We start from the raw sequence: 57671 nt of genomic DNA, 5'->3' as shown, positions 1-57671 counted from the left end.
CCTACGGCCAGATGGTCGCCCTCACGGGCAAGGTTCAGAAAGTCGTAGTCAAGGCCGTATTCATTGTAGCCCGTCGAACGGTTGCCGTAATTATCGATGGAAAAAAGGCCCTGCTTGCCGTTATGCGGGTTGAGGTCGAGTGTCACATGGACCGTTCCCGGGGTGTCACCCGTCGTCAGCACAGCCTTGGCGTCCGCACCGGCAAGATCCGAAAGCAGCCAAACCGCACGTTCGAGATTCGTGCGCGTCAAATAATCACCTTTTTTCAAGAAGGCGGTCTCGCGTTTGATGACGCTGTCATGGATTTTCGTGTTGTTCGTGATCGTGATGCCATCGAAACGTCCGACAACAACGGCATATTCGACCACACCGTTTTCGATTTTCTGGACCGGCAGATAGGCGTGGGCCGCGATATAGCCCTTATCGCGGAAATAACGCGAAAGCGTATCCGCTCCGTCCTGCAGGTCTTTAAACGTCAGCAGTTTGCCTTTTTTATCGGCCAAAAGAGCCTTGAGTGAATCCTCGCTGCAGATGTCCTGTCCCGTAATCTTAAAGTCATTGACCTGTACCTTCAGGGATTCCGGCAGATTCAGGCTTGGACGTTCTGCCTCTTCTACCTTCAGGTCTGCATTGCCAAGAGATACTCCGGCCTGATCCAATTCTTTTTTCGTCTGCTGCTCTTCCTGCAGTTTGCCAGCATTTACCAAGACATCACGATGACTGTCAATTTCCTGCTTCTGTGCCTCAGTCGGTACCGGTGCAGCCGAGGCCCAGCCCATATTCATAAAGCCAAAAGCTGCTGCGGCGGCCAGCATGCCAATTTTCTTATTCATACCCGTTTTTGCGTGTCTGCCATGTCTGCAGTGTTTCATATACAACACTCCTCTTTTTGTAAATTCTCTTCATTTGAATGGGAATCACTTTGCTTGCAACAGCAGACTTTGCCTATATTCAAGTACATATTCTCTATGTAAGGCAGAATTTCCTGCTCCTTTATATGAATACATAAAAGAATAAAAACAATCCGCATTCCGCGCAGGACAGACACTCCTGAAAAGCACAAAAAATAAGCTGTCTCCCGCAGGAAACAGCTCAATATTATATATGTAGGATATTAATAGATAGGCAAATTTTGTACATCCATCCGCCTTTCATCAGTCTTTGATATTCGTGATGATGCGGCCGAGACGCGTACCCGAGAAGAGGTTCCACGTCCATTTGATGGCAACGGTGAAGTTGGCATGCGCGCCGGCGAGGCGCAGGAGATGAACGAACATCCATGCGCACCAGGCGAGGAAGCCCGTCATCTGCGGGTTGATCTTCGTCTTGTCGACAACGGCTTCACCGCGGCCAATCGTGGCCATCGAGCCGAGATCTTTATAATGGAAGGTAGCGAGGTCATTCTGACCATGGATGAGTTTCATGATATTGTCATGAGCCGTCTGTGCCTGCTGCATGGCAACCGGAGCAACGGTCGGCAGCGGGCGCTCCGTACCGTGCTGATAATGCGCGCAGTCGCCGATGGCAAAGACGCAGTCGCTGCCTTCTACCTGCAGTTTCTCATTGACGATGATGCGGCCGCCGCGGTCGACTTCGCCGCCGCAGTCCTTGATGAACGGCACGGCCTTGACACCAGCTGCCCAGATAACCGTAGATGTTGGAATCGTGCTGCCATCCTTGAGCTTGAGTTCCTGACCATCGTAATCGACAACCTGCGTGTTCAGCATGACATCGACGCCCTTCTTGCGCAGGACTTTGACAGCATGCTCGCGCAGATTCGGAGCAACCATCGGCAGAACATTCGGCGTAGCTTCGATGAGTTTGACGGAAACTTCATCGAAATCGAGGTGATGGAACTCTTTTTTCTGAATGCCGAAGAGTTCTGTCAACGCACCGGATTCCTCAATGCCCGTCGGGCCACCGCCAACGACGACGAACGTCAGCATGCGGCGGCGGACTGCAGGATCCTTTTCCTTATTGGCACGCTCAAACATATGCAGAACATGATTGCGAATATGCAGGGCTTCCTGCAGGGTCTTCATGCCATAGGAATTTTCCTCAACAGACTTCATGCCAAAGTAATTTGTCGTAGCACCGGCAGCCAGAATCAGATAATCATAAGAAATTTCTCCGTGATTCGTCAGCAGGACCTTGCGTGCCTGGTCAACGCCTTCCGCCTTAGCCATGAAGAATTCAACATTCTGATTCTTGCGGAAAAAAGTACGAACCGGATAAGCGATCTCATCCGTATCGAGAACAGCCGTCGATACCTGATAAAGAAGCGGCTGAAACAGTTGAAAATTATGGCGGTCCACTAACGTTACGTCAACATCTTCCTTAGCAAAAAGCTTGGCCAGCTTAACGCCGCCAAAACCTGCACCGACAATGACAATACGTGGTTTTTTCTGATCTGCCATGATAAGTCCTCCCCTAAGACAAGCTTACGAATAATTGCACAATTGTAGTGAAAGTGAAAAAATTAACTTTATTTGACGAAAAAAGGTATTATAAATGTGCTCTCACTTCACATATCCCTTGCTCCCAATAATAATAATCCGTGAGAACGTGCTTTTTTTAACTTATCTATCTATACAACATTCCGTCGGATCATCTGATTTCTATAATAGCACGTTCCTTATAGAATGCAAGCTATTTTGCGTATTTTTTCACAAAGTTATTATTTCCTTTTATTTCGGCGGTATTTTCTATTTTGTTTTTACTTCTTATTTCTTGTGTATGTCTATTTCATATAGCAGCTATAAAATAAAAAACCTGCCCCAGAGGGCAGGCTGGCAAATCAGTACCGCTTTCGTTTCACCGAGGAATCATAGCCGAGCTGTTCACGGTATTTCATGACTGTACGGCGGGAAAGGATGATATTCTGCTCCTTCAGGAGTCCGCAGATTTTCTGGTCCGAAAGGGGTTTGCGCGGATTTTCTGCAAGAATCAGTTTGGCAATGGCCGCTTTTGCCTGAGCAGCAGCAACCTCCTCTCCACTCTCCGACTTGACACTGCGTGACGTAAAGAAACTTCGCAACGCAGCAATGCCATTTGGCAGTTCCGCATATTTATTGGCCACGGCACGGCTGACCGTCGATTCGTGCACGCCAATCGCATCTGCCACTTCTTTCATCGTCATCGGCTGCAGATAAGCCGGTCCTTTGGCCAGAAACTCCGGCTGCCGGCGCACGATTTCCTCAACGACATGACGGATGGTCGTGCGCCGCTGTTCAATACTGCTGATCAGCCAGGATGCAGCATGCAGACGACTTGTAATGTATTTTTTCGTTTTTTTATCAAAAGCATCTGCCTGACGGTACAGCGCTGAAATATGAAGCTGCGGTACATCGCCGTCCTCGAGTTCCACACGATAGCCGCCTTCCACGCGGCGCACAATGACATCCGGTGTAATATAGGCTGGTTCATCACTGCCGTAAGCAGCACCAGGCTTCGGATTGAAGCGTTTGACGATATCGACGGCCATCTGCACGTCGGCAGGACTTGCCTGCTCCGCAGCAGCAATTTCTTTAATATGGTGCAAAGCCACATCATCGAGGTGGCGGTCAATGACCGCGGCGACCAGGCCATTATAAAGGCCCTGACGCTCGGCCTGCAGGCGCAGACATTCCGAGAGATTGCGCGCGCCCACGCCGGCCGGGTCAAAATTTTGGATAACAGCGAGAACACGGGCGGCCTCCGGCATCTCGATCTGTGCAGCGCGGGCAATTTCTGCCAGCGGTACGGTCAAATAACCGCGGCCGTCAAGAGAACCGACGAGAAAGACGGCAGCCGCCTTTTCCCGTTCATCCTGAAATGTAAAATTAACCTGTTCCAGAAGTTCTTCTTCCAATGTCATATGCAGCGGGGCTGCTGCCTCGACGTGTTTTTCACTATCTTCAGCAAAATAGGCAGGCTGCTTGCCACCGCCATCGAGATAATCTGCCAGAGCTGCGGCATTGCCAGCCTGCAATACTTCCTGCATTCTCTCACCATGTTCTGCCGCATAAGAAGAGGGCTCGTCCATCTCCAGCACCGGATTCTCCAAATATTCTTTTTCAACCACTGCACGCAGATCCTGTGCTGAAAGCTGCAGAATCTGAATGGCCTGCTGCATCTGCATCGTCATGCTCAGATGCTGGGTCATGGTCATATTAAGTGACTGTTCGATGGCAAACGCCCCCTTTCCCCGATTTCTCTCATATTGATTTTTTTATTATATCACGAATAAGGTGTCATTTATATAAAAATCCACTGCCATCTCCAGGAGACAGCAGTGGCTTCTTTATTCAGTATTATTTTTTTGCTTAGGAAATCACGCCTGCTTCTGCGACATGGCAGCGGCGATAGCAGCACCGAGGCCAGAACCGCCGTTTTCAAGGACCGTATCGACATTGGCAGCAGCCTCACCGAGAAGTTCGGAAAGCGCACGCATGATGTTTTCCTTGGCCAGAGGCATCTTCTCGTAAACGGAACCATCGATGGCAATGTGCTGCTTCTTGACGGCTTCATCACCGGCAAGCTGCCAGATGATGCCGACATACGTAGCCGTTACGAGGCGTGCTGAACGCACGACGATGGCCGAGGCGAGTTCCTGCAGGCGCTGCAGGTCGACTTCTTCAAGTTCATGACCTGTCTTGGCCTTGACAATGCGACCAACTTCTGTAAGGCCAGCCGTTTCATCGAGGATGATGTTCGACATATCGATGCTTGTGAAGCCGTATTTTTTGCCCTTTTCACCGAGGAGCTCCGCAATGGCCATGCCGAAAAGCTCGCCCATGTAACGGCCCGAAACCATTTTCTCAAGACGCTGCTCACCCGGTTTTTCCGAAGCGGCATCAAATTCGGCATCAAAACGATTCGGCGCGAGTTTCATGAAGCCACCCGACTCGAGATTCAGGATCATCGGCTGCTCTGCCTTGCCCTTGAACGGCTCGAAATAGCAGGTATTATGGCCCGTTGCATAAATCGAGCCGATGTACGTGTCGGCCTGCTTGTAAGCAGCGGCGAGGAGAACGGCAACCGTATCGTTGATGACGGCCGTCGGCTCAACATTGTCGATGCCCTGACGATGCAGAGCTTCTTTGAGGAGGTCGTTGACGACCTTGCCCTCAACGCCCTTCGTTGCAAATTCCTTCGTCCAGATAATCAGTTTGGCATTATAAAGATTCGTCTGCTCCGACGGGAAGGAGAACGTATGGCCGAGCAGATACTTCGTCTTATGGTCGCCCTCAATGGCTTCATCGACGAGCTCGGCAATGAAATCGAACTGCTCCTCTGCCGTCGAGCCCTCACCGACGAAATCATAGACGCCCTCGACGCGCAGCGGTTTGGCAACTTTCTTCAGGATTTCAAATTTGCCGTGGCCGTCAAGGCGGATGCGCAGGACGCGCACGTTCGTGCCGCCAAAGTCAAGTGCGAGGTATTCGCCCGTTTCTTCGCCAGTCGGCAGGCCGACGTACGATTTGAGCATGCGCAGCGACGATTCATTCGGGTCCTCAAGACCTTTGCGCAGGTCATAGCGGAAGTCAGCCGCGACTTCATGAAGGCGCGCGCCGTCTACCTTGAACTCCTCGACGATGTCTGCAAACTGATTCTTGTCAAATGCCATGGTTACCTTCCCCTTTATATATAGATAGAATAAATGATTGACTGTTTAATCCTGATTTTCCGCGATTTCCTCGAGATAGGCCCAGCGTTTCATCAAATGGTCGAGTTCCGCTGCCAGGCGTGTTTCCTCACGGCCGAGTTCGGCAAGGCGTGTGTAGTCTGTCGCTGCCTGCTGCATCTCGAGACGAACGACCTTGAGCTCTCCTTCTTTGCTCGCGATGACGCCCTCAATTTCCGCATATTCCTTCTGTTCGCCAAAGCTCAGACGCTTTTTAGTCTGACGCTGCGGACGTTCCGCGGCCTTAGGCTTTTCGCGTTCTTCAACTTTCTTTGAAGCAGGTTCTGCTGCGGCTTTTTCCGCTTCTTCCTCGCGTTCCTTTTCCTTGTAATAGCTGTAGCCGCCCGCGTACATGCGCAGGCTGCCATCCGGCTGATAGACAAAGACTTTATCGGCCAGACGGTCGACGAAGAAACGGTCATGCGAAACGAAGATAATCGCGCCGCGGAAATCGTCGATGAACGATTCGAGCACGGACATCGTCTCGAGATCGAGGTCGTTTGTCGGCTCATCGAGCAAAAGAACATTCGGCTCTTCCATAAGGATGCGAAGCAGGAAAAGTCTGCGCTTCTCACCGCCCGAAAGTCTCGCAATCGGCGTCCACTGCAGCTCTCCCGGAAAAAGGAAACGCTCCATGAGCTCGCTGGCCGAAATACGCGAACCATCTGCTAAAGTAATGGACCTTGCGGCTTCCTGAATGTATTCGATGGCCCGCAGGCGTTCGTCCATTTCTACAGCACGCTGCGTGAAATAGCCGATCTTGACCGTCTGACCGATGGTCACGGTACCATGCGTCGGCTGCAGACGTCCGGCAAAAATGTTCAGGAGTGTGGATTTTCCCGTGCCATTGCGGCCGAGAATGGCCACGCGGTCATTGCGCAGGACGGTGTAGGAAAAATCCTTGATGATCGTGCGGCCGCCGACTTCATAGCCGACATGGTTGAGCTCGATGACCGTACGGCCGAGGCGGCTGCCCGCGAGTCCGATTTCCACGGTGCTGCGGTCGAGGTCAACCTTCTTGTTTTTGACTTCCTCATACCGCTCGATGCGCGCACGCTGCTTCGTCGAACGCGCCTGAGCGCCGCGGCGCAGCCACTTGAGCTCGTTGCGCAGGAAATTCTGGCGTTTCTGTTCGCTGGCTTCCTCACGCTCGATGCGCGCTTCCTTCTGTTCGAGGAAAGACGAGTAATTGCCTGTATAGGTGTAGGCACTGCCTTTATCGAGCTCAAGGATTTTTGTCGCCGTGTTGTCGAGAAAATAGCGGTCATGTGTGACCATCAAAAGGGCGCCTTTCTGCCCTTTGAGGTATTCCTCGAGCCATGCGATGGTCTCACTGTCGAGATGGTTGGTCGGCTCGTCAAGCAGCAGCAGGTCACAGGGCTGAATCAGCGCTGTCGCAAGGGCCAGACGCTTCTGCTGACCGCCGGAAAGCGTGCCGGCCTTGGCTGTATAATCGCCGATGCCGAGCTTCTGCAGGACCGTTTTAGCCGTGCTCTCGACCTGCCAGCCATCGAGTTCATCGATTTTTTCCGCATACTTCATGATGCGCTGCTGGATTTTCGGGTCATCCGGAGTCTTCTGCGACTCAGAGAGGGCCAGTTCATATCCGCGCAGGGCGTCCATAAGCGGCGTCATGCCGCGGAAGACTTCCATGAGCACGGTATTTTCCGGATTGAATACCTTGTCCTGTGCGAGATACTCGATGCGCAGGCCGCGCATCGTGACCATCGTGCCTTCATCGACAGGCACGAGTCCCGCAATCGCCTTGAGAAACGTCGATTTGCCCGTGCCGTTGACCCCGACGATACCGACTTTGTCGCCTGCATCCATACTGAGGTTCACACCGGCAAAAAGCTGCTTTTCGCCATAACTCTTTGTGAAATTTTCGAGTGTAATGATCATCTATTATCTTCCTGTTTCCATCAGATACGTCTTTATTATACCGTTTTCATCCTGAAAAGCCTAGTACAGGAAATGAAACGAAATTCTTATCCTTTCTTGTCTTTATGGGGCACTTACTGCGGCATATCGACAATCTCATCGTGCTCCTTCTGGAGATCTTCGGCACAGTGAATCAGGACGCGCGTGATGCGCACGCCGTCAACTTCCTCAACATAGAAGGTATTGCCGCCCGAGGCTGCCATCTGCCCGACGCGCGGCGTCTGGCCAATCTGGTCGTAGAGCCAGCCGCCAATCGTATCGACGTCTTCATCCTCAATGCGGATTTCCAGAATGTCCTCGAGTTCCTCCAAGAGCATCTTGGCATCGACCGAGAAAATGCGCTTGCCGCGGCGTTCAGCCGTCGGACGCTCCTCGTCGAATTCATCCTGAATATCGCCGACAATTTCCTCAACAATATCCTCAATTGTCACCATGCCGGCCGTGCCGCCGTATTCATCGACGACAATGGCCATCTGCGAACGCTGCTTCTGCATGGTCTTAAGAAGAACGCTGACGTCCATGCTCTCCGGCACAATCAGGGCCTTGCGCGCGAGGCGGCGCAGATTCGGCTTGCGTCCTTCCGCCATGACGCGCATGAGGTCTTTGACGTGCAGGAAACCGACGATGTGGTCTTTATCCTCGCGGCAGATTGGGTAACGCGTGAGCTGCTCCTCGAGGATAACATTGAGATTTTCCTCCATGCTGTCCTCAAGATAGAGGCAAATCATATCTGTACGCGGCGTCATGATTTCGCGGACATTGAGGTCGGTGAAATCAAAGACGTTGTCGACAAAATCGACTTCCGTATCATCAATGAGGCCCTGACGGTGGCTTTCCTCCATGAGCAGGCGGATTTCCTCTTCGGTATGAGCATCATCGCCCTCCGAGGCCGTATGAAAGCCCAGACGATGTGCCACCCAGTTGGCCACATGATTGAGCAGCCAGACAAAGGGGTACATCACGCGCTGGAAAATCAGCATGGGCAGTGCAACATTCAGCATGATTTTCTCGACATTCTGGATGGCCATCGTCTTTGGCGTGAGTTCGCCGAGCACGATATGCATGCCCGTGATGATGGAAAAGGCCAAAGCAAGGGAAATCGTATGGCCGATGACATCATCGAGCCCGAGCATATGCGTGACGGGCAGGATGAGCGTGGCCACGGCAGGTTCACCGACCCAGCCTAAACCAAGGGAGGCCAGCGTGATGCCGAGCTGCGTCACGGAAAGCGACGCATCGAGATGGTCCGTGAGCTTCTTGGCATACTTTGCCTGACGGCTGCCTTCCTGAATCAGCGTCTCAAGGCGCGACGGACGTATCTTGACACACGAAAACTCCGCCGCGACAAAGAAACCATTCATCGCGATGAGAAAGAGAACGAGTAATAACTGAAATAATATGGGCACAATGTCCACGTTTAAAGAACCTCCTAGTTCTGATACAAAACCTATCCTGTCCGGTCTATCGAGTCTTGCCTATTGATATCGACAGGAACCTTATTTCTGCTTGAAAAATGATTTTTTAGCAAGTGACTTTGACGACTTTTCCAGCTTGCCGCTGCTTGCCGCCCTGACTGGTCTTTTCTTTCTGCCGGCAGTCTCCCCATGAGTCTTGGGCAGACGCTCGAAGTGGATGCCGAGTTTTTTCTCAAGCTTTTCAAGTTTCAGCGACTCCTTGACGTCAATCAGCGTAATGACAGCACCCTCGCGGCCTGCGCGGGCCGTACGGCCGGCACGATGCTTGTAAACCTGCGCACTCTCGGGAAAGTCGAGATTGATAACGTAATCGACATCGGGAATATCGAGTCCGCGGGCTGCAAGGTCCGTCGAAAGCAGCAGATTGGCGCGGCCGCCCTTGATGGCAGCCATGGCCGACTGTCGCGACTGTTTGGCGTCTTTGCCGAGCAGGGATTCGGCGCGGATGCCCTCATAGCGGAGTTTAGAGAGTGTCTGTTCTGCCGCAAATGTCTTATTGATAAAGACAAGGCCCCGTTTGATGGGCAGGGAACGCGTGAGTCTCCGCACGCGCTCGATTTTTTCGCGGAACGGCACCATGACAAAGTAATGGCGGCAGGCCGCAATTTCCTCCGCCGACTGCTCAATTTCGATGAGTTCCGGCTGACCGAGGAACGAGGCCCGCTCTCTGGCTTTTTTCGGGTCCGTTGCCGAAAACATCAGGGCCTGACGGTCCTCCGGCAGGAGTTTCACGACATCGGCCGTCGTCATGTCGTTCTGGTCGTCGAGCAGTCGGTCAAATTCGTCGAGGACGAGCATCCTGACGCCGTGCAGCTTAAGCTTGCCCTTGCGGTTAAGTTCGATGATGCGTCCGGCAGAACCGACGATGAGCTGCGGCTTTTCCTTAAGCTTGTCCATCTGACGCGCGATATTGGCGCCGCCGATGAGGCCCTGCACACGGATGCCGAGATTTGCCTGCGCACTGAGTTCGCGCGCCTCGCTGGCAATCTGCATGGCGAGTTCATACGTCGGTGCAAGCACGACAGCCTGCACTTCGCGGCGCTCCGGCTCGATTTTCATCAGCAAGGGCAAAAGATACGCAAGGGTCTTGCCTGTGCCCGTCGGCGCCACGCCGAGAATGTCCGTACCCGCAAGAATTTTAGGGATGGTCTGCAGCTGGATGGGCGTTGGAGCCGTGATATTTCTTTTGGCCAGAGCCTCGCAGAGTGTCTCGCTGACACCTAAATCACGAAATGTTGTCATGTTTTCTCCTTATATTATCCTATCTATTTTCTATTTTTATTTCCTGCTTTATTTCAAAAGCGGCCTGCCGTGGTCGTCGTCAAAGGTGGCCGTGCAGCGCGGATAATTCGAGCATCCCCAGAAGACACCGTTGCGGCCATGCAGACTGCGCAGATGGCCCTCGCGGCAGCGCGGGCAGAGATAGGTCTTATCCTGCTCCTTTTGTCCGTCCGGCTCCTGCATATGCTCCATGGGGCTGGCCGAGTACTTCGGCTTGTCCGCCCAATTTTGCCATGCAGACTGCTGCTGGGATTCGTAGCTTTTGCGGTCTTCTTCCATTCTGGCCGCATAATCTGCGGGTGAAAACAGGGAATTCAGTGCTTCAATATCGGCCGCTGTCTCCTGATACCGGCCGGATGCCGCATAATCTGCTGACAGATAAGACGTTCCCGCCGCGTTCATTGCTGCAGGAAGCTGCCGCGAAGCTGAACGCTGCTGCTGCGCCAGCGCTGAGGCCGAGACGGCCGCGGGCGCCATATCGCGCGGCGTGTGCGCAAGGCGTGCTTTCGCGTCCTCAAGGTCAGGTTTGCCATTTTTATCGTTACAGGTCATGCGGCATTTCGGGTAATTCGAGCAGCCCCAGAAGACACCGTTGCGCCCCTTGCGCTGAATGAGCACGCCCTGATGGCAGCGCGGGCAGACATTTTCGCCCTTGACTTCCATATGAATATCCTCGGCCTTTTGGCAGAGTTTGCGTGTAAAGTCAATCTGCCCCTGCAGAAATTCCGCAAGGGTTCCTTCGCCTTCTGACATCGAGTGGAGTTTGTCCTCCCAAATGGCCGTGGCGTCCGGATACGTCAAATCATCGGGCAGGGCGTCGACAAGCAGATAGGCTACCGGCGTCGGCACGAGGTATTTCTTTTTGCCATGTGCCTTCAGAAATTTGCGGCGGATGAGGTCATCGATGATGGTCGCACGCGTGGCTTCAGTGCCGATGCCGTAGACATCCTTGAGCTGCTTCTTCGCTTCCGGATTCTTGACGTATTTATGAATTTCCTTCATACCGGCCAGCAGCGTCGAGGCTGTAAAACGAACCGGCGGCTTCGTCATTTTTTCAAGCAGACGGCCGCGCTGCCAGTTGACGATGTCCTTTTTCTTCATGGCTGGCAGCGTTTTTGTGCTCTCATCCTCGTCTTTGCCTTCTTTGCCTTCCTCTTCGGACTCATCGGCAGACGCGGATTTTTTCTTCATGGACTGATACATGACCTTCCAGCCAAGGTCCCGCTCCGTGCGGCCGCTGGCCGTGAAGAGTTCATCCTTATACTGGACCTCGATTTTCGTCTGGTCATACGTGTGGACCGGATAGAACTGGGCCAGATAGCCGCGGGCAATCAAATGATAGAGATTGCGTTCCTCCGCCGTCATTTTTGTGACATCGGCCTGTACCGTCGTCGGGATGATGGCATGATGCGCCGAAATCTTCTTATCGTTCCACGCGCGGCTCTTCTGCTGCGGATTGGCCACCGGCACCCACGAAGAGACGAGTTCGTCGCCGGTTTTTGCAAGATGCGACAAAATCGTCTTAGCATCGCCAAACTGATTTGTCGGCAGATATTCGCAGTCCGAACGCGGATACGTCGTGAGCTTTTTTTCGTAGAGCTTCTGCGCCGTATCGAGCACAAGCTGCGGCGCATAGCCAAAGCGCTTGCCTGCGAGAACCTGCAGCGTGGAAAGTGAAAACGGCAGGGGCTGCGGCTCCTGCTTCTTTGTCTTCTGATACGAAGAAATCACGGCCTCGTGCGGCTCATCCTTGAAAAAAGCCAATTTCTCATCGGCGATGTTCTTATCAATCAGACGGTTCTCGCTGTCGAGCCCCGCCATCGTGTCCTTCGGCTTCCACTGCGCCTCGAATGAACCGTTTTCATGGCGGAACATTCCCTTGATGAGATAATACGTCACGGGCTTAAAATGCTCAATCTCACGCTCGCGGCGCACGACGAGCGAAAGCGTTGGCGTCTTGACGCGGCCAATCGGCAGTACAAGGCCCTCATGACCGGCGCGGCGCGCAGCGAGAGTATAGGCACGCGAAAGATTCATGCCGATGAGCCAGTCCGCCCGTGCCCTCGCGAGGGCCGACTGTTTTAAATTGAAGAAATCGCGGTTGTCACGCAGGCTCGCATTGGCCTTTTTGATGCTTTTTTCATCCAAGGCGTTCAGGAGAATGCGTTTCACCGGTTTCTTGTTGCCCAGATAGTCGAGCACCTCGTCGACGAGCAGCTGTCCCTCGCGGTCCGGGTCGCCGCCGTGTACAATCTCATCGGCCTTGTCAATCAAAGATTTGACGATGGCAAACTGCCTCTCACAGTCCTTATCGACAAAGAGCTTCCACTGCTGGGGGATGATGGGCAGATCCTCTGCGCGCCAGCGCTTGTACTTCTCGTCGTACTCCTCCGGTTCGGCCTGACGCAGGATATGACCAAACAGCCACGTCACGATGCCGTCTTTCGTCACGAGATAGCCATCACGGCGCGCGATGGGTCCCCGCAGACATTTCGCGAGTTCACGCCCCACGCTTGGTTTCTCGGCAATATATAAACGCAACGGTCAAGCAGCCTCCTTTCTCATATTTCCATTATAGATAACACGCTTCCCAATTATTACAATTCATTTTTTACGATAGCAGCTTGTAAATTCCCCAGATTAACACACCGGCCCATAAAAGGACAAACAGGCTCAAAAAGGCCGCGGCCAATTTCCCATGCCTCAGGATATAATCGGCCTGCCCCTCACAATCATAACGGACCTGCGGCGGCAGAAAATGCATGAGCGCCGCGATAACGGTCGGCACAATGACGGCATCATCGAGAAGCCCTGCCACCGGAATGGCATCGGGAATCAGGTCAATCGGGCTTAAAAGATAGAGAATCGCGAAAAGCATCATGCCCTTGACCTTGCGCGGCGTCTGCCGGCTCTTGAGCGAGAGCAGCATGACAAGGATATCGTGCCGGAAAAGTCTCAGCACGCCAAATATTCTTCCCATATTTATTTTACTCCTAAAAAAGAATAAACCTTCTATTATTATATACGGTATACGATTTATTTTACCACACAATGGACCAGGCTGCCTGTAAGGCATCTGAATTTACTAGAAATCTTTCCCCGATACAGTGATTTTATTATACAATTATAACATAGGAATTGACAGCAGTATTCCTGTTTGTTATAATAAATTAACAATTTTATAGATAATAATTCTCTTTGGTTCTTTTATCGTTTCACAGGAGGACAATTTTATGAGCAAAAAGACTTTCCCGCTCACGAAGGATGAACTTGAAGAAGTCATCAAAAAGTATCCGACCCCTTTTCACATCTACGACGAACACGCCATCCGTGAGAACATCCGCAATCTGCAGAAAGCATTCGCCTGGGCACCGCGTTTCCGCGAGCAGTTTGCCGTCAAGGCCCTGCCAAACCCGCGCATCGTTCAGATTCTGCATGAAGAAGGTGCCGGCACGGACTGCAGCAGCCTCGCCGAACTCATCATCTCTGATGTCTCGGGGGTCAAGGGAGAGGAGATTCTCCTGACCTCCAACGACACGCCGGCTGATGAATTCCAGAAGGCCATCGAGCTCGGCGCCATCATCAACCTCGATGATATCAGCCATATCGAATACCTCGAGAAAAATGCCGGCCTGCCAAAAGTCATCTGCTTCCGCTACAATCCGGGCGACCTTATGGAAGGCAACGACATCATCGGCAAACCGACCGAGGCCAAATACGGCCTGACGCGCGACCAGCTCTTCGAAGCCTACAAAATCGTCAAGGAAAAAGGCGTCAAACGCTTTGGCCTGCACACGATGGTCGCTTCGAACGAGCGCCGCACGGAAGCATTCCTCTTCACGGCCAAGCTCATGTTCACGCTGGCCCGCGAGCTCAAGGAAAAACTCGATATCCATGTCGAATTCGTCAACCTCGGCGGCGGCTTCGGCATCCCATACCGTCCGGAGGAAGAACCTCTGAATCTGCAGGAAATCGGCGAAGGCATCCACAAGCTCTACGATGAGCTCATGGTACCCTATGGCCTCGGCGACGTCGCCATCCTGACCGAGAGCGGCCGCGCCATGACGGGCCCTGCCGGCTGGCTCGTCTCCACAGCCATCCACGAGAAAAAGACGTACAAGGATTACATCGGCCTTGATTCCTGCATGGCCAACCTCATGCGTCCGGCCATGTACGGTGCTTACCATCACATCACGATTGCCGGCAAGGAAAACGAGCCGTGCGACCACGTCTACGACGTTACGGGCTCGCTCTGCGAGAACAACGATAAATTTGCCATCGACCGCAAGCTGCCGAAAATCAACATTGGCGACTGCGTCATCATTCACGATACAGGCGCGCACGGCAGTGCCATGGGCTTCAATTACAACGGCAAACTCTGGTGCGCCGAACTCCTGCTGCGTGAAGACGGCAGTATCGAGCTCATCCGCCGTGCTGAGACTCTTGATGATTATTTCGCCACGCTCAAATATCCGGGCAGCATCATGTAAGTTCTTACCTGTAAATACGAAATACATACAAAAAAATCTGGTCTGCAAATGCGGACCAGATTTTTTATTGCGGATTTTTAAATCAGGCAAGCACGCGTGCAAGGCGTACGAGTTCCGGATTCAGGGTCTTCGTGTTGTTGACCGACTCGAAGAGGTTGACGGCTACGACCTTGCCTTCGTTGAAGCCGAAGACGACGTCGGATGCACCCGAGATGATCGCGAGAGCTGCCTTTTCGCCGAGCATCGAAGCCTTCATGCGGTCTTCGACCGTCGGCGAACCGCCGCGCTGGATGTGGCCGAGAACCGATACACGCGTATCGATGCCCGTCTTTTCCTCAACGGCCTTGCCGATCTCGATGGCCGAGCCGGCACCTTCAGCAACGACGATGATACTGTAGCGTTTGCCGGCATCATACATCTCTTTAATTTCTTCGCACATCGTGTCGATGTTGAATTTAACTTCTGGTACGAGAATGAACTCAGCACCGCCGGCAATGCCGGACATCATGGCGAGCCAGCCCGAGTTGCGGCCCATGACCTCGACGAGCATGATGCGGCGGTGAGCCGATGCCGTGTCGCGCAGTTTGTTGATGGCATCGACAATCGTGTTGGCAGCCGTATCGCAGCCAATCGTGTAATCCATGCCCCAGACATCGTTATCAATCGTGCCCGGCAGACCGACAATCGGCATGCCCGTTTCCTTCGAGAGCAGCGAACCGCCCGTCAGGCTGCCGTCACCGCCGATGATGACAAGGCCTTCAATCCCACGCTTTACGAGGTTGTCATAGCCCTTGCGGCGGCCTTCCGGCGTCTTGAACTCAGGGCAGCGGGCCGTGCCGAGGAACGTACCGCCGCGCTGAATGAGGTCGCTGACACTGCGGCTCGTGAGCTCCACGATGTCGTCATCGAGCATGCCCTGGTAGCCGTTGTTGATACCATAGACTTTTACACCCTCATAAAGTGCCGTGCGGACAACGGCGCGTGCCGCGGCATTCATGCCCGGGCTGTCGCCGCCAGATGTCATTACAGCAATCGCTTTTTTGATCATGGGAACATCTCTCCTATTCCATACTTATCCCATTATGCCAGGTCTTTGGCATAACCAAATAGCTTGCTTACTATATCTTTCTTTATTTTACGGAATTCCCCCACAAATGTAAAGGGTTTCATACAAAACAACGCCCCTTCCCAAGGGAAAAGGCGTTGCAAATTACGGATTTTGTTCCTTAATCAGACGGATTGGACTTATTTGACATTCATGATGCCAAGTGCATAGCAGACAATGCCGAGTGCGAACAGACCAAAGATGATCCAGATCGGATTGACCTTGCGTTTCATCAGGGCCATGCAGGCAAATGTCATTAAGAGTGGAATAAGGCCAGGCATCAACTGGTCGAGGATGGACTGAACCGTCGTCGTGACGACTTCACCCTTCGCATTCGTGATCTGCGAGACAACGACCGGGATATTGACGCTTGTCCATTTGTTAACGAGAGCACCCATGACGAACAGGCCGAGGATGGAAGCACCTTCCGTGAGTTTCTGCAGGCGGTTGCCGGCAACATCCTGAACGATATCCGTACCTTTGGAATAGCCGTATTTAATGCCGTACCAGCGTACCCAGAGGCGGACAAAGTTGAAGAGCACGAAGAAGATAATTGGGCCGAGGATGCTGCCGGAAATCGCAAACGAAGCACCGAGAGCTGCCGTGATTGGACGCAGCGTGCCCCAGAAAATCGGGTCGCCGACGCCTGCAAGAGGGCCCATCATGCCGACTTTGATACCGTTGATAACACCGTCCGGGATATCGGCACCGTTGGCTTTCTTTTCTTCCAAGGCTGCCGTGATGCCGATGATCGGTGCCGTGACGAATGGCTGTGTGTTGTAAAATTCAAGGTGGCGTTTCATGGCCTTTTTGAGGTCCTCACCCGTGTAAAGACGTTTGAGGATTGGCACCATGCCAAAGGCGAAGCCGAGAGCCTGCATACGTTCCATGTTCCACGAGCCCTGCAGGAAATTCGAGCGAATGAACGCCCAGAAAAAATCACTTTTTGTCAGTTTCTTCTCCATCGTATTTTCCCCCATTCGTCAATCAAGTTCATCGTCGAGGTCATCATCTGCATCCGAAGAGGATGAAGACGAAGCTGCCGGAGCTGCGGCCAGCTGCGCGTATTTCGGGTTGAGCTGGATGTAAACAATTGCGCAGACAAGGCCGATAACGCCAAGTGCAACGAGATTGAACGTCGTAAAGGCCGCAATGACAAAACCGAGGAAGAAGAACGGCATGAGGTATTTCGCACCCATCATGTTGATGACCATCGCATAACCTACGACGACGATGAAGCCGCCGGCTACCTGCAGGCCGCCCGTGATAACTGGCGGAATAGCAGCGAGCATGGCTTCAACAGCACCCGTGCCAATGTACATGGCAACGAGCGTCGACGGGATGGCTACGCGCAGAGCCTGAATGAGCAGAGCGCCGAGATGGCAGGCATCGATGCCGCGCAGCTCGCCTTTTTCGGCGAAGCCGTCAGCCCAGTGCTGGAACACGACGGTGAGCGTACGGCAGAGGATGGTGAGCACCTGACCGGCAGCGGCAAGCGGCATGGCAATGGCGATGCCGGCACCGATGGTCTGATGACCGGCGATGACCAGAATCGTCGAAATGACGGAGGCCAGTGCAGCGTCCGGCGCCATGGCGGCACCGATGTTCATCCAGCCGAGTGCAATCATTTCAAGTGTACCGCCGATGATAATGCCAGTTGTCATGTCACCGAGAATGAGACCTGTGATCGTGCAGGCAATGAGCGGTCGATGAGTCTGCAGCTCATCGAGTACGGAGCCCATGCCGGCAACAGCAGATACGATGAAAATCGCGAGAATCTGTAAACTGCTAATTTCCATGATTTACCCCTCCATATTTTGTTACATAAATATTTAAGCGATGTGCTAATAGCCTTTCTTTATCTAATCTTTATCCATGTCGGTCCATGCCGGAAAAGCCCCCTATCTTGTTTTTCCGGCATGTCATGACCGCTGCATGTTTATTTCAGCACATCCATCAGGTTCTGTTTCTTATCGGTATCAACCTTGCGGATTTCGAGCTCAATTCCCATATCATTGAGTTTCTTGAAGGCCGCAATATCCTCATCATCGACCGAGACAGCACTCGTGATCTGATGCTTGCCTTCATGGAAGCTCATGCCGCCGATATTGACGCTCTTGATGGGTACGCCGTGCTCCACAAGATACAACACGCTCGACGGATTTGTAAAGAGCAGCAGGCAGCGGTCGTTCTCATACTTCGGGTTGTTGTAAACGCGAACGGCCTTCGCGAGGTCAACGACATGGCTCTTGATGCCGGCCGGTGCGACCTGTTTCAAAAGCGTCGAACGAATCTTATCCTTGGCAACTTCATCATCGCAGACAATGATGCGCTGGCAGTTCGTGGCTTTCGACCATACCGTTGCGACCTGACCGTGAATCAGGCGGTCATCAATTCTTGCTAATACGATTTTCATTAGAGATCCTCCTCCTCTTCATCATCGGCAATCTGGCTGGCATGGAAAAACTGCATACCGCTCTTGCCGGCTTCTGCTGCTTTCTGCATGAGCTCCTGAATGCTGAGGCCTTCGTCCATCATCTGCGCACTGCACATCTCGATGAGCATGGGCAGATTGACGCCCGTTACGATGCCATACGCTTCGTTGCCAATGACGAGCCGGCAGGCTGCGTTATACGGGCTGCCGCCAAAAAGATCGTTGAGGAACAGTACACCGCCTGAGCAATCCAGCTCCTTGATGGCTTCCTCATACTTCTTGACAACATCATCCGGTCCCTCGCCTGGCACCAGGGTAACGGCGCGGACATTCTTCTGTTCCCCGCAGATCATCTCACAGGATTTCACCAGTTCTTTTGCAAAAAGTCCATGCGTACCAACTATAATAGCAAACATTTAACATAACCTCCCCTTATAATAACTCCTTACGATTTTCCCGACCTAATATAATGCAAGATGCGTGCCAACTTTGTGTATCAAAGACTTTATCATCTTTCAGGCCTATGTTTCGTAACTTTTTCCTTTCAGTAGCGTTAAATCAATACTATATCGTTCAAATTAGATACTCTACCTGCCGTGTTTTATCGTGTTTTGATACTGTACTATAAAAAATTGCGCAAAAATAATACACTGCTGTCTATAAAACCAGCAGTGTACTTAGTGTATCGATTTGTTAAATCATCTCAGCCATAAAATAAATTTCATCATCTGCCAAATGCAGCTGCAGTGAGGCCTCAAAAACCGCGGCGGCCTGATGCAGGACTTTGATTTTTTCAGCGGTCAGACTGCCAGCCGTCTTATCATAATGCAGAGGCTTATGCATGACGGCACGTTCCAGAGCACAGCCGCAGTGTACGAGCAGGCGGATGCGCAGGGGATTTGTCAGGGGCTTAGGCAGATTCTCCATCAGCCTATGATCAAATTCCAGCAGCAGCGGCATGACTTTGTCGGGATTCAGATACGTCAGGAACTTGCGCAGAGACTCTTCACAGAGCTTGCGCACGACGGGAGCCCCTTGGCTGTGCTCCGGCAGATTGGCGATGCCGCCGACAATTTCCATCAGCGTATTTTCGCCATTCCCATCGATGAGCGCCTCCAAAGGGATAAACGGGATTTCCATTTGCGGCTTTTTGACGCCGACTGCTGCAACAATGTGATGCTCCTCGGCAATTTCCCGCAGATGCTCCTCGAGTTTGACAAGCCCCACGGGAATCACCGTGAGCGGATGGCCGGACTGACCGAGAATATCCTCCACCAGAGCCTTAAGCTTCAGTGCTGTGCCCTGCCCCGTTGAGCAAATAGTAACGATGACGCCATCATCATTTTCTGCCATATCTTCCTCTTTGGTAATGTCGCTTGTCTCATAGCCATGGAAGCTCAAAAGGGCATCATAGAGCCCTTCAAGGTCCATCCCCGCCAGCTCCGCCTTGCGCATAGCTTCAAGAATCAACGGCGTTGAGACCATATCAATAGTTCTTACCGGCACCTCAAGGCGTTCCGCGAGAATCGGACCGAGATTGCACAGAGAGCCCATATCCGCAAGAATCAGGACGCCTTTAAGGCAGCGCATGGCCCGCAGCATCACAAACATTTTGTCAAGGACTTCCTGCGGTTTGACTTCAAGCGGCATATCCACAGCGAGTACGCTGACGTCCGTCGTACCGAACAGACGCTGTGCGACCTCGACCATCGATGTGGCCGTACTCTGTCCATGCGTAGCCACCACGATGACGACGCGGTCTTCCATATCATCGTCCTCAGCCGACTCCAAGAGCAGCGCAATGTACTCAATCTCCACGCGCGGCACTTCCAAATGATAATGCTTGCTGATGAAGCCGCCAATTTCCATTGCGACTTCAAGACACAGAGAATCCTGCGGCACAGCACCTTCAATTTCCGTATAAGAGATGGTATCCTTTGACTTGACGCGCTTGAGAAAAGCCGAAAGGTGCAGGCTGAAGGCATAGAGAAAGCGGTCGTGATAACTGCGGTTCATGCGTTTCTGCACATAAAGTGCCACCTGTTCCGAAAAATCAATCAGGGATTCATCGACAATCTTCAAAAGACGTTCCCGCGTCGTCATGTTGACGGAATTCTTCTTATTATATAGGGTGCGCACGTAGACATTGACATCGGTCGCCACAATCTGCTTGATGAGGTCGCTGCTGATGCCCTCGCCCTTCAGCAGTTCGACTTTTTCTTCAACAACCTGATAGAGATTGAAGGGTTCCACATCATTTTCTTCATTTTCAAGGTGAAAGTCGGGTCCCGGCGGCACGATGATGCACGAGTCACTGCCGAGTTCCTTCGTGACTTCGGTCAGGGCCTGGCGATTGGCCGACAAAGTCAAAAGGCCATTTCGGATCTGCTGCGGCAGCATCTTGAAGTCGACTTCCATATAGTCGGGGCTGTCAATGCCATTTAAGAAAGCCTGTGCACAGAGCAGCTTGATATTGGACTTGAGCTGACCGACATTGCCATTGCCGATGCTGCCGACGAGGGCCTTGATGGATTCCACCCCGACGCGTATCGGCTTCTTGACGCGCTGTGCCTCGTCCTGAAACATCAGCTTGATGATATCGAGCTTCTCAGCCAGCGTGCGTTCGACAAGCGGCGGGATTTTCATGATGTTCGGGATGCGGCGCACAAACGTCTTCGTAAGAGCCGAGTCCGGGTCTTCCGTCGTCGCGCCGATAATAAGGACTTTCGCCCTGCGGTCGCGCCGCGTTTCGCCGAGGCGGTTGAACGTGCCTGTATCCATGAAGTAGAAAATCATTTCCTGCCCTTCCGGCGGCAGACGGTGAATTTCGTCAAGAAAGAGTACGCCGCCGTCCGCTTCTTCAACAAGACCCGCTTTCGACTGCTCGGCTCCCGTAAACGCCCCTTTGACATAGCCAAAGACATGTGAAATCAGGAGCTGCGGATTGTTGTAATAATCCGCACAGTTGAACGTCACAAACGGCGCATCCTCGGCAAAACGGTGCATGGCCTTGCCGTATTCAAACATCATATGGGCAAACAGGGTCTTGCCGACGCCGGTCTGGCCGACAATCAGCGTGTGCAGGCCGTCGGGCGGGTAAAGAATGGCCGCTTTGGCCTGCTCAACCTGACGTTTGAGACTGCGGTCCGCGCCAATCAGCCGCGCAAATGGATTTTCAGGAACTTTGGGCTCCTGTTCCTGCACAATTGACTCGACATCCTCAAATTGACAGGGGCCGTGTCCAAGCCCGACCTGCAGTACTTTTTCGAGAGTCTCCCTGTCAAAATAACGGACCGGACGCCCTGCAAACTTCACGATTTTCCCCTGACGGTGCAGTTCATTGAGCTCCTTCGAGACATTATTGCGCAGAATGCCGAGCTCTTCGGCAATCTCCTGTGCATCAAAGCCAACGCGTCCTTTTATCTCATTCTCCGGCAATGCCGCAGATTTTTCCTGAATATACGCATAGATACGTTCCCCTCGTTTCATCTGCTATTTCCCCTTCACATCGCTGCATCATTTCCATATCACATATGTTCCTTTCCATTATAACAGATATCGAAAATTTCACATCCGCCAATTCTGCAAAATCACAATATGACAAATGTCATATTACCATTGCGTCATATTGTGACGCATATCAGCTGATTTTATCCTTGTTTTATCGTATTATAAGAACTGTCAGATAGATAAACAGCCCGCCACGTCAGGGGCTGTAACGAGTGAAAGAGAGGTACTATCATGGAAATTGCATTCTGCCGTATCGATGACCGCCTGATTCACGGCCAGGTCGCCACCGTTTGGACAAAGGTAACGGGCTGCAACCGCATCATGTGCTGCAACGACGATGTTGCACAGGACACGCTGCGCAAAAAACTCTTGCTGCAGGTCGCTCCTCCGGGCATCAAGGCTTATGTTGTGCCAGTCGAGAAAGCTGTCGCAGCCTACAAAAACCCGAAATACGCTCCGTTTAAGACGCTCTTCCTGTTCACGAATCCGCGCGATGTCGTGCGCGCTGTCAAAGGCGGCATTCCGTTTAAATCCGTCAACCTTGGCGGCATGACGTATAAAGACGGCGATACGCTGATTTCGCAGGCTGTCGCGGTCAACAAAGAAGACGCCGCTGCCATCAAGGAACTCGTCGACATGGGCATCGAAGTCGAGATCCGCAAGCTCGCGAACGAGCCGAAAAAAGACGCCATCGAAGCACTCAAAGCAAAAAATCTGCTCTAATGGGGGAAACAGGGCGGCAGTGATACCAGATAATAGATAACAGAGACAAAAAGCTGCCGCTCCCAAATATAAGGGGGAACAAAGAAAATGACTACGATTCAGTTCATTCTTCTCATCCTCGTCGCGGCCGTAGCCGGCATGGGCTCGGTCCTCGACGAATGCCAATTCCATCGTCCGCTTGTCGCCTGCACGCTCGTCGGCCTTGTGCTCGGTGACATCACAACCGGTATTATCCTCGGCGGTACACTTGAAATGCTCGCACTCGGCTGGATGAACGTCGGCGCTGCCATGGCACCTGACGCCGCACTTGCGTCCGTTATCTCCGCCATCCTCGTCATCGTCGGCCACCAGAGCATCGGTGCCGGCATCGCCATTGCCGTGCCGCTCGCTGCTGCCGGCCAGGTCCTGACTATTTTCGTTCGTACGATCACCGTCTTCTTCCAGCACCTCGCCGATAAATTTGCCCTCGATGCCAACGGATTCGGCATCGAGATGTGCCATATCGGCGGCCTCTTACTGCAGGCTATCCGCGTAGCAGTTCCGGCTGCCCTCGTCGCTGCCATTGCCGGCACGGACACGGTCAACGCCCTGCTCGCTTCGATTCCTGAGGTCATCACGCGCGGCCTGCAGGTTTCCGGCGGTTTCATCGTCGTCGTAGGTTATGCAATGGTCATCAACATGATGAATGCAAAATCCCTCATGCCGTTCTTCTTCCTCGGCTTCCTCATCGCCGTATTCACGAATGTCAACCTCATCGGCTTTGGCGCCATCGGCCTCATCGCTGCTTATTTCCACATCAAGGGTCTGCAGCGTGACATCGCCATCGAGCAGGCAGCCCAGACGGGCGGTCCGGCAGCTGGCGGCGACGGCCTCGATGATATCGACGATTCGGATCTCATGTAAGGAGGGGCAGCATCATGGAAAAATCACTCAGCAAAAAAGATCTCGTCAACATCTTTATCCGTTCAAACTTCCTGCTCGGCTCCTTCAACTTCGAGCGCATGCAGGCCATCGGCTTCTGCGTCTCGCTGCTGCCGGCCCTGAGAAAAGTCTACAAAGGCGATAAACCGGCCATGGCCGCCGCCATGAAGCGTCACCTCGAGTTCTTCAACACGCAGCCGTTCCTCGCTTCCCCAATCATGGGCATCACGGCTGCCATGGAAGAAAAGAAAGCCAACGGTGCTGACATTAGCGACCAGACGATTTCCGGCGTGAAAGTCGGCCTTATGGGCCCGCTTGCCGGTGTTGGCGACCCGATTTTCTGGGGCACGCTGCGTCCGGTTCTCGCCGCTCTCGGTGCCGGCATCGCACTGACGGGCAGCATCATGGGCCCGCTGATTTTCTTCCTCGTCTTCAATGCCATCCGTCTTGCGACGAACTGGTATGGCGTCATGTACGGCTACAGCAAAGGTACGGAACTCGTCGATGAGATGGGCGGCAATAAGATGCGCTTCCTCACGGAAGGTTCTTCCGTCCTCGGACTTCTCGTCATGGGTGCTCTCGTAGCCAAGTGGACGACCGTCAATATGCCGCTCGTGCTCTCGAGCTACACGAACAGCGCCGGTGAGCAGGTCACGACGACCGTACAGACCATTCTCGACAGCCTGATGCCTGGCATCGTCCCGCTTCTCATGACATTCGCCTGCATGTGGCTGCTGAAGAAAAATGTCAATCCGCTCATCATCATCCTCGGCCTCTTTGCTCTCGGCATTGTCGGCTATGCGATTGGCCTCTTCGCTTAAAAAATAGTATCTCTCCATATTTTATATAAGCCCTCAGCAGATCCCTATCCCTGCTGAGGGCTGTTGCTTTCTCATAAAACATTGACTTTTAGCCTTTGCTTCTATTACTATGGAAACAAATATTCAAATACTATGGAAGCAAAGCAATGCTTCAACAGACAATCCCTATCGAGAGGAAGTGAACCAGCCTGTGCAAAGTCCCCACCATCCGCATATCATGACACGGGCCCGCGAGAAACAATGTATCGCCATCCTGCTTGCCGTCATCATCGTCGCCATCACGTTAGGAGGGCTGTACTCCCAGAATCACGACTTCAGTCTCAGACAGGACGAACACCGCCGAAAATTCGGCGCCGTCTACATGACGCTGAACAATCCGTTCTACGAAATTATAGATGAGGAAATCCGCACGGTCGTAGAGGACCACGGCGATGTCCTGCTCTCAAGAGACCCTGCCCTTTCTGTCGAGAAGCAGACCGAAGAAGTCAAAGACCTCATCGCTGACGGCGTTTCCGTTATTTTTCTGAATCCGGTGGATTTTGAACGCATGGGGCCGGCCCTTGAAGCCGCGCGGGCAGCGCATGTCCCCGTCATCACGATTGATACCAATGTACAGGACAGTGAGTACGTCGCCTCGACCATCGAAACGGATAATTACGCCGCCGGCGTCGCCTGTGCCGAGCATCTCCTCGCCACGGCCCCGAGTGCTAAAATTCTGCTGCTCAAGCACAGCACGGCCCATTCCGCCGTGGACCGCATCGACGGCTTCAAAGAGGCCATAGCCGGCCACGAGGGCTTCACCATTCTCGATGAAGAAGAATGTGACGGACAGCTTGAGCTCGCCATGCCCGCTACCGAAAAAATGCTGCAGCGCCATCCGGAGGCCGATACCATCATGGCCCTCAACGACCCCTCCGCCCTCGGCGCCATGGCAGCCCTCGAATCTCTGGGCAGGCTGCAGAGTTTCCGCGTTTACGGAGTCGATGGCGTGCCCGAAACAAAAGAGCTGATTCTTGCCGGCCGCATGACGGCCACGGCAGGACAGTCGCCGCGCCGCATCGGCCATATCGCAGCCGAGCAGGCTTACGAACTCCTGCAGGGAAAAAGCATTGACCAGCTCATCCAGCTGCCCACGCATCTCTGGACGCACGATAATCTGACCTCTGCACAAACAAAGGAGTGGGATTAAGCGTGAAACAAAGTGCTTATCATCAAGCCAAACGCCTCGCCAAGGCACTCGATGCCAGTGAACTCCGCGCCATGCACGACATCCTGACCATCTACAACGGCATGGCCGTCGTGCTCATCGCCGGCTTCATGAGTATCACACAATTGAAAATTATCCAGACCATGAACGCCCATACCTTTTTGGCACAGCTGCCGAGCCTGCCTCTGCCGCCCGCTGCCATCCTGATCGATTCGGCAGGGGCATTCCTGCTGCTCGTCCTGCTCGGCTGGCTTTACCGCGAGGGGCCCCTGCCTGCCGTCATGCGCTATATCTGTCTGGGGCTGGAAATCATCGTCTGCGTCATCATCATGCGCAGTCTGAATCTCGCCTATGACGGCGTTGTCCTGCTCGTCGTGGCGGATCTTTTGCACCGCTATTCCGGACGCCACCAGCTCATCCTGCTCACCGTGGCCATGATGGGCCTTTATGCCATCGTCGACTACAACCTCGCGTCCTTTACCAACCATCTGTCCCCTTTTGACGCCTACACCTCTTACTATGCGGTGGAGCCGCGTGCCTGGATTATCACCGTTCACCACGGCCTGACTTCCATCAATCTCATTCTCTTCGTCTTTTACCTGACTTTGCTCATCCGGCAGAATCATCAGGAAAAACAGCGCATCGCCAGCCTCAATGCCCAGCTCGAAGAGGCCAACACCCGTCTGCGGGCGTATGCCATCGAGGCAGAATCCATGGCAGAGACACGCGAACGCAACCGTCTGGCGCGCGAAATCCACGATACGCTCGGCCATGCCCTCACAGGCATAGCCGCCGGCCTCGATGCCACGAACATCCTCATGGATATTGCCCCCGACAAAGCCAAGGAGCAGCTTGTCAAAATCAAGGAGATTGCCCTGCGCGGTCTCAAGGACGTGCGCCGCAGCGTCAAGAAACTGCGGCCCGACGACTTGGAACAATTATCCCTCAGGCAGGCCATCGAGCACATGATTGCAGAATTTGCCGATTCGACCAGCATGAAAATAAAATTTGATGTACTGCAGTGGCCGGAACGCCTGCGCCCCGACCAGGAGGAGGTACTTTACCGCGTTGTGCAGGAAGGCATGACCAATGCCCGCCGTCACGGCCATGCCGAGCATCTCACCATTACGATTGGCTCTCGGCGCGGCATCGTCTATCTCGTGCTTGCCGACGACGGCTGCGGCGTCGATACCAGAAAGCTGGAAAAAGGCTTCGGCCTGCGCCATATGCAGGAACGCCTTGCCCTGCTGCATGGCAAACTTCGTTATTGGAGCGACCAGGGCTTTACTCTTGAAGCCATCTTACCGGAAAATGAGGAGGCATCCAGATTCTTATGAATACCAAAAAAATCAAGGTCATGATTGCCGATGACCAGGAACTCATACGCGAGAGCCTGAGCATCGTGCTTGGCACCAACGCCGATATGGCGGTCACCGGACTCGCGGGCAACGGCCGCGAGCTTCTGGAACTCATCAAAAAAAATCCTCCCGACGTCGTGCTCATGGATGTGCGCATGCCGGAACTTGACGGCGTCGAGGCCACCCGCGCCGTCAAAGCCCAATGGCCGCAGGTGCGCATCATCATCCTCACGACGTTTGATGACGACGAATACGTCTTCAATGCCCTCAAATACGGTGCGAGCGGCTACCTTTTAAAAGGTGTCTCCGTGCCGGAGCTCAGCAATGCCATCCGCACGGTCGCTCAGGGCGGCGCCATGATCAATCCCGGCATCGTCGCGAAGGTCGTCAAATTCTTTAACCAGATGGCACAGTCGAGCCTCGCAACCGACCCCGAGGACACGAAGGGCATCGAAGTCCTGAACCGGACAGAGCGCAACATCGCCCTGCTCGTCGGCCGCGGCCTCTCGAATAAAGAAATCTCCGGCAGACTTTCCCTCTCAGACGGCACCATCCGCAACGGACTTTCCTCCGCCCTTGCAAAACTCGGGCTGCGCGACCGCACGCAGCTGGCCATCTGGGCCGTGCAGACGGGACTTGCCAACGGCGAGGTCACGCCATGAGAGAGCAAAAACACGGATTGCAAAGATTTCGACGGCCCCCACGCTTTCTTTTGGGGCTGCTTTTTGCCTATCTCTTCGTCTTTCTGGCACTCTGCAAGATGGAGCCCCAGCCCATCATCCTGCGCATCGGACTCTTTGCCGGCAGCAATTGGGACGTTCCCCAAGGCAACAGCTATGCCTACATCGATGAAGTCATCGCGAAATTCGAAGCCGAGCATCCTAATGTCAAAGTCGTCTATCAAAGCGGCATCCGCAAGGAAGATTACAGCGAATGGCTCGCGGGCAGGGCTCTGGCAGGCGAAATGCCGGATCTATTCCTGATTCCGCAGAATGACTTCAATCTTTATACGAACCGCGGGGCCCTTGCCCCCTTGGATACGTTAGCCAAGGATGATACAAATTTTGAACTTGCTGACTTTTATCCGACGCCGCTCGCCTACGGACGCAGCAGCGAAGCGGGCCCCCTTTATGCCCTGCCCGTCGAATGCGTGCCAAGGCTGATGTTCGTCAACCGGACACTCCTCTCACGCGAGGGCATTCCCCTGCCCGATGATGACTGGACATGGGACGATTTCTTGTCCATCTGCCAAAAAGTCACGCGCGATACAGACGGCGACGGCCGCCTTGACCAATTCGGCGTTTACGGCTACACGTGGCAGGATGCTGTCATCACCAGCGGACAGAAACTCTTTCGCGCCGACGGCAAGGCTTCGTACTTTGCCAATCCGCGCATTGAAGATGCCATTCGCTTCACGATTGCCCTGCATCAGACGCAGCAGGGACAGACCGTACAGGAGCGCGATTTTGACCTCGGACACGTTGCGTTCCGCCCGTTCAGCTTTGCGGCCTACCGCACGTATCAGCCCTATCCGTGGCGCATCAAAAAAGCGACGAATTTCGAATGGGACTGCATCCGCCTGCCGCGCGGGCCTGAAGGAAAAAATACCTCGCCGATTCAGACGCTCTTGATGGGCATCAGCTCGCAGACAAAACAGCGGCAGCTGGCTTGGGAATTTTTGAAAGCAGTCTGCTACGAAAAGGAAAACCAGCAAAAGCTCCTGACCCTCTCCGCTGCCCTGCCCGTGCGCCGCGGCATCATCGAGAACACTTCATCTGCCGAACTTTTCGGCCCTGCCGCCGACGAAAAAAGCGGCCGCAGCCCTCAGGCTGTCAGCCGCGTCATCGAGGAAGGTTCCCTCCCCGACCGTTTTCCGCAGTACAGCGAAGCCATCCTGCTCGCCGACCGCGAAATCCAAAAACTCATTCAGGGCAGTCTCACAGAGACCAACGCCATGAACCGTCTGCAAAAAGAAGTTAACGACCTGCTTCTTAAATAGTCCGGATGAACGAATGAGACAATGATTCCATGCTTTTTCAGATACGCATAGATGCCATCCTCTTCATTCGAGCAAGTGACTGCCGTCGCCGCTGCTTTGACTTTCTCCGGAGCGTTGCCCATGGCCACGCTCGTGCCGGTATAACGGAGCATCTCAAGGTCATTGTAGTTGTCGCCAAAGGACAGCGACTCCGCTGCTGTCAGGCCGTAATGCTGCAGCATAACCTCAATGCCGCTCGCCTTTGTCACGGACTTGTCCATGATTTCGAGCAGGGTGGAAAACGAACGCACGATATTTAAGGAAGGAAACAGCGCCTGCAGCTCCTTCTCGGCCCGCTCGCAGTCATCCGGCTCCATCATCATGAGGATTTTGTGCGGCAGAATGCCCTTTTGCAGGCAGGCGGCAAAATCCGCTTTTTCGGCTTTGGCCTCCGTGATCTCCATCTCAAAAACGACGCGCGGGTCTTGTACGTCTTTGACATACCAGTGATGACCGGCATAGTAATTGATGGTCGCATCGGGAAAACGGCTTCCGGCCTCTTTGATAAAAGCAGCAGTCACATCTTTTTCCATGACGGTACTTGCAAGCGTCTCGCCTTCTTTCGTCAGCACGAGCGCTCCGCTGTAGCAGATCAGGGGAATCGTGATGCCCATCTTTTCTGTGATGGGATAGATTGCTTCCGGCATGCGGGCCGAAACCAGTACAAAGGGAATATCTTGTTGCAAAAGCCCCTTGACGGCCTCTTCCGTACGCTTTGTCACATGCTTGTCATCCGTCAGCAGCGTCCCGTCGATGTCCGAGAATACAATCTTTACCATGTCGCTTCCCCCAAATCTTTTTAATACAAGCCCTTGTTCATGCCCCGCATGGGCGTTTCAGCCAGCCTGCTGTGCATCTTCGGCAAGGTCATGAATCATTTCGAAGCTGAAAGAGCCGGCAAGGCCGTAATACTTGATGGCCAACGGCAGATTCATGCCGCTCACGACTACCGAGCGTTCTGCAAGACCCGAACGCGCCAGCAGCAGCCGCACCTCATGGTCAGCCGTGCTGCCAAACGTATCCGTCAGGAAGATGAAATGCTCATCCGGATTTTTCCTGAGGTCACGGCTGAGGGCAGCGGCCAGCTGACGTACACTTCTTTCATAATACGGCTGTATAAAGTCGATTGCCGTGACATCCGGCTGGTCAAAATAATGCGTAAGGGCATCTTTCAAAGCAGAAGCAAGGCATTCGTTGGCTACAAAATAGAGTTTCATGATAAAGTCCTCCTTATTATCTTGATAACCTTTAAAAATTCACCTTGCGCGCTCAGTGGTGTTTTTTCTTTCTGTCTGTATCATAGCAAATACCGCATCGTTCTGCCAGCAAAATACGCCATTTTTTGTTGTAAAAAACGGGAAAATCGGCCATAATTTGTTTTTAACAACATAATTGTAATATAGAAACAAGGAAAAGAACAATCGTCAGACAATATAAGAGGTGATTTCCCATGCATACCCGCGAACGCCGGACGGCCCTGCTGAGCATCATCAAGGAACGAAAGAAAGTCAACGTTACAAAACTTGCAGAGGAACTTGACGTCACGACCATGACAATACGGCGCGACCTCAAGCGGCTGGCCACAGAAAATATCGTGACGCTCGTACATGGCGGTGCCATTTACAACGAAGGAGGCCTCGCGCTGGCCTCGGTCGGCGCGCGGGCGCTCCTGAATCAGCGTGACAAGAATGAACTTGGCAAATACTGTGCCGGCCTTGTACAGGAAGGCAATGCCATTTACCTCGACTCGGGTTCGACCTGCATGAGCATCGCCGCGGCCCTGTCGGGGCGCAAAAACATTGCCGTGCTGACAAATTCGCTGGCCGTGATGAACATTTTGGCCAGCAGCTCGGGCCTGCAGCTCTTCTCGATGGGCGGCATCTTCGATTACGGCACGAATGGTTTCTTCGGCGACCTTGCCTGCCGCACAATTCGCGGCTTCCGCATCGACCTCGCTTTCTTGGGCGTCAGTTCCCTCTCTTTAGAAGGCGGCGTCATGTCGCCAACGGCGAACGATCAGGCCCTCAAAAAAACCTTGTTTGAAGCCGCCCGCCGAAAAATCGTCGTCGTCGACCACACAAAAATTGGCCGTGAATCTTTCCTGCGCGTCGCCGACCTGCGCGAAATCGACACACTTGTGACCGACAAAAAGGCGGACAAAGATTTCATTGCCGGCGCCCGCCGTCAGGGTGTCGAAATCGTACAGATTTGAAAAAAGAGCAGATGCCTGTTTTTCCGGCAGGCATCTGCTCTTTTTTGCTTCTATTATATTTATTAGCAGGAATCAGCCTACGAGCTCGTAGCCGGCATCCTCGATGACCTTGCGGAAGTCCGCTTCGGCGATGTCATGCGTAGCCTTGACATCGGCTTTGCCGCCTTCGAGGTCAACCGTGACATCCGTGACACCGTCCATCTTGGCGAGAGCATCGTGAACGTGTTTCTGGCAGTGTGCACACATCATGCCTTTAATCGTAAGGGTCTTTTCCATTTTAATCTCTTCTTTCTTTGCATTTTGTTCGCTTGCCGCAGGTGCAGCAGCTTTTTCTTTATCAGAGGAAACGGCAGCAGCCGTTTTTTCTGCAGGAATTACAGAAGCGCTGTGCTCTGTCTTGAAGAAACGCAGGCGCAGGGCGTTCATGACGACGCAGACGCTCGACATGCTCATCGCGGCAGCGCCGATGACCGGCGACAGCTTAATGCCGAAGGCCGGATAAAGGATGCCGGCGGCGAGCGGAATGCAGATGACGTTGTAAATGAGCGCCCAGAACAGGTTCTCCTTGATGTTGCGGAGTACGGCCTTCGAAAGGCGGATGGCACTGACGGCGTCGAGAAGGTCGCTCTTCATGAGCACGGCATCAGCGCTTTCGATGGCGACATCCGTGCCGGCGCCAATGGCCATGCCGAGGTCTGCCTGCGCGAGGGCCGGGGCATCGTTGATGCCATCGCCGATCATCGCGACGCGGTGGCCTTCGGCCTGCAGCTTTTTGATGTGCTCGGCCTTGTTTTCCGGCAGGACGCCGGCAATGACCTTCGGAATGCCCATGCGGCGGCGGATGGCCTCCGCCGTGCGCGCATTATCACCCGTGAGCATGACGACGTCAATGCCCATCTCCTTGAAGCGTGCGATGGCCTCCTTGCTCGTCGGTTTCTCGACATCGGCGGCAGCAAGGATGCCGATGACATGATCATCCTCGGCAAAAATCAACGGCGTGCAGCCATCGTCGGCCAGAGCAGCCAGATGACTTTCATAGGCAGAGAGGTCAATCTGATTCTCTTCCATGAGTTTGGCATTGCCGGCATAATACATATGGCCATCGGCCTGTGCCTTAACGCCGCGGCCAAACAGCGCCGAAAAATCCTCCATGACCTTAGGCGCCGCGCCTTTTTTCTTGGCATAATTCATGACAGCCTCGGCCAGCGGATGTTCACTGCCCTGCTCAAGGCCGGCAGCGACGGCGAGGAGCTCCTGTTCCGAAATACCCACAGCCGTGACATCCGTGACCTCAGGACGTCCTTCCGTGATGGTACCCGTCTTATCCATGACGACCGTGTCGACGGACTGCGCGACTTCAAGGGCTTCGCCCGACTTAATCAGGATGCCGTTTTCAGCGCCCTTGCCTGTACCGACCATGATGGCGACCGGCGTAGCAAGGCCGAGGGCACACGGGCACGAGATGACGAGAATGCAGATGGCGATGGAAAACGCGAATTCCACGCTCGCGCCCATCGCGAGCCAGATGCCGCCGGCAATCACGGCAATCGTGATGACGGCCGGCACGAAGACACCGGCAATCTTGTCGGCCGTGCGGGCAATCGGCGCTTTTGAGGCGCTGGCCTCATCGACAAGGCGGATGATCTGGCTGATGGTCGTATCCTGTCCGACGCGGTCCGCGCGGAAATGGATGAAGCCCTGCTTATTAATGGTCGCCGACGTGACTTTGTCGCCCTGCTGCTTTTCGACCGGAATCGGCTCACCCGTGATGGCCGACTCATCGATGCTCGTCGTGCCCGACAGCACAACACCGTCAGCCGGGATGCGTTCGCCCGGACGCACGACAATCTCATCGCCCGCCACGAGCTGCTCGACCGGCACAACCTTTTCTGCGCCGCCGCGCACGACCGTTGCCTGTTTTGGTGCGAGGTCCATGAGTTTTTCAAGCGCCTTGCTCGTCTGGCCTTTGGCACGGGCCTCAAGGTACTTGCCGACCGTAATCAAGGTGACAATCATGCCGGCCGACTCAAAGTAAAGATTCGTGCTGTACTCCATGACGAGAGCCATGTCGTTATGGCCAAAGCCCCAGCCCATGCGGAAAATCGCAAAGGCACCGAAGAGGGCCGCAGCCATCGAGCCCATGCCGACGAGGCTGTCCATGTTTGGCGCGCCCTGAAAGAGATTGCGGAAGCCCGCAATATAATAGCGGCGATTGAGGTACATAATTGGCAGCACGAGCAGGAACTGCGAGAACGCAAACGTGATGGCATTTTCCGGGCCGTCAAAAATCTGGCTGACAATCTGCGGCACGGGCAGGCCAAAAAGCTTGAAGAACAGCCCGTGCATCGAGATGTAAAGCGTTGGGATAAGGAAAACGACCGACCAAGTCAGACGGTGCTTCATCTCGGCAATGCTCTTCTTGACAGGGTCTTCCTGCGGCCCTGCTGTTTTTGCTGCCGGCGCACCTTTGACAGCAGCGCCGTAGCCGGCATCGACCACGGCTTTGATAATGGCCGCAGGATTTGTTTTGCTTTCATCGTACTTGAGCTGCATGCTGTTGGTCAGCAGATTGACGCTGACATCCTGCGTGCCCTCGACTTTCTTGACGGCCTTTTCGACGCGCGCGGAGCAGGCCGAACAGGTCATGCCTGTAATCGTAAATTTTTCTTTCTTCATCTTGGATTTCAGCCTCCTTGGTGGCTATATGGGAAAATACAAGTCATTTCATGACTTTCTGCAAAGTCGCGACGAGCTCGTCGACGACTTCGTCATGGCCCGCGCGGATATCATCGACCACGCACGATTTGATATGCTGCGCGAGCAGTTCTTTATTGAAGGCATTCAGGGCCGACTGGATGGCGCTGACCTGCGTGAGGATATCGACGCAGTAACGGTCATCCTCGACCATCTTGCAGACACCGCGGACCTGACCTTCAATGCGCTTGAGGCGCGAAACAAGGCATTTATACTCCTTGCTGTCCTTATCGCGGTATTTGTGTCTGACACAGCCGCTGCAGGACTTTTCCTGCACGCCTTCGGCAGCATCTGCTATTTGACATTTTTTATCTTCACATGCACACATGAAATATACCCCCTAACGGTATTTAATATATACCATGAGGGGGTATCTGTCAAGCAAAAAAATATCTCCCGACCAGCGGGAGAAAAAATCAGCCTTTATCCATCGAGTGGATGATGACGTCCGTAATAATCTGCGTCCAGTTAATGCCATTGCCGCGGCTGCCGCCATTGTCTGATTCGCGCGGCTCCTGTGCCGGCGGATTTTTCGCGCGTTCGGCTGCCAGTCTGGCCGTGCGCAGGTCATCGGCAAGCGCCATGTCCTGTTTATCCGAGTAATTCCATGCCGTCTCAAGCTCACGCACGGCATCGTCGTAACGCCCTTCATCATAATAGATCAGACCTTCGTACTGATGGCTGCGCCAGATGGGGTATGTCTTATTGTCATGCGTGGTATTGTCAGCGGCACTGAGGTCTTCAAGAGCTTCATGCATGCGGTTGAGACCGTAATACGCGCGGCCGCGCAGACAGTAGGCGTAGGCACGCGGATTGCCTTTGACGCTGCGGTCTTCAAGGAGATTCGTCAGTTCGTCGATAGCCCTCGTGTACTCGCTGCGCTGGATATAGCCCATGCTGCGGTCAAAAATCTTGCCGTAATCGTAATTATTTTCGAGCTCCGTGCCGATTTTCTGCTTTTCCTGCCCATTGGCCTTCTTGTATTCCTGCAAAAGCTCCTCATTTTGTTTTTTCAAGGCATCGCGTTCCTTCTGCAGCTTCTCGACCTCCGCTTTATTCGCCATGATAGCCTGCAGATTGATGTTGTCCGTATCGACTTCAGCCGTCAGATGAACGGTGTATTTCCACGTTGTCCCCGAGATCTCCGGTATGGAATCCTCCTTGATGACCTTAAGCACCGCACCCGAAATCATCTTGACATCGTCTTCCGTCAGCTGCAGATTCTTAGTACGCGAATAGCTCTCGACATAGACACCGGCTTTTTCCACGGCCGCGCGCATGGCTTCCTGACGTGCCGCATCGCGCGCAATCTTCGGCGAGTCATTGTCCCCCATGACGTAAACACCGGTCGCTTCAATCGTCTGCGGCGCTGCCTCGGCCGCCGGAGCCCCCGCCCACAGGCAAAAGAGAGCGCAGAGCATAAGGCACATCTGCCCAATCTCTCGTATCATATCAACACCATCCTTCACAATAGTGTACACTGCCAACTACTTATCTACTATTATAAAGAGATTGCCCTGCCTTTCCAATTAAAATCGGTTAAATTTCCGCTGCTTTCCTGCCCCCTGCAAAAAAAATCACAAAATCGAAAAAAAATGATTGACACACAGGCCCAAAATCGATATACTATATCTTGTCAGTTGCGACAAGCGACAGATGCTGATTTAGCTCAGTTGGTAGAGCAGCTCATTCGTAATGAGCAGGTCGTAGGTTCGAATCCTATAATCAGCTCCATATTTCGCTGATTTAGCTCAGTTGGTAGAGCAGCTCATTCGTAATGAGCAGGTCGTAGGTTCGAATCCTATAATCAGCTCCATCTGGAACATCAGGCTTTCGAGAAATCGAAAGCCTTTTTTATTTTCTATAAGCATCCATTGAAAACAGCAGAATCGTCCAGTCATTTTGCCAGTAAAGATGGGAAATCCTTATTTTACAGGCGTTCTTTCTCTTTACTTTTTGCGGAATCGTGAAGGAAATTGTCCAAAATTTAGTCTATCATAGAACCGTAGTCAGAGAGGCGGCAGATATGGCCGCCAAGACTCACTGACAATTTTTTTTGCAAAGTAACGTTCTATGTAAAGAGGAAAAAGATATGGAACTCATTTTGAACCTTCTCCACCCGCGTGAAAAACACGCCGTATACTCGCGCGAACGTCTCGTGCGCACTGCCGTTTTCGCCTTTGCCCTGACGCTTATGGCATCTTCTACTTCCCTGCTGCGTCTGAGCCTTTTCGGCAACGACCCGTTCTCCTGCATGAATCTTGGGTTCAGCCTTGTCTCGGGGCTCAGCTTTGGCACCTGTCTCTCTATTTTCAATGTATTGGCCCTGGTCCTGCTCTTTTTCTGCGGACGCCGCTATATCAGCATCGGGACCTGGATTTATTTATTTGCCCTCGGACCGATGGCCGATGTCAGCTACAATCTGCTCGCGCCATTCCTGACGGTCGGCACAGCTGACCTCATCGGACGCAGCCTGCTGCTCATCTCCGGCATTCTCATTTCCACCTTTGGCGTTTCCCTCTATATGTGCTCGGCCATCGGCATGGGCCCATACGACGCCATCAGCTGGATCGTCGAAGACCGCACAAAGGGCCGTATTCCCTTCCGTTATGCGCGCATCGCGCTTGATGTAACGGCTGTCATCATTGGCTTTGCCTTCGGCAGTATCGTAGGACTCGGCACGCTCATCATGGCCTGTGGCACAGGACCTCTGATTTCCTTCCACAGCCGCCATTTCAGCCGGCCGCTCCTGCAGCATCTGCTGAATGTAAAATAAAAACCCTTCTCATACCTGCTGCCTTCCCATTTGCAGCAGGATTTTTTCTTGCACGGCGAGAATTCATCAACAAAACAGAAACAAAAAGCTTCTATATTATATCGAAAGAAGATGATTCCCATCGGTCTCTCCATCGACATCAAAAAGCCGGAGCCTTCCCCCTTTGAGCAGGAACCCGCGCTCATCGGCTTTTACCACTGGCCGGAAAGCATCCGTGCCATGCATGCCCACGCCGATTACATCGAATTGAACTTCATTCTGTCCGGCAATGCCACGTATATTGTCGGCAACGACCTCTGCCATGCACAGGCCGGCGATATCGTCGTTTATGACAGCGGCGTGCTGCACGACGAAAATCTCGCCCTGCATCAGCTGATTGACACCTGCTGTATTGCCGTACGCGGATTGAAACTCCCGCAGCAGCGTGAAAATACGATGCTGCCATCCAATGTTCAGCCCTGCATTCCCTGCCAGACCATCGCCGGGGAGCTGCGCAGCCTCTTTTCCATTATCAAGCAGAGCCTGCTGCACCCGCACGGCTATCACACGGCCGATATGGCCGCGAAGACCATCGTGCATCTCGTTTACGATGTCATGCAGGAGCGCGCGGCCACGACGACGCGCAAAGAAAATTTTCTTGTGCAGGAAGCCCTTGCTTACATTCACTTGCACTATACTGCAAATCTTCATGTCACCGATATTGCCCGTGCCATACATGTCAGCCCCGACTATCTCACGCATATTTTCCGCAAAATGACGAATTACACCGTCATCCAGTACATCCAGCGCCGCCGCATCGGCAAGGCACAGTCCCTGCTCATCTACACGGATATGTCGCTTCTCGAAATCGCCTCCCGCACGGGCTTTGATGATTCCAATTACTTCAGCCGCGTCTTTCATAAAATCGCCGGCGTCCCGCCCATGCAGTTCCGGCGCCTCTGGCGCGAGGCCTCCAGCCCGCAGGCCGCCAAAAAATAGAGCAGGATAGTTCAAGTTTGCAGCCCTGACCGCACCTATAATAAAGACATAGATGAAATTCCGTTTCTTATCATTTATTATGTATTGAGGGGGACTTACTATGTCAAAGACTGAAGATGTCGCTTTTGCCATTATTTCTGCTGCCGGCGATGGCCGTGCCAAAATCGCGCAGGCACTCAAAGAAGCACGCCGCGGAAATTTCGGCGTTGCCGAAGACTGCCTCAAAGAAGCCGATGAGTATCTGCTCAAAGCCCACAAACTGCAGACCGAAGAACTCCTGCAGAAAGAAGCCAACGGCGAACTCAGCGGCCCGTTCAACGTCCTCGTTTCCCATGCGCAGGATTACGTCATGACGGGTATGGCCATGAAGGAAATGGCTGCCGAGATCGTCAACCTCTACACGCAGATCCGCGCAAAATAAGCAAAACAACACCCGCTAAAAAGACAAACCTCTTTATGAAACAGCAGCAGAAATCTGCTATACTTTTTCATAGGGAGGTTTTTTCTATGCTCGGATTAGTCGAAATACAAAAACAGGAGCCTTCGCCATTTGAACAGGAGCCGGAACTCTGCGGCATTTATCACTGGCACGAAGGCTGCCGCTCCATGCATCAGCATGAGAACCGCATCGAGCTCAACTTCATTTACAGCGGCAATGGCACGCATATCGTCGGCGGCGAAATCTGCAATACCCAGCCGGGCGACGTGCTCATTCACAACAGCCATGTCCTGCACGATGAGAGCATGATGCTCGATAATCAGGTCAATGCCTGGTGCATTGCCATCAAACATCTGAAACTGCCCGGCATGCGGGAAAATGCCCTGCTGCCCGATGGCATGCACCCGCGCGTTCCCTGCCAGAGTGCCGCAAATATCCTAGGGGAACTCTACCCCATGATTCATCATTATGCCCTGCAGCCTCATGGCTACCAGACTGCCAATTCACTGGCCCGCGCCGTGGTGCTCATCGTTCATCAGCTGATTCAGACCAACGCCGTCGCAGCGACAAAAGAAGACAACGAGCTCGTCAAAGAGACTGAAGCGTTCATCGAAGAGCATTATACCGAAAATATCACGCTCTGTGACATCGCCGCCCACGTCCACACCAGTGAATCGTACATCTCGCATCTTTTCAAGAAAGTCACCCAGTATTCTCCGCAGCAGTATGTCCTGCGCCGCCGCATCGGCAAGGCACAGTGCCTGCTCGTCTACACGGATTTGACTCTGACGGACATTGCCTATCGCGTAGGGTTTGAAGACTCGGGATATTTTTCCCGCGCGTTCAAGAAAGTCATCGGCATGCCGCCAAAACTTTATCGCCAAAAATGGCAGGCCTCTTCCATTGGCTCCACGCCATCCGACATCCATATTTAAAAATTCGTCTTTCCCCTCCTGAACTTTCTTTCAGGAGGGCTTTTCTATGCCGTTTTTTGCCTCAATAGCAGGATTGTCCAATTTGACACAATTCAAAGCTGCGGCACGGGCGTATTTACAGAAAAATGATACGTCATGATTGCACAAATCGATTCAAGTTTGTTTCTTCGTATTATCCTATAATATAACCATAAAAGATAAACAACACGCCAAAACATACAAGGGCATGAAACGTTGAAAGGAGATTTTCATCATGAAAGACGGAATGTTACAGCTTGGACTCATCGGTACGGGTGCGATTGGCCGCACGCATATTGACCGCATCAACAACACGCTGCAGGGCGCACGCGTGATTGCCGTTTCCGATGCTTTCCCAGAGGGCGGCAAAAAAGCAGCAGCACAGTTTGGCTGCGAATTCATCGCCGACGGCGAGGCTTTGATCAACGATTCGCGCATCGATGCTGTCATCGTGACGACGGCAGACCCGTACCATGCACAGTACGTAAAAGCTGCAATTAAAGCCGGCAAATACGTTTTCTGTGAAAAACCGCTGGCACCGGAAGCAGAGGTCTGCAAAGAAATCGTTGACCTTGAAATGAAAGGCGGCAAGCGCCTCGTACAGGTTGGCTTTATGCGCCGTTATGATTATGGCTACCGTCAGCTCAAGCAGTATATCTCCGAGAGAAAATTTGGCGAACCCCTGATGCTGCACTGCGCACATCGCAATCCGAGCGTTCCGGAAAGCTACGATACGCCGATGGCCGTCGAGAATTCCATGATTCACGAAATCGACGTCCTGCGCTGGCTGCTCGGTGAAGATTATGTTTCTGCCGAAGTTGTCTTCCCGAAGAAAACGCGCCATGCCCACGAAAAACTCCAGGACCCGCAGATCATGTACCTGACGACGAAATCCGGTGTCCGCATTGATGTCGAAGCCTTCGTCTGCTGCGGCTACGGCTATGATATCAAATGCGAAGTCTGCTGCGAGGACGGCATCATCAGCCTGCCGGAGCCGTCGAATGCCATGATTCGCGCCAACGCTTCCCGCATTTATCCGATTTGCTCCGACTGGTCCGAACGCTTCGTTCAGGCCTACAACACGGAATTCCAGGAGTGGATCAACGGCGTAAAAGCGGACCACATCACGGGACCGAGCGCCTGGGACGGTTATGCCGGCCAGGTCACGGCAGCTGCAGCCTCCAAAGCCCGCGACACACAGACAAAAATCAGCATCGAACTGCCTGAGACGCCGGCTTTCTACAAAAAATAAATAAAGCATTGCAGTCAAAAGCCGCCCTGCGTCTCCTTGACCACGACACAGGGCGGCTTTTCTGAAATACGGATGCTATGATAATTTGCTTACAAGGGAATTGAGAAAAGATAGAATAGCAAATGATTTAAGGGGAGTGAAATAAATGACATCCGAACAAATCAGTCCAGCCGCCAAACGCTTTATTTTTACGGTTATGATTACTTCGACTCTTGGCGGTTTGTTATTTGGCTATGATACCGGCGTCATCAATGGTGCCCTGCCTTATATGGCACAGCCGGACCAGCTCAATCTGACACCGGCACTTGAGGGCTTCGTCGTTTCGGCCCTGCTTTTGGGCGCGGCTATCGGCTCCGTCACGGGCGGCCGCATCGCCGACCTCATGGGACGCCGCAGAATGATTCTGGCTCTCGCCGTCATCTTCTTTTTTGCGGCTCTTGGCTGCACACTTTCGCCAACGGTCTACGTCATGCTGCCGTGCCGTTTCATCCTCGGCCTGGCCGTCGGCGGTGCTTCCGTCACGGTTCCTGTTTATCTCGCTGAAGTAGCTCCTGCCGACAAACGCGGCCGCATGGTCACGCAGAACGAACTCATGATTGTCTCCGGCCAGTTTCTCGCCTATATCTGCAATGCCATCCTCGGTACGCTTTTTGATGGCACGGGCCATGTCTGGCGTTACATGCTCTTTTTGGCCACGCTGCCGGCCCTCGCCCTGTTTTTCGGCATGCTGAGAATGCCGGAAAGCCCGCGCTGGCTCGTGTTAAAAGGTAAGGTCAGCGATTCTCTCGCCATACTCAAAAAGCTGCGCGGCTCTCAAAATACCGCAATTGCCGAACTCAATGATATTCAGGATAACATCGCCCAACAGGCTGCCATCAAACAGTTCGGGTGGAAGGATTTGAAACGCCCCTGGGTGCGTCATATCCTGTTCATCGGCATCGGCGTTGCCGTCGCGACCCGCTTCACCGGCGTCAACACCATCATGTTCTATGGCACACAGATTCTCACCGAAGCAGGTTTCGGCCGTCAGATTGCCCTGATCGCCAATGTCGCCAACGGCCTGACTTCCGTGCTCGCCACGTTCGTCGGCATCTGGCTGCTCGGCAAGATTGGCCGCCGCACCATGTTTCTCACAGGCATCTGCGGCACGATGTTCGCCCTGATTGTCATTGCCCTTTCTTCTATTTATCTCTCTGGGTCAACGGCTCTGCCTTTCATCGTCCTCTCGATGACGATTTTCTTCCTCGCTTTCATGCAGGCCTGCATCGGCCCTGTTCTCTGGCTCATCATCGCTGAGATTTTCCCGCTGCAGCTTCGCGGCCTCGGCATGGGCATCTGCATTTTCTTCCTCTGGATTGTCGACTTCTGCGTCGGCACGGCCTTCCCGATTCTGCTTTCGGCTATCGGCCTCGGCGCTACGTTCTTCTTCTTCGTCGGCGCCCTGATCATCGCCTTCATCTTCGTCAAGACCTGCGTGCCTGAAACAAAGGGCAAGAGCCTCGAAGAAATTGAGCGCTATTTCCGCAGCCTCTATCCGGATAAAGATGAAAAGCAGAGCACACTCAAAGCCTGAATTCTTCTTCGTATTTTGAATTTCAATCTATCAACATAAAATCATAAGATTTGGAGGTATCATCATGCAACTTTCCATCTGCACCGATGTTTTCGGCAAAATTCCGTTTACGGAGATGCTCGATAAAGTCAAAGACTATGGCCTCGATGCCATCGAGCTCACGACCGGCGGCTGGGGCGGCTGCTTCTTCGTCCCGTCTGCCGAAGAACTCGTCAAGAATGCCAGCAAGCGCAAGGCCTTCCTGAAGGAAATCGAAGCGCGCGGCCTTAAGATTTCAGCCCTGAACTGCTCGGGCAATCCACTTGTCAACAACGCCATGGGCCGCGCCCACAGCAAGACCATCCACGATACGGCCGAACTCGCCGGCCTGCTCGGCGTCAAGACGATCGTCACGATGTCGGGTCTTCCCGAAGCAGCACCTGGCGACACCACGCCGAACTGGATCACCTCGACCATTTCCTGGCCGGACTTCAATGGCCGCAATTACATGCGCGACGCTGTAAAATACCAGTGGGAAGTGGCGGGCAAATGGTGGCAGGAATACGCTGCCTTCGCCAGGGAAAACGGTGTCGAGAAAATCGCCATCGAGGAATTCCCGTGCCAGCTCGTCTACAATGTGCGCTCGCTCAAGAAACTCATCGAAGTCACGGGATCGGAACTCGGCAAAATGATTGGCATGAACCTCGATCCTTCGCATCTGATGATTCAGGGAGCTGAGCCGATTGCCGCCGCCCGCGCCCTTGGCGATAAGATTTTCTACGTCCATGGCAAGGATGCCCGCATCGAGCGCGGTCTTGCCGATGTCGACGGCCTGCTCGAGAATCTGCCGGTCGACCAGTCGGCAAAACGCACCTGGAACTATGTCGGCGTCGGCTGCGGCCGCGACCTGCAGTGGTGGAAGGAATTCTTCTCCGTAGTCCGCATGATGGGCTACAACGGCTATGTCTCCCTTGAAATGGAAGACCTCACCATGAGCACGGAAGCCGGCCTTGCCACCTCCATTGATGCTCTGAAACAGACCATCAGCCGTTAATCTCTCTTGATTAACGCTCCAACTTTTGACTTCCCAACTTTTATCGCTTTATTTTGTAAAACCCCGCTTTATTTCCTTTCGACAGGGACTCGTTCCCTGTCTTTTCTTTTGACCGTTTTGCAGCGGACCTATGTTATAATGAAGGAAAGATATTTTTGTTATTTTGCCTGACAGTATAATGACAGGACAGGAGGAACCATCATGAAAATTGCAATGGCCAATGACCACGCCGGCACGAAACTCAAGAACGAGATCAAGGCGTACCTTGAGAGCGAAGGACATGAAGTCAAGGATTTTGGCACGTACGACGAGGAATCGTGCGACCTTTCGGATTTTGTCTATCCGGCAGCCCTTGCCGTCGCGAAGGGCGAATGCGACCGCGGCATTTTTGTCGACGGCGTCGGCTACGGCAGTGCGATGATTGCCAACAAACTGCGCGGCATTTTCGCCGTGGTCTGTCAGGACCCGTTCTGCGCAGCGCTTGCTCGCCAGCATAATGACAGCAATGTCCTCTGCCTCGGCGGCAAGATCATCGGCCCGGCCATCGCCATGGAAATCGTCAAGACCTGGATGCACACGGACCCGCTGACGGCCGAAAAATATCGCCGCCGCGTCAAGAAAGTCCAGGAAATCGACGCGAAGCACTGCGTCGCCGTAAAATAAACCGACACTCGAATAAAACTGCACAAAAAAGAAGGCGTCACCCATGCGGGCGGCGCCTTTTCTATGGAAATATGCTGCAATATATTTCCAAGACTATATGAAATTGGGAAGTGTTTAGGGAATTTAGAAAGTGAATGCGTCCGTCGGAACGTCAATACGGTTGAAACTGCTGGTGTCTCAGTCGTAGAAAGCCGGTTTTTCCTGTGCTGGCTTGATTTCTTCAACTTTGCCGCTCGTCTGTGCACGGACAAGGGCATCGGCCGTGATGGCTGCGAGATAGCCATCCCAGGCATTCGGGCCGCCGATGACTTCTTTTGCTGCGTCGTTGACCCAGTTCTGGACCTCATCATCGTAAGCATCGTGGAAGCGTACGAAGCAGTCCGTATCGATGGTCTGCGTGATCTGTGCGTTCTTGCGATACGTCGGATAAAGCGGCTGCGGCATCTCGATGACACCGTCTTCGCAGACGACATGGCAGTTGATATCATAACCGAACTTGCAGTTGACGAAAACTTCATCTTCTACGACAATGCCGCTCTTCGTCTGCAGGATCATGAGCTGCGGGTCAGCGAGTTCCTTATGCGCATATTTCGTGACTTTCGGCATGATGACCTGAGCCGAAACGAAATCGTCGTTGACGAGCCAATGCGTAACATCGATTTCATGAATGGCCGTATCATGAACAGCCATAGCCGTCGTGTAGCTGTCCGGCACTTCCGGATTGCGGTGCGTGCAGTGCAGCAGAAGCGGCGAGCCGTATTCACCGGAATCAAGGGCTGCCTTGACTTCGTTGTAGCCTTTATCATAGCGGCGCATGAAACCGAGCTGAATCAGGTGTTTGCCGGATTTGACTTCGGCATCGATGACTTCGAGGCAATCCTCAGCCGTCGTGCAGAGCGGTTTCTCGCAGAAAATACGCTTGCCAGCCTTGATGGCCATGAGCAGAGCTTCTTTATGAGCAAAGCCCGGCGTAACGATGAAGACAGCATCGACTGCAGGATCGTTGATGAGGTCTGCTTCGTTCTTGTATTTCTTGCAGTTCGGGCCGGCAATGGCTGCACCCTTCTCGACGAGAGCATCGACCATATCGGCAACAGCGACGACTTCTGCGCCCTGCGTGCGGTTCGTCAGACGATCAATATGACTGCGGCCCATGCCGCCACAACCGATAACACCTACATGTAACATGATAATTCCTCCCAGCTTTATTTTAAAAATCTATATCGCTACTGAAATCTTTTGTATGGATTTGGACTTCAGTTTATGACTCAGTCAAAATTTCTCTTGATGACCGCTTCGGATTTTTCCTTGCCGATGCGGTAAACATCTTCTGGATCCATCTTGTAGTATTCCGGACGGAAGAGTTCGAGCGATACGACATCTTCTTTCCAGCCGATCTTCTTCAGAGTCTGGAAGATGGCATCGAGATCGATGCAGCCATCGCCCGGCCATACGCGGTCTTCATCGAGCAGCGAACCAATCGGGAAATCCTCGGTATCGTTCAGATGGACGATGAAGATCTTCTTGCCATCGGCCTTGGCAAGGTCCTCAAGTTTCGAGCCCATGCCATGGAAATGGAAGCAGTCGAGCGTGATGCCGACGTTGTCCATATCGACATCCTGGATGACGGACCAGGCCTCGCCAAACGTGTTGATGGAAGCTGCCGGATGGCCGATGAATTCTACCGAGATGCGCATGCCGTACTCAGCAGCGATGGCGCCCATCTCCTTGAGGCTCTTGACTGCGGATTTATGGATTTCCTGACGCGTAACTTTCTTGAGGTCAACGGTCGGCACCGTGATGACGGTCTTGCAGCCGATTTTTTTGCCCCATTCGCACATCTGGCGCAGCTCCTGCAGCACCTTCTGATAATCTTCCGGCGTGCGGTTGTTGAAGAAGCAAAGCGTGTTGAAAGCAAGGGGTTTGACTTTATGGCTCTTGAACCAGGCGGCCAGATCGTCGATCGTATGGTTCTTGAGATAATTCGGAATGCCGTCCATCGTGCGCGGCTCGATCATGTCGTAGCCGTACTTTTCGCAAAGCTCAAGGTCTTTCTCAAGGCTGGATTTTTCCAGGCAGGTTGCCTGATTCATGCTTAATTTCATTTCTTATGCTCCCTTTCTTTATTCTTTGAGCTGTTTTTCTCTCATTTGATGGTTTAAGTATACCGCTATTTTCAGAATATTACTTTCTCGTTTCTGCTTCCTTTCCAGCAAAAAAAAGAGTGCAGGCCGCCCGGCTTGCACTTTTCTGCAAAAACGAAAATGGTTTTTCTGTTTCCTTACTTATGGATGTTCGATGCTAAGGTATTCAGGTTCTTAAATTGATGTTCCCCGACTTTCGCCTTGCGGTAATTCTGTGGCGACATTCCTGCAAAGCGTTTGAACTGATTGTTGAAGTAGCTGATATTGTCGTAGCCAACGCGCACACTGACTTCTGTAATGGAAAGGTCCGAGGTCATCAAAAGCGTCTGTGCCTCGCCGATGCGCCGCCTGATGATGTACTGGATCGGCGGAAAGCCGAAAAATTTCTTAAACTGATGGGCAAAGCCCGAAACGCTCATATGTGAGCGGTCCGCTAAGGCCTCTACGGTCAATTCCTCCATAAAATGACTGTCGATATAATCCTTGCAGGCAATGAGCAGCCGGTCTTTCTCGCGTGCCGGCTGCTGGCGTTCATGCGGCAGCTGGTAAAGCAAAATTTCGATGAGGGCCGTGAGTACGGCCTGCGTGATTTCACCATTTCGCGGCAGATTCTGGTCGACTTCCGTATAAAGCAATTGAAAAAGGCTCTCAATCATCGAAGCGGCCGCTCCCGCATGGATGCGCGGCGAGACATCCTTAGCCACAAGAAAATTATCCGGCAAATTCGGCAGCGAAAGTCCCTTGACACCGCAATTATAGAAACGCAGTCCTTCCTCAGGGTCCGCGCTCTCGTCATGGAGCTTACCCTGATTGTAAATCAGAATATCCCCCTTCTCTACCTCATAAAGCCGCCTGCCGATACGGATATTGCCGCGGCCGCTGCAGATATACTGCAGTTCAAGATTGTGTTCATGGCAGTGTACGGCCGTCGGCGTGACCGTCTCCCGCTCATCATTGAAGCTGACATAGACAAGCTGCAGATTTTTCCACGAGATGCACGGTTCTAAAATATTCTTATTTTGCTTGTAATAAATAACACCCATTTGACTCACCCTATATAAAATACTCTGTCCGTCATATTCCTGCAAAATCGATGTCCGTTCTTCCTCTTTCTTTCATTCTAGCAATCCGCATCACGCATTGACAAGAGATATTCTGCACAATCCTAAGAAAAAAGAAAGTCTCCCCGTGCCAATAGCACAGGAAGACTTTCTAAAGCGGGTATTTATAATAGAAGCATTGAAAGAAATCAGGCTTTCTCTTCGCAGTTTACGCGGTCCTTCTCGCCATGGTGACGGAAGTCATGCTCAATCTGCTCAAGCGAACGGCCGCGCGTCTCTGGTACGAATTTATAGACAAAGCCGAGACCTAAGAGGCCGACAGCTGCAAAGATGAAGAACGTAGCCGAAAGGCCGAACGAATAGAGCAGCGACGGGAACACGGAGCCGATGCAGAAGTTCGTGAGCCAGAGGCAGAGAACGGCACAGCCCATGCCCATACCGCGAATGCGCAGCGGGAAGAGCTCCGACAGCAGCAGCCAGGTAACTGGGGAAAGGAAGCCCTGCTGGAAGAACAGGAACGTGACCGTCAAGGAAAGAACGACAAACGGCAGGACAGACGTACCGGCAAGCAGGTTCGAGAAAATACCAATGGCACAGAGGCAGGCCATCGTGCCAATCTGGCCCGTCATAATGAGCGGACGGCGGCCATGACGCGTCATAAGCCACATACCAAAAATCGTAGCGGCAACCGAAATCGTACCATTGGCGATATTGCCAATAAGAGCTGCTTCCGTTGAGAAGCCTGCCTGCGTCAGAATCTGCGTACCATAATACATGATGGAGTTGACGCCCGAAATCTGCTGGCAGATGGATACGCCCATGCCGATGAAGACGATGCGGCGGATCCAAGGCGTAGCGAGGTCCTTGTAGCTGGCCTTATCAAGATGCTGCTCGGCACTGATGTTATCCTGAATCTCATTGAGTTCGGCAATGGCCTGACGCTCATCGCGGATTTTCTTCAGGACTTTCATGGCATCGCTGACGCGGCCCTGCAGCAAAAGCCAGCGCGGGCTCTCCGGCATCACGAGCATGCCGAACCAGAGCACGACGGCCGGAATGGAAGCAAGTGCAAGCATGTAGCGCCAAATATGGCCAACTTCACCGAACGTGATGCCAAGGATAGCATTTAAGATGAAGGCTAAGAGCTGTCCGGAGACAATCATGAGCTCGTTCTGCGTGACCATGCGGCCGCGGCGGTCAGCCGGAGCCATCTCAGCGAGATAGGCAGGAACTGTGACGGAAGCACCGCCGACGGCCAGACCGAGGATGAAGCGGAAGGCAATGAGGATGCCTGCAGTCGGTGCCAGCGAGCAGCCGATTGCTGCACAGAAGAAGACGACGGCTAAGCAAAGAAGCATCTTGCGGCGCCCTTCTGCATCGGAAAGACGTCCGCCAAAGAACGAACCAATCGCTGCGCCGAACAGCAGGCCGCTGGCGACGAAGCCTTCAAGTGCCGGTGTCAGATTGAGCTGATCCGGACGGGCCATAAAAGCAAGCGCGCCGTTGATGACGCCAGTATCATAACCGAAGAGCAGTCCGCCGAATGTCGAAATGACGGTGACTCGTTTGAGGAACTTTTGATGACTTACCTCTGCCATAATTGCATTACTCCTCTCAATAATCTTGTAATTTCTTTCTTTTCTTTCTATAGAATATAGATGAGCTCATATCGGAAAACCTCAGCGGTTTTTGTTTACATGCTTTATTATAGATGAATTTTCAGAATAATACTTCACGATTTCTGTCTCATTTCGAATTAGAAAACGTTATCTTTACTATCCTTTTATATTATTCTGCAAGACATTGTTCGCAAATTCTCGTTTTCATCCATTTTACGCTCTATATTCCATCACACTTGCTCATTCTTTCGGCCGACCGCAAGATTCTATAGTCAGCATGCTCATACAGTGCGTCACACCTGCTATATCCCTGTACTTTTCAAAAAATTACGCCAAAAAATTGAAGAATATCACCGTTTTTACATGGTATAATAAACGTAAAGTTAATCAAGAAGGACAACACAGATAACAAATAGTTGTCCAATAGCAGTCAGGAAAGGCGGTTATCACAATGATTAAAGTTGGTATTATCGGCGCAGGTCGTATCGGTCACGTACATGGCGAAAGCATTTCGAAGTTCGTCAAGAATGCAACGGTCAAGACGATTGCAGATCCGTTTATGAATGAAAAGACGGAAGCTTGGGCAAAATCCCTCGGCGTTGAGAAGACGACGAAAGACTACCATGAAATCCTGAACGACCCGGAAATCAAGGCAGTTCTGATTTGCGCTTCCACGGACCAGCATTCCCCGCTCTCCATCGAAGCTCTGCGTGCCGGTAAGCATGTATTCTGCGAGAAACCGATTGACCACGATGTCAATAAGATTAAAGAAGTTCTCGATGTCGTCAAAGAGACGGGCATGAAATATCAGGTTGGTTTCAACCGCCGTTTCGACCACAACTTCAAGGCGATCCGCGATGCTGTTGTCGCTGGCAAAGTCGGCAAACAGCAGATCATCAAGATCACGTCGCGTGACCCGGAGCCGCCTTCCATTGACTATGTAAAAGTTTCCGGCGGTATCTTCCTCGACATGACGATTCATGATTTCGATATGGTTCGTTACCTCTCCGGCGCAGAAGTCGAAGAAGTTTATGCAGAAGGTTCGGTAACGGTTGATCCGGAAATCGGCAAAGCAGGCGATATCGATACGGCTGTCATCACGCTGAAACTCGATAACGGTGCAACGGCTGTCATCGATAACTGCCGTGCAGCTTGCTATGGTTACGATCAGCGCGCTGAAGTATTCGGCTCCAAGGGCTGCGTCGCCATCTCCAACGATTCCGACTCCAACGCTGTTTACAGCTGCAAAGACGGCGTCATCGCTGAGAAACCGATGTTCTTCTTCCTCGAGCGCTACATGATGGCTTATGCAAACGAAGTCAACCAGTTCGTCGAAGCAATCGTCAACGACACGCCGACCCCGGTCAACGCAAACGATGGCCTGCAGCCGGTACTCATCGGCCTCGCTGCTAAGAAATCCGTCGAAGAGCATCGTCCGGTCAAAGTTGCAGAGATCCGTGCTCAGTACGGCCTTTGATTCAGACCTTACATGTATCATCAATCCTAGTATCTTAGTATCCTAACCTAGTGATTGAAATTCCTTCGTTCCTCTCCATACGGCACCCCCTGCCGTATGTTCCATACCAAATAAAAAAAGGACCCTTCCCGGGGTCCTTTTTTTATGGCAAAAATACAGACATTTTTTTAGGCAATACATCTCCTCTTGTTAAAATGTAATGTGTTATATATTGGGTATATTTTGATGTATCTATGATAAAATGTTTGCGTTCTTTCCCTCATTCTGCTAAAATAGAGTCAGTTAATGATAGGATTCATATAAAATATCACGAGCATAGGGGCTGCAGCACACGCTGCGGCACCTCTATCGTTTTAACAGGAGGGGTATCATTGCTTCAATATTTTCCGAATCATCGCTATCGCTCCACATTCAGCAAAAGCGCTGCGCCAAGACTTGAATATGTCTGTCACGTTGGCGAAGATGCTTCCCATATGCCGCGCAGCATGCACGAACACGACCATCTCTGCGAAATCGTACTCGTCTATCAGGGAGCCGGCATCTACATGATCGATGGCAGACGTTATACGGCCCAAAAGGGCGACCTCATCTTCTATAACAGTCATTCCGTTCACGATGAATTCGGCGGCTCCGGCAGCGGCCTTGGCACCTACTGCATCGCAGTCAGCGGCCTGCGCATCGAGGATTTGCCGGACGACCATCTGCTGCCTGAGGGGCTTTCCCCTGTCCAGCCTACAAAAGGCCACTTCAAGGAAATCCTGCATCTCTTTGACTCCATCGAACAGGAGGCAAAGGAACACGCCGAAATTGCCAATTACCTGACCATGGCCCTGCTCACAAAGCTTGCAGCCTTCCTGCGCGAAGAAGGGCTGCCGGAAAAACAGCAGACACCGACGCTTGTCACAGAAGCCCGTGCTTTCATCGACAAGAACTACAAGGAGAACATCCGACTCAACGACATTGCCAAGGCCACGCATACCAATGCCTATTACCTTTCGCATCTCTTCAAGGCCGAAGTCGGGCTTTCCCCGATGAAGTACGTCATCCTGCGCCGTCTCGGCGAAGCTCAGAATCTCCTCATCAACACAGACATGACCATCACGCAGATCGCCGCACAAGTCGGCTACAACAACTCCAACTACTTCCAGAACGTCTTTAAGAGCGCCCTTGACATGACCCCCGGTGAGTACCGGCGCAAATGGACGATCTGAAATCCGAAGCCCAAGGTCTATATATAAGGGTCTATATATAATAGAAGCAAATGACAAAAACAGCGCGGCTGCCTGAATAGTCTTCAGACAGCCGCATCACTTTTTGTCATTTTTTATTTTAAAAGAAAAAATCCCCGAAGGCCGGGTAAGCCTTCGGGGCAAAATTGGGATGGGCGGATGTTCGTGCCATTCACACTTGCATCCTGTTTATCTCAATCAGAGTTCTCCCTTCGCCTCACGTGCGACGAGGTCACGCATAATCTGCGGATACTGCTTATCGAGCTTGTAAGCCCAGAGGATCAGCAGCAGGACAACCCAGACAAAGATCGGACCAAACTCATAAAGGTCAATGATCATCTGGATGGCGCTGTCCGGCTGGACAGCAGCAGCCGTCGTCGAAGAAACGTAACCGGCATAGGAGAGCAGGCCCGTGAGGACTGCACTCGTAAGACCGGAACCGACCTTCGTGCCGACAGAACCACCGGAGAAGATAAGACCTTCCTGACGGATGTGGAACTTCCACTGGCCATACTCAACAACATCGCCGAGGAAACCGAAGATGACGGAGTTCAGCGGGGCAAAACCAATGCCGCGGATAACGCAGCTGAATACGACCCAGTTAAAATCAAGCGGATTCAAGAGATAAATCAGATGACCGACAAAGCAGACGCTGATGCCGATGAGGCTCATGTTGCGTTTGCCGAAGCGGCGCAGCAGGGCCGGGCAGAAAACAATCGTGAAGCCGATTGTCAGGCCCGTCTCCAAGAGGTACAGGATGGAGTAAAGCGAGCTGTCCATGAAGATGTATTTGCAGTAATACGGCAGGACCGTACCCGTGATATAGAAGATAACGTTCTGCATCATCCAGATAGTCATGGCCATCCAGAAGTATTTATTGAGTGCGAGGCATTTCAGAGATTTGCCAACAGGGATCTTCGCGACTTTCTTGCGTGCTTCGATGACAACCGTCTCTTTGCACTGTGAGAAGCAGAAGAGCAGGAGAATGAGACCGAGAACTGCCCAAATGCTCATGACTTCGACCCAGGCCATCTGGTTATCGCCAAACATCTTGACGAGCGGCAGCGTAGCCGAGACCGAGAGAATTTTACCAAGTGGAGAAAGGGTCATACGCGTGATGGACAGCATATCGCGTTCTTTCGAGATACGCGTCATCATCGCCGAAAGAGAACCATACGGCAGATTCAGTGCCGTATAGCAGACGGTTGTACAGAAGTTATACGTAACAAAGAGGTACGCAAACTGCAGAGCCGAAGAACCTTGTGGTACCGTATAAATAAGGACGATAGAAAGAGCGAACGGAACACTCATCCAGAGAATCCAAGGTCTTGATTTGCCCCATTTGGAATTCGTACGCTCCACGATGAAGCCCATGACGACATCGGAAAAACCATCGAAGCAGCGGGAAATGAGGAAAACAAGACCAACCATTGCAGGATCAATGCCCGCATAGTCGGTGTAGAAGAACGTCAGGATGCTCATTGCACCCCAGACAATGTTCTGTGCCGTATCGCCAAGGCCATACGCAATTCGTGTGAGCCAGGACAGCTTGCCGGAATTCTCCGCAGCTGCATTTGCTGGATTTGCCATGAAAAAACCCTCCCATTTCTTGAGCCCTATAAAGCTCTATCATTATGAAACTACATTATATTACGACAATTCTCATCGGCAAACATATATCTCATGAACAAAAAGAATGGCTTCATGAAATATCCTGGCCGGGGACAGGCTCCCCTCCTGTCCTCGGTCAAGGAAAACTTTCATTTTTTGCTTTACCGTTTTCACTGCTTGCCAAGCAGAATCATTGACAACGGAACAATAAGTTATATTTTAAATCAATATACAATAGAAACCGGCTTGCCTTCTTTATAAGACTGCGTCGTAGCAAAGGCAATCTGCGTGGACTTCGTGCCATCATAAACTTTGACTTCCGGTTTGCGGCCCGTCTGGACACAGTCGATGAATTCCTGCATCTCCAGGAGATAAGCCTTGGCAAAACGCTCCGGAAAACCGCTGACACATTCTTTGACGGCACCGTGCTTATCATAGATCATGCAGAGGTTCTTCTCCGGAACCGGGCTGATGCGCAGCGTTCCTTCCGTGCCGACAACTTCCGTTTCAACATGGTAGCCATACGGAGCCGTGCGGCCGACATGGACAAAACCGATTTTGCCGCTCTTGCATTTGTACATCGCTACGCCCGTCTCATCATCGCCGGCAGCCTTGAATTCCGGATGCTTGAACGTCGCACCGGATGCATAGACTTCCGTCGGGTCCTCGCCGAGGAACCAGCGCATGAGGTCGATATCATGGATGGCCATGTCGATGAAGATGCCGCCCGAGGTCGGCGCAAAGCGGATGGCGCCTTGTACGAGAGCCTCCGGGTCAATGCCCGTAGCCTTTACCATATACGGCTCACCAATGAGGCCGGCCTTGATTTTTTCCATGGCATATGCATAGGACGGGTCGAAGCGGCGCATGAAGCCGAGGAAGAATGCGAGTTCCGGATGACGCTCTACAGCCTTTTCTGCCTGCTTGCATTCCTCAACGTTGACACCCAGCGGTTTCTCCGAGAAGACGTGCTTGCCGGCATCAAGGGCCTTGGCAATCTGCTCGCAGTGCAGACCGCTTGTCGTGACAATGGCCACGGCGTCGATATCGGCCTTGGCGAGCATCTCGTCAAAATCCGTATAAACATCCGTCACACCGAGTTCTTTCTTGGCATATTCAAGTTCAGCCGGCATGATTGAGCAGGCTGCCGTAAGCTCCGCATTGGGGATCTTATACGCGATGTTGCCTGCATGAACCTTGCCGAGACGACCGAGACCTGCGATACCAACTTTGACCTTTTCCATGATGACCTCTCCCTTTATGATAATCTAGTTCAAAACTTTATCATTTTTCTTCGTTCAAGCTTGTTTCATCTGAACTGTTATTATCATATCATGGGTCAGTTCTGAGGTCATTATCGCCACATGCTTAAAAATGTTCATTTCTTGCTCTCATGTGTCTGACTTCTCAGTTTCATCCGGAACTGTATCCTTGGCACGATCCTTCCCCTGGAACTTATCAAGGAAATGATACTTGCCTCTGGCAGAAAAATAATGACGGAATGTTTTCGGTGTCATATTCATCTCACGGCGAAAGGCACGCACAAAATACGAACTGCTTGTAAAGCCTGTCATCATCGCAATCGTATCGATTTTTTCCATCGTATAGACAAGCATCTTCTTTGCCTCGTCCAGCCGGTAATTGAGCAGGTACACATGCGGCGGCATCATCATCATGCGTTTAAAGAGCCGCGTAAAATAAAACGGACTCAGATTGACCGCAGATGCAATATCCGCTACCGAAATCGGCTCGGCAAAATGCTTTTTGATATAAGCAACGGACTGACGCACAGCTTCTTCTGCCGGCGTCTCCTCCTTAAGCGTCTGTTCGGCCAGACGGCAGAGCAGGCTGTACAGAAGGCGCGAAAACTGGAATTCGCTGCAGTCGCCACTTTTCAGCCCTTTGAGGATATCGTCGACGAGTCCGACTACCTGTTTGCCGTAAAAAGCATTGAGGTGTCCCGAGCCATTTGTCTCATAAATATGCTCAAGGATTGGCGCGACTTCCCGGCCATCGAAATGAAACCATTTCACCACAGAAGGTCCCTCGGACCAATAATCATTTGACTCACGGCAGGCCAGCAGCACAATCTCTCCCTGCCGCGCGACAAAATGCTCACCGCGCAGCTTGAAATGCAGCTCCCCGCTTTCGATATACTGAATCATATAGGCATTCATGTAATCGCGGCGGATGCGGTACGGTGAGTCCAGCTTATACTTAGCTCCCCACATTGGATAAAAAAGATGCTGCTTGGCAAAATTGCTGGCCGAATAAAAATAGATGCCATCGCGCCAAAGCACGCCCGGTTCCTCTATTGCCATAAAAATCCCTTCTCTCAAGATATGCGTTTCCTTGTTACCATTATCCATTATTGCACATTTTAAGAGAAGGGTGTATGCAAATACAAATCAGAAATTGCGTTTGATAACGGCTTCCGATTTTTCTTTGCCGATGCGATAGACATCGTCAGCCGGCATTGCATAATACTCCGGACGGAAAAGTTCGAGAGAAAGTACATCCTGTGCCCAGCCAATCTTTTTAAGCGTCTGCAGGATGCCATCGAGGTCAATGCAGCCGTCGCCCGGCCATACGCGGTCATCATCGCGCAGAGCGCCATACTGGAAGTCTTCTGTATCATTGAGATGAACAATGAAGATTTTCTTGCCATCAGCCTGAGCGAGGTCTTTCAGGCTGGAATGCATGCCGTGGAAATGGAAGCAGTCGAGCGTCAGGCCGACATTGTCCATATCGAGCTCCGAGATGATGTCATAGGCTTCGCCAAAATCATTGAGGGAAGCTTCCGGATGGCCAAGAAATTCCACGGACAGACGCATGCCGGCTTCGCCGCAGATACTGCCCATTTCTTTGAGGCAGGCAAGCGTCGATTTGCGGATGGCCTGACGCGTGACTTTCTTAAGTCCGACCGTCGGCACCGTGATGACGGTCTTGCAGCCAATTTTCTTACCCCATTCACACATCTCACGCAGTTTGCGCAACGTTTCCTTATAATCTGCCTCCGGCAGATTATTGAAGTACTCAAGCGTATTGAAGGCCCATGGCTTGACCGGATGCGCGGCAAAATAAGCGGCGAGTTCCTCTATGGAATGGTTTGCCAGATAATTCTTGAGGCAGTCCATCGTGCGAATCTCAATCATATCGTATCCGTATTTCTCGCAGAGTGCGAGATCCTGCTCCAGCGTCGTTCCCTTGCATTTGAGTGCCGTAGCTTCATTCATGCTGAGTTTCATTTCATACTCCCCTTTTCCTGAATCTGGCATCTGTACATGGTATAATATAGATGACGAATGAACAGATGCTTGTTTATTTATTGTTTACAGTTATTATTATATTGGTATTTCAGCTTATTTTCCTTTATGTTATTGTCGTTTTTCAGAAAAGAATGACGCAAATAAAGTGTTGAAACAGCACGCTCTGCCAAAAATACCATGCCATGTCTTCGAAAAATCCTCTATTATCTTGCTCTCATGCTGCTAAGAAGGTGATATTTTGCTTCAATATTTTATCCCGCGGACGAATGGACCTCATTCTGCCCAAGATTCCAGCTGCCATCTTCGCAGTGTCTGTGATATCGATTCGCGTCATGGCAAACTGCCGCGCACAATGCACATGCACACAGACCGCGCAGAAATCATCCTCGTGACAGCCGGACATGGCAGCTTCAATATTGACACAGGCCATTACCTCGCAGGCAAAGGCGATATCCTCTTTTTCGACAGCGGCATTCTGCATGACGAAACAACAGTCGAGGGTGACCTGGCTACCAGCTGCCTGTCTGTCTCGGATTTCAAGCGGACAAAACGACGGCCCAATGCCATGGTCGGAGACTGCTATGCTCCGCTCCTGCACCTTGGCGATTCCTTCCCTGAAATCTATGCGCTTTTTCAGGCCCTGACAAAAATGGCGCGAACAGGAAATCCTGTTTCCCTGCTCGACGCCCTCACGGCTGTCATCTTAGACAAACTCGATTTTGAGCTGCGCAGACACGGGCAAAAGCCACAGCAGCAGGAAGAATCCTTAGGACTGACCGTCAAGGCTTACATCGACCATCATTACCGTGAAGAAATCACCCTGAAATCCATTGCCGAAGATTTGAATTTTAATCCTTATTACCTCGCCCATGCCTTCAAAGAACATATCGGCTATTCACCAATGCAGTACATCATCAGGCGGCGCATCGGGGAAGCTCAGAATCTGCTGATCAGCACAGACCGCAGCATTACGGACATCGCCCTGTCATGCGGCTACAATAACTCCAACTACTTCCAGAGCGTCTTCAAAAATCTCATGGGCATGACGCCGGGGCAGTACCGGCGGGACTGGGTCAAGAATACTTCTCCCCCAAAAGAATAAAACAAGCGGCTCCGGCAAAATGCCGGAGCCGCTTGTTTATCATGTACGAATGTTTGCGAATGCTTCAAGACAATTTACTTACCTTCTGACCTTCGCCTTAGCCGTGACGACGACGTAGATGCCCGCCATAATCATGAGCATGCCGAGAAGGATATGGAGCGTCATGGGTTCGCCAAGACAGATGATGCCGCCGACGACGCCGACGATTGGCACGGCCAGTACGGCCACCGAGGCCTTGCTGACTTCAATATGCTGCAGAATCCAGCTCCAGAGGAAGAAGGCCAGGGCGGAAGCGAGTACGCCGTTATAAAGCAAACACAGGATGGATTCTTTGTTCCAGATGACCGGTCCCTGCGGTACGATGGCCGTATAGACGAGCAAAGTCAGTGAGGCACAGACCATCTGCCAGGTCGTCAGCGAAATGGCGTTGACATCCGACAGCTTGAGCTTGACAAAAATGCTTGCGAGGCCCCAGAAAACAGCGCTCAAAAGGCCGATGAGGATGGCCGTAATGCTGCCGCCCGCGTGTACATCCATGAGGACGACCATGCCGGCAA

The 57671-nt window shown here is 52.5% G+C and carries 49 protein-coding genes and 2 tRNA genes (1 of these 51 running past the window's edge); 22 read left to right on the top strand and 29 right to left on the bottom strand.

Annotated elements, in window-relative coordinates; genetic code table 11:
- The 9 genes from ACI4OH_RS00870 to ACI4OH_RS00830 all read right to left on the bottom strand — a co-directional run.
- Window positions 1-872, bottom strand: the start of a protein-coding gene (locus tag ACI4OH_RS00870; RefSeq protein WP_435721427.1) for a ShlB/FhaC/HecB family hemolysin secretion/activation protein. Its footprint begins 925 nt before the window's first position; the window shows 872 of its 1797 coding nt (coding positions 1-872); the start codon lies at window positions 870-872; its stop codon lies beyond the left edge, outside the window.
- Between the two features lie 282 nt (window positions 873-1154).
- Window positions 1155-2417, bottom strand: coding sequence for an NAD(P)/FAD-dependent oxidoreductase (locus tag ACI4OH_RS00865; protein WP_432646886.1), 1263 nt, complete (start codon window positions 2415-2417; stop codon window positions 1155-1157).
- A 380-nt stretch (window positions 2418-2797) separates the two neighbouring features.
- Complete coding sequence (gene rpoN, locus ACI4OH_RS00860) at window positions 2798-4150, bottom strand: RNA polymerase factor sigma-54 (RefSeq protein WP_432646887.1); 1353 nt, start codon at window positions 4148-4150, stop codon at window positions 2798-2800.
- A gap of 162 nt (window positions 4151-4312) precedes the next feature.
- Complete coding sequence (locus ACI4OH_RS00855) at window positions 4313-5608, bottom strand: hexokinase family protein (protein WP_432646888.1); 1296 nt, start codon at window positions 5606-5608, stop codon at window positions 4313-4315.
- Window positions 5609-5653: 45 nt separating this feature from the next.
- Window positions 5654-7567, bottom strand: coding sequence for an ABC-F family ATP-binding cassette domain-containing protein (locus ACI4OH_RS00850; RefSeq protein ID WP_439783952.1), 1914 nt, complete (start codon window positions 7565-7567; stop codon window positions 5654-5656).
- Window positions 7568-7680: 113 nt separating this feature from the next.
- Window positions 7681-9021 (bottom strand): hemolysin family protein, encoded by a 1341-nt coding sequence (locus ACI4OH_RS00845; RefSeq protein WP_435721431.1) that lies wholly within the window; start codon window positions 9019-9021, stop codon window positions 7681-7683.
- An 81-nt stretch (window positions 9022-9102) separates the two neighbouring features.
- Window positions 9103-10323 (bottom strand): DEAD/DEAH box helicase, encoded by a 1221-nt coding sequence (locus ACI4OH_RS00840; RefSeq protein WP_439783951.1) that lies wholly within the window; start codon window positions 10321-10323, stop codon window positions 9103-9105.
- Between the two features lie 48 nt (window positions 10324-10371).
- Complete coding sequence (locus tag ACI4OH_RS00835) at window positions 10372-12903, bottom strand: DNA topoisomerase 3 (protein ID WP_439783950.1); 2532 nt, start codon at window positions 12901-12903, stop codon at window positions 10372-10374.
- A 70-nt stretch (window positions 12904-12973) separates the two neighbouring features.
- Window positions 12974-13342, bottom strand: coding sequence for a YkvA family protein (locus ACI4OH_RS00830; RefSeq protein WP_435721434.1), 369 nt, complete (start codon window positions 13340-13342; stop codon window positions 12974-12976).
- Between the two features lie 253 nt (window positions 13343-13595).
- On the opposite strand from ACI4OH_RS00830, the gene ACI4OH_RS00825 reads away from it, so the two are divergent.
- A complete protein-coding gene (locus tag ACI4OH_RS00825; RefSeq protein ID WP_439783949.1) occupies window positions 13596-14852 on the top strand; it encodes a diaminopimelate decarboxylase family protein in 1257 nt (418 codons plus the stop codon).
- Window positions 14853-14934: 82 nt separating this feature from the next.
- Here ACI4OH_RS00825 and pfkA read toward each other — a convergent pair whose 3' ends face one another.
- From pfkA to ACI4OH_RS00795, 6 genes are all read right to left on the bottom strand, one after another.
- Window positions 14935-15900 (bottom strand): 6-phosphofructokinase, encoded by a 966-nt coding sequence (gene pfkA, locus ACI4OH_RS00820; protein WP_432646895.1) that lies wholly within the window; start codon window positions 15898-15900, stop codon window positions 14935-14937.
- A 197-nt stretch (window positions 15901-16097) separates the two neighbouring features.
- Window positions 16098-16922: a PTS mannose transporter subunit IID gene (manZ, locus tag ACI4OH_RS00815; protein WP_439783948.1), complete on the bottom strand. Its 825-nt coding sequence runs from the start codon at window positions 16920-16922 to the stop codon at window positions 16098-16100.
- 18 nt (window positions 16923-16940) lie between these two features.
- Window positions 16941-17756, bottom strand: a complete 816-nt coding sequence (locus ACI4OH_RS00810) for a PTS mannose/fructose/sorbose transporter subunit IIC (RefSeq protein WP_439783947.1) — start codon at window positions 17754-17756, stop codon at window positions 16941-16943.
- Between the two features lie 140 nt (window positions 17757-17896).
- Window positions 17897-18373 (bottom strand): mannose/fructose/sorbose PTS transporter subunit IIB, encoded by a 477-nt coding sequence (locus ACI4OH_RS00805; protein ID WP_432646898.1) that lies wholly within the window; start codon window positions 18371-18373, stop codon window positions 17897-17899.
- Window positions 18373-18807, bottom strand: a complete 435-nt coding sequence (locus ACI4OH_RS00800; RefSeq protein WP_432646899.1) for a PTS sugar transporter subunit IIA — start codon at window positions 18805-18807, stop codon at window positions 18373-18375. The genes ACI4OH_RS00805 and ACI4OH_RS00800 overlap by 1 nt, the downstream gene beginning before the upstream one ends.
- Before the next feature lie 277 nt (window positions 18808-19084).
- On the bottom strand, window positions 19085-21880 hold the full coding sequence (locus tag ACI4OH_RS00795) for a sigma-54-dependent transcriptional regulator (protein WP_435721436.1): 2796 nt from the start codon (window positions 21878-21880) through the stop codon (window positions 19085-19087).
- A 252-nt stretch (window positions 21881-22132) separates the two neighbouring features.
- On the opposite strand from ACI4OH_RS00795, the gene ACI4OH_RS00790 reads away from it, so the two are divergent.
- The 7 genes from ACI4OH_RS00790 to ACI4OH_RS00760 all read left to right on the top strand — a co-directional run bounded on the left by ACI4OH_RS00790 (window position 22133) and on the right by ACI4OH_RS00760 (window position 28930).
- Window positions 22133-22624, top strand: a complete 492-nt coding sequence (locus ACI4OH_RS00790; RefSeq protein WP_432646901.1) for a PTS sugar transporter subunit IIB — start codon at window positions 22133-22135, stop codon at window positions 22622-22624.
- Between the two features lie 87 nt (window positions 22625-22711).
- Window positions 22712-23527: a PTS mannose/fructose/sorbose transporter subunit IIC gene (locus ACI4OH_RS00785; RefSeq protein ID WP_432646902.1), complete on the top strand. Its 816-nt coding sequence runs from the start codon at window positions 22712-22714 to the stop codon at window positions 23525-23527.
- 14 nt (window positions 23528-23541) lie between these two features.
- Window positions 23542-24366 carry a PTS mannose transporter subunit IID gene (gene manZ, locus ACI4OH_RS00780; protein ID WP_439783946.1) on the top strand — a complete coding sequence of 275 codons (825 nt, stop codon included), beginning with the start codon at window positions 23542-23544 and terminating at the stop codon, window positions 24364-24366.
- A 190-nt stretch (window positions 24367-24556) separates the two neighbouring features.
- Complete coding sequence (locus ACI4OH_RS00775) at window positions 24557-25555, top strand: sugar ABC transporter substrate-binding protein (protein ID WP_439783945.1); 999 nt, start codon at window positions 24557-24559, stop codon at window positions 25553-25555.
- A gap of 2 nt (window positions 25556-25557) precedes the next feature.
- The gene (locus ACI4OH_RS00770) at window positions 25558-26910 is read left to right on the top strand and encodes a sensor histidine kinase (protein ID WP_439783944.1); all 1353 of its coding nucleotides are present in this window, start codon (window positions 25558-25560) and stop codon (window positions 26908-26910) included.
- Window positions 26907-27593 (top strand): response regulator, encoded by a 687-nt coding sequence (locus ACI4OH_RS00765; RefSeq protein ID WP_439783943.1) that lies wholly within the window; start codon window positions 26907-26909, stop codon window positions 27591-27593. Before ACI4OH_RS00770 ends, ACI4OH_RS00765 begins: the two co-directional genes overlap by 4 nt.
- Window positions 27590-28930: an ABC transporter substrate-binding protein gene (locus ACI4OH_RS00760; protein WP_439783942.1), complete on the top strand. Its 1341-nt coding sequence runs from the start codon at window positions 27590-27592 to the stop codon at window positions 28928-28930. The genes ACI4OH_RS00765 and ACI4OH_RS00760 overlap by 4 nt, the downstream gene beginning before the upstream one ends.
- Here the strand turns inward: ACI4OH_RS00760 and ACI4OH_RS00755 are convergent.
- Together ACI4OH_RS00755 and ACI4OH_RS00750 are read right to left on the bottom strand one after the other, a co-directional pair.
- Window positions 28858-29748 carry a Cof-type HAD-IIB family hydrolase gene (locus tag ACI4OH_RS00755; protein WP_439783941.1) on the bottom strand — a complete coding sequence of 297 codons (891 nt, stop codon included), beginning with the start codon at window positions 29746-29748 and terminating at the stop codon, window positions 28858-28860. The two genes, ACI4OH_RS00760 and ACI4OH_RS00755, sit on opposite strands and share 73 nt — an antisense overlap.
- A 57-nt stretch (window positions 29749-29805) precedes the next feature.
- The gene (locus tag ACI4OH_RS00750) at window positions 29806-30186 is read right to left on the bottom strand and encodes a PTS sugar transporter subunit IIA (RefSeq protein ID WP_432647494.1); all 381 of its coding nucleotides are present in this window, start codon (window positions 30184-30186) and stop codon (window positions 29806-29808) included.
- 233 nt (window positions 30187-30419) lie between these two features.
- Between ACI4OH_RS00750 and ACI4OH_RS00745 the strand changes: the two genes are divergently transcribed.
- Window positions 30420-31181, top strand: a complete 762-nt coding sequence (locus ACI4OH_RS00745) for a DeoR/GlpR family DNA-binding transcription regulator (protein WP_432647495.1) — start codon at window positions 30420-30422, stop codon at window positions 31179-31181.
- Window positions 31182-31253: 72 nt separating this feature from the next.
- Here ACI4OH_RS00745 and ACI4OH_RS00740 read toward each other — a convergent pair whose 3' ends face one another.
- The 3 genes from ACI4OH_RS00740 to ACI4OH_RS00730 form a co-directional block, all read right to left on the bottom strand.
- On the bottom strand, window positions 31254-33857 hold the full coding sequence (locus ACI4OH_RS00740) for a heavy metal translocating P-type ATPase (protein ID WP_439783940.1): 2604 nt from the start codon (window positions 33855-33857) through the stop codon (window positions 31254-31256).
- 43 nt (window positions 33858-33900) lie between these two features.
- On the bottom strand, window positions 33901-34263 hold the full coding sequence (locus tag ACI4OH_RS00735; RefSeq protein ID WP_439783939.1) for a metal-sensing transcriptional repressor: 363 nt from the start codon (window positions 34261-34263) through the stop codon (window positions 33901-33903).
- Window positions 34264-34351: 88 nt separating this feature from the next.
- Window positions 34352-35386, bottom strand: coding sequence for a hypothetical protein (locus ACI4OH_RS00730; RefSeq protein WP_435721444.1), 1035 nt, complete (start codon window positions 35384-35386; stop codon window positions 34352-34354).
- Between the two features lie 207 nt (window positions 35387-35593).
- On the opposite strand from ACI4OH_RS00730, the gene ACI4OH_RS00725 reads away from it, so the two are divergent.
- From ACI4OH_RS00725 to ACI4OH_RS00680, 10 genes are all read left to right on the top strand, one after another.
- Window positions 35594-35669 (top strand) — tRNA-Thr (locus ACI4OH_RS00725).
- A gap of 6 nt (window positions 35670-35675) precedes the next feature.
- A tRNA-Thr gene (locus ACI4OH_RS00720) sits at window positions 35676-35751 on the top strand.
- A 276-nt stretch (window positions 35752-36027) separates the two neighbouring features.
- Window positions 36028-36711: a YczE/YyaS/YitT family protein gene (locus ACI4OH_RS00715; protein WP_435721445.1), complete on the top strand. Its 684-nt coding sequence runs from the start codon at window positions 36028-36030 to the stop codon at window positions 36709-36711.
- 111 nt (window positions 36712-36822) lie between these two features.
- Window positions 36823-37689 (top strand): helix-turn-helix transcriptional regulator, encoded by an 867-nt coding sequence (locus ACI4OH_RS00710; RefSeq protein ID WP_435721446.1) that lies wholly within the window; start codon window positions 36823-36825, stop codon window positions 37687-37689.
- Window positions 37690-37789: 100 nt separating this feature from the next.
- Window positions 37790-38110: a PTS lactose/cellobiose transporter subunit IIA gene (locus ACI4OH_RS00705; RefSeq protein WP_432645920.1), complete on the top strand. Its 321-nt coding sequence runs from the start codon at window positions 37790-37792 to the stop codon at window positions 38108-38110.
- Between the two features lie 86 nt (window positions 38111-38196).
- Window positions 38197-39063: an AraC family transcriptional regulator gene (locus tag ACI4OH_RS00700; protein WP_432645921.1), complete on the top strand. Its 867-nt coding sequence runs from the start codon at window positions 38197-38199 to the stop codon at window positions 39061-39063.
- A 253-nt stretch (window positions 39064-39316) separates the two neighbouring features.
- Window positions 39317-40333 carry a Gfo/Idh/MocA family protein gene (locus tag ACI4OH_RS00695; protein ID WP_432645922.1) on the top strand — a complete coding sequence of 339 codons (1017 nt, stop codon included), beginning with the start codon at window positions 39317-39319 and terminating at the stop codon, window positions 40331-40333.
- Window positions 40334-40478: 145 nt separating this feature from the next.
- Window positions 40479-41906 carry a sugar porter family MFS transporter gene (locus tag ACI4OH_RS00690; RefSeq protein ID WP_432645923.1) on the top strand — a complete coding sequence of 476 codons (1428 nt, stop codon included), beginning with the start codon at window positions 40479-40481 and terminating at the stop codon, window positions 41904-41906.
- Window positions 41907-41970: 64 nt separating this feature from the next.
- The gene (locus ACI4OH_RS00685; RefSeq protein WP_432645924.1) at window positions 41971-42939 is read left to right on the top strand and encodes a sugar phosphate isomerase/epimerase family protein; all 969 of its coding nucleotides are present in this window, start codon (window positions 41971-41973) and stop codon (window positions 42937-42939) included.
- 201 nt (window positions 42940-43140) lie between these two features.
- Window positions 43141-43602, top strand: a complete 462-nt coding sequence (locus ACI4OH_RS00680) for an RpiB/LacA/LacB family sugar-phosphate isomerase (RefSeq protein WP_118175864.1) — start codon at window positions 43141-43143, stop codon at window positions 43600-43602.
- A gap of 177 nt (window positions 43603-43779) precedes the next feature.
- On the opposite strand, the gene ACI4OH_RS00675 is transcribed toward ACI4OH_RS00680, so the two are convergent.
- The 4 genes from ACI4OH_RS00675 to ACI4OH_RS00660 form a co-directional block, all read right to left on the bottom strand.
- Entirely contained in the window at window positions 43780-44790 is a 1011-nt protein-coding gene (locus ACI4OH_RS00675) for a Gfo/Idh/MocA family protein (RefSeq protein WP_432645925.1), read from the bottom strand.
- 80 nt (window positions 44791-44870) lie between these two features.
- Window positions 44871-45707, bottom strand: a complete 837-nt coding sequence (locus ACI4OH_RS00670) for a sugar phosphate isomerase/epimerase family protein (protein ID WP_302609643.1) — start codon at window positions 45705-45707, stop codon at window positions 44871-44873.
- A 176-nt stretch (window positions 45708-45883) separates the two neighbouring features.
- Complete coding sequence (locus ACI4OH_RS00665) at window positions 45884-46789, bottom strand: helix-turn-helix domain-containing protein (protein ID WP_439783938.1); 906 nt, start codon at window positions 46787-46789, stop codon at window positions 45884-45886.
- A gap of 206 nt (window positions 46790-46995) precedes the next feature.
- Window positions 46996-48405 (bottom strand): sugar porter family MFS transporter, encoded by a 1410-nt coding sequence (locus tag ACI4OH_RS00660; RefSeq protein WP_439783937.1) that lies wholly within the window; start codon window positions 48403-48405, stop codon window positions 46996-46998.
- Window positions 48406-48877: 472 nt separating this feature from the next.
- On the opposite strand from ACI4OH_RS00660, the gene iolG (ACI4OH_RS00655) reads away from it, so the two are divergent.
- A complete protein-coding gene (gene iolG / locus ACI4OH_RS00655; RefSeq protein WP_317429889.1) occupies window positions 48878-49903 on the top strand; it encodes an inositol 2-dehydrogenase in 1026 nt (341 codons plus the stop codon).
- A 371-nt stretch (window positions 49904-50274) separates the two neighbouring features.
- On the top strand, window positions 50275-51114 hold the full coding sequence (locus tag ACI4OH_RS00650; RefSeq protein ID WP_432645928.1) for a helix-turn-helix transcriptional regulator: 840 nt from the start codon (window positions 50275-50277) through the stop codon (window positions 51112-51114).
- Between the two features lie 216 nt (window positions 51115-51330).
- Here the strand turns inward: ACI4OH_RS00650 and ACI4OH_RS00645 are convergent, their stop codons facing one another.
- The 4 genes from ACI4OH_RS00645 to ACI4OH_RS00630 all read right to left on the bottom strand — a co-directional run bounded on the left by ACI4OH_RS00645 (window position 51331) and on the right by ACI4OH_RS00630 (window position 55991).
- The gene (locus ACI4OH_RS00645) at window positions 51331-52722 is read right to left on the bottom strand and encodes an MFS transporter (protein ID WP_435721450.1); all 1392 of its coding nucleotides are present in this window, start codon (window positions 52720-52722) and stop codon (window positions 51331-51333) included.
- 245 nt (window positions 52723-52967) lie between these two features.
- On the bottom strand, window positions 52968-53987 hold the full coding sequence (iolG, locus tag ACI4OH_RS00640; RefSeq protein WP_435721451.1) for an inositol 2-dehydrogenase: 1020 nt from the start codon (window positions 53985-53987) through the stop codon (window positions 52968-52970).
- Window positions 53988-54134: 147 nt separating this feature from the next.
- A complete protein-coding gene (locus ACI4OH_RS00635; RefSeq protein ID WP_439783936.1) occupies window positions 54135-55064 on the bottom strand; it encodes a helix-turn-helix transcriptional regulator in 930 nt (309 codons plus the stop codon).
- Between the two features lie 87 nt (window positions 55065-55151).
- Window positions 55152-55991 (bottom strand): sugar phosphate isomerase/epimerase family protein, encoded by an 840-nt coding sequence (locus ACI4OH_RS00630; RefSeq protein ID WP_439783935.1) that lies wholly within the window; start codon window positions 55989-55991, stop codon window positions 55152-55154.
- A gap of 259 nt (window positions 55992-56250) precedes the next feature.
- Between ACI4OH_RS00630 and ACI4OH_RS00625 the strand changes: the two genes are divergently transcribed.
- Entirely contained in the window at window positions 56251-57114 is an 864-nt protein-coding gene (locus tag ACI4OH_RS00625; protein ID WP_439783934.1) for a helix-turn-helix transcriptional regulator, read from the top strand.
- 78 nt (window positions 57115-57192) lie between these two features.
- Here the strand turns inward: ACI4OH_RS00625 and ACI4OH_RS00620 are convergent.
- A partial coding sequence (locus ACI4OH_RS00620; protein WP_439783933.1) for a DMT family transporter occupies window positions 57193-57671 on the bottom strand: 479 nt, incomplete at its 5' end.

The organism is Mitsuokella apri (assembly GCF_051886055.1).
Taxonomy (GTDB): domain Bacteria; phylum Bacillota; class Negativicutes; order Selenomonadales; family Selenomonadaceae; genus Mitsuokella.
This window is presented reverse-complemented; position numbering and strand designations above follow the sequence as displayed.

What these genes read in the sequence shown, in the direction of transcription:
- ACI4OH_RS00865 (WP_432646886.1), bottom strand. Translation starts at nt 2,417, where the DNA reads ATGGCAGATCAGAAAAAACCACGTATTGTCATTGTCGGTGCAGGTTTT.
- rpoN (WP_432646887.1), bottom strand. Translation starts at nt 4,150, where the DNA reads ATGACCATGACCCAGCATCTGAGCATGACGATGCAGATGCAGCAGGCC.
- ACI4OH_RS00855 (WP_432646888.1), bottom strand. Translation starts at nt 5,608, where the DNA reads ATGGCATTTGACAAGAATCAGTTTGCAGACATCGTCGAGGAGTTCAAG.
- ACI4OH_RS00850 (WP_439783952.1), bottom strand. Translation starts at nt 7,567, where the DNA reads ATGATCATTACACTCGAAAATTTCACAAAGAGTTATGGCGAAAAGCAG.
- ACI4OH_RS00840 (WP_439783951.1), bottom strand. Translation starts at nt 10,323, where the DNA reads ATGACAACATTTCGTGATTTAGGTGTCAGCGAGACACTCTGCGAGGCT.
- ACI4OH_RS00830 (WP_435721434.1), bottom strand. Translation starts at nt 13,342, where the DNA reads ATGGGAAGAATATTTGGCGTGCTGAGACTTTTCCGGCACGATATCCTT.
- ACI4OH_RS00825 (WP_439783949.1), top strand. Translation starts at nt 13,596, where the DNA reads ATGAGCAAAAAGACTTTCCCGCTCACGAAGGATGAACTTGAAGAAGTC.
- pfkA (WP_432646895.1), bottom strand. Translation starts at nt 15,900, where the DNA reads ATGATCAAAAAAGCGATTGCTGTAATGACATCTGGCGGCGACAGCCCG.
- manZ (WP_439783948.1), bottom strand. Translation starts at nt 16,922, where the DNA reads ATGGAGAAGAAACTGACAAAAAGTGATTTTTTCTGGGCGTTCATTCGC.
- ACI4OH_RS00810 (WP_439783947.1), bottom strand. Translation starts at nt 17,756, where the DNA reads ATGGAAATTAGCAGTTTACAGATTCTCGCGATTTTCATCGTATCTGCT.
- ACI4OH_RS00805 (WP_432646898.1), bottom strand. Translation starts at nt 18,373, where the DNA reads ATGAAAATCGTATTAGCAAGAATTGATGACCGCCTGATTCACGGTCAG.
- ACI4OH_RS00800 (WP_432646899.1), bottom strand. Translation starts at nt 18,807, where the DNA reads ATGTTTGCTATTATAGTTGGTACGCATGGACTTTTTGCAAAAGAACTG.
- ACI4OH_RS00795 (WP_435721436.1), bottom strand. Translation starts at nt 21,880, where the DNA reads ATGAAACGAGGGGAACGTATCTATGCGTATATTCAGGAAAAATCTGCG.
- ACI4OH_RS00790 (WP_432646901.1), top strand. Translation starts at nt 22,133, where the DNA reads ATGGAAATTGCATTCTGCCGTATCGATGACCGCCTGATTCACGGCCAG.
- ACI4OH_RS00785 (WP_432646902.1), top strand. Translation starts at nt 22,712, where the DNA reads ATGACTACGATTCAGTTCATTCTTCTCATCCTCGTCGCGGCCGTAGCC.
- manZ (WP_439783946.1), top strand. Translation starts at nt 23,542, where the DNA reads ATGGAAAAATCACTCAGCAAAAAAGATCTCGTCAACATCTTTATCCGT.
- ACI4OH_RS00765 (WP_439783943.1), top strand. Translation starts at nt 26,907, where the DNA reads ATGAATACCAAAAAAATCAAGGTCATGATTGCCGATGACCAGGAACTC.
- ACI4OH_RS00760 (WP_439783942.1), top strand. Translation starts at nt 27,590, where the DNA reads ATGAGAGAGCAAAAACACGGATTGCAAAGATTTCGACGGCCCCCACGC.
- ACI4OH_RS00755 (WP_439783941.1), bottom strand. Translation starts at nt 29,748, where the DNA reads ATGGTAAAGATTGTATTCTCGGACATCGACGGGACGCTGCTGACGGAT.
- ACI4OH_RS00750 (WP_432647494.1), bottom strand. Translation starts at nt 30,186, where the DNA reads ATGAAACTCTATTTTGTAGCCAACGAATGCCTTGCTTCTGCTTTGAAA.
- ACI4OH_RS00745 (WP_432647495.1), top strand. Translation starts at nt 30,420, where the DNA reads ATGCATACCCGCGAACGCCGGACGGCCCTGCTGAGCATCATCAAGGAA.
- ACI4OH_RS00740 (WP_439783940.1), bottom strand. Translation starts at nt 33,857, where the DNA reads ATGAAGAAAGAAAAATTTACGATTACAGGCATGACCTGTTCGGCCTGC.
- ACI4OH_RS00735 (WP_439783939.1), bottom strand. Translation starts at nt 34,263, where the DNA reads ATGTGTGCATGTGAAGATAAAAAATGTCAAATAGCAGATGCTGCCGAA.
- ACI4OH_RS00730 (WP_435721444.1), bottom strand. Translation starts at nt 35,386, where the DNA reads ATGATACGAGAGATTGGGCAGATGTGCCTTATGCTCTGCGCTCTCTTT.
- ACI4OH_RS00715 (WP_435721445.1), top strand. Translation starts at nt 36,028, where the DNA reads ATGGAACTCATTTTGAACCTTCTCCACCCGCGTGAAAAACACGCCGTA.
- ACI4OH_RS00710 (WP_435721446.1), top strand. Translation starts at nt 36,823, where the DNA reads ATGATTCCCATCGGTCTCTCCATCGACATCAAAAAGCCGGAGCCTTCC.
- ACI4OH_RS00705 (WP_432645920.1), top strand. Translation starts at nt 37,790, where the DNA reads ATGTCAAAGACTGAAGATGTCGCTTTTGCCATTATTTCTGCTGCCGGC.
- ACI4OH_RS00700 (WP_432645921.1), top strand. Translation starts at nt 38,197, where the DNA reads ATGCTCGGATTAGTCGAAATACAAAAACAGGAGCCTTCGCCATTTGAA.
- ACI4OH_RS00695 (WP_432645922.1), top strand. Translation starts at nt 39,317, where the DNA reads ATGAAAGACGGAATGTTACAGCTTGGACTCATCGGTACGGGTGCGATT.
- ACI4OH_RS00690 (WP_432645923.1), top strand. Translation starts at nt 40,479, where the DNA reads ATGACATCCGAACAAATCAGTCCAGCCGCCAAACGCTTTATTTTTACG.
- ACI4OH_RS00685 (WP_432645924.1), top strand. Translation starts at nt 41,971, where the DNA reads ATGCAACTTTCCATCTGCACCGATGTTTTCGGCAAAATTCCGTTTACG.
- ACI4OH_RS00680 (WP_118175864.1), top strand. Translation starts at nt 43,141, where the DNA reads ATGAAAATTGCAATGGCCAATGACCACGCCGGCACGAAACTCAAGAAC.
- ACI4OH_RS00675 (WP_432645925.1), bottom strand. Translation starts at nt 44,790, where the DNA reads ATGTTACATGTAGGTGTTATCGGTTGTGGCGGCATGGGCCGCAGTCAT.
- ACI4OH_RS00670 (WP_302609643.1), bottom strand. Translation starts at nt 45,707, where the DNA reads ATGAAATTAAGCATGAATCAGGCAACCTGCCTGGAAAAATCCAGCCTT.
- ACI4OH_RS00665 (WP_439783938.1), bottom strand. Translation starts at nt 46,789, where the DNA reads ATGGGTGTTATTTATTACAAGCAAAATAAGAATATTTTAGAACCGTGC.
- ACI4OH_RS00660 (WP_439783937.1), bottom strand. Translation starts at nt 48,405, where the DNA reads ATGGCAGAGGTAAGTCATCAAAAGTTCCTCAAACGAGTCACCGTCATT.
- iolG (WP_317429889.1), top strand. Translation starts at nt 48,878, where the DNA reads ATGATTAAAGTTGGTATTATCGGCGCAGGTCGTATCGGTCACGTACAT.
- ACI4OH_RS00645 (WP_435721450.1), bottom strand. Translation starts at nt 52,722, where the DNA reads ATGGCAAATCCAGCAAATGCAGCTGCGGAGAATTCCGGCAAGCTGTCC.
- iolG (WP_435721451.1), bottom strand. Translation starts at nt 53,987, where the DNA reads ATGGAAAAGGTCAAAGTTGGTATCGCAGGTCTCGGTCGTCTCGGCAAG.
- ACI4OH_RS00635 (WP_439783936.1), bottom strand. Translation starts at nt 55,064, where the DNA reads ATGGCAATAGAGGAACCGGGCGTGCTTTGGCGCGATGGCATCTATTTT.
- ACI4OH_RS00630 (WP_439783935.1), bottom strand. Translation starts at nt 55,991, where the DNA reads ATGAAACTCAGCATGAATGAAGCTACGGCACTCAAATGCAAGGGAACG.